The 47,678-nt window shown below is 61.3% G+C and carries 46 protein-coding genes (1 of these 46 only partly in view); 24 read left to right on the top strand and 22 right to left on the bottom strand.

What is annotated here, in order from left to right:
* Window positions 1-425: 425 nt before the first annotated feature.
* The 7 genes from kdpF (at window position 426) to A7X77_RS26320 (ending at window position 9,271) form a co-directional block, all read left to right on the top strand.
* Window positions 426-515: a K(+)-transporting ATPase subunit F gene (gene kdpF / locus A7X77_RS26350; RefSeq protein ID WP_064685783.1), complete on the top strand. Its 90-nt coding sequence runs from the start codon at window positions 426-428 to the stop codon at window positions 513-515.
* Window positions 516-568: 53 nt separating this feature from the next.
* Complete coding sequence (gene kdpA, locus A7X77_RS26345; RefSeq protein ID WP_064685782.1) at window positions 569-2,272, top strand: potassium-transporting ATPase subunit KdpA; 1,704 nt, start codon at window positions 569-571, stop codon at window positions 2,270-2,272.
* Window positions 2,273-2,321: 49 nt separating this feature from the next.
* Window positions 2,322-4,382: a potassium-transporting ATPase subunit KdpB gene (gene kdpB / locus A7X77_RS26340; RefSeq protein ID WP_064685795.1), complete on the top strand. Its 2,061-nt coding sequence runs from the start codon at window positions 2,322-2,324 to the stop codon at window positions 4,380-4,382.
* A gap of 60 nt (window positions 4,383-4,442) precedes the next feature.
* Entirely contained in the window at window positions 4,443-5,012 is a 570-nt protein-coding gene (gene kdpC / locus A7X77_RS26335; protein ID WP_064685781.1) for a potassium-transporting ATPase subunit KdpC, read from the top strand.
* A 352-nt stretch (window positions 5,013-5,364) separates the two neighbouring features.
* Window positions 5,365-8,073: a sensor histidine kinase gene (locus A7X77_RS26330; protein WP_064685780.1), complete on the top strand. Its 2,709-nt coding sequence runs from the start codon at window positions 5,365-5,367 to the stop codon at window positions 8,071-8,073.
* Window positions 8,070-8,762 (top strand): response regulator transcription factor, encoded by a 693-nt coding sequence (locus A7X77_RS26325; RefSeq protein ID WP_064685779.1) that lies wholly within the window; start codon window positions 8,070-8,072, stop codon window positions 8,760-8,762. The genes A7X77_RS26330 and A7X77_RS26325 overlap by 4 nt, the downstream gene beginning before the upstream one ends.
* A 53-nt stretch (window positions 8,763-8,815) precedes the next feature.
* Window positions 8,816-9,271 (top strand): PTS sugar transporter subunit IIA, encoded by a 456-nt coding sequence (locus A7X77_RS26320; RefSeq protein WP_064685778.1) that lies wholly within the window; start codon window positions 8,816-8,818, stop codon window positions 9,269-9,271.
* A gap of 48 nt (window positions 9,272-9,319) precedes the next feature.
* Here A7X77_RS26320 and A7X77_RS26315 read toward each other — a convergent pair whose 3' ends face one another.
* The gene (locus A7X77_RS26315; RefSeq protein ID WP_064685777.1) at window positions 9,320-10,336 is read right to left on the bottom strand and encodes a porin; all 1,017 of its coding nucleotides are present in this window, start codon (window positions 10,334-10,336) and stop codon (window positions 9,320-9,322) included.
* A gap of 358 nt (window positions 10,337-10,694) precedes the next feature.
* Between A7X77_RS26315 and A7X77_RS26310 the strand changes: the two genes are divergently transcribed.
* From A7X77_RS26310 to A7X77_RS26290, 5 genes are all read left to right on the top strand, one after another.
* A complete protein-coding gene (locus A7X77_RS26310) occupies window positions 10,695-11,720 on the top strand; it encodes a sulfate ABC transporter substrate-binding protein (RefSeq protein ID WP_064685776.1) in 1,026 nt (341 codons plus the stop codon).
* 8 nt (window positions 11,721-11,728) lie between these two features.
* Entirely contained in the window at window positions 11,729-12,586 is an 858-nt protein-coding gene (cysT, locus tag A7X77_RS26305) for a sulfate ABC transporter permease subunit CysT (RefSeq protein WP_064685775.1), read from the top strand.
* Entirely contained in the window at window positions 12,576-13,448 is an 873-nt protein-coding gene (gene cysW, locus A7X77_RS26300) for a sulfate ABC transporter permease subunit CysW (RefSeq protein WP_064685774.1), read from the top strand. Before cysT ends, cysW begins: the two co-directional genes overlap by 11 nt.
* 10 nt (window positions 13,449-13,458) lie before the next feature.
* Window positions 13,459-14,499 (top strand): sulfate/molybdate ABC transporter ATP-binding protein, encoded by a 1,041-nt coding sequence (locus A7X77_RS26295; RefSeq protein WP_064685773.1) that lies wholly within the window; start codon window positions 13,459-13,461, stop codon window positions 14,497-14,499.
* Between the two features lie 230 nt (window positions 14,500-14,729).
* Window positions 14,730-15,545 (top strand): cell wall hydrolase, encoded by an 816-nt coding sequence (locus tag A7X77_RS26290; RefSeq protein WP_064685772.1) that lies wholly within the window; start codon window positions 14,730-14,732, stop codon window positions 15,543-15,545.
* Between the two features lie 33 nt (window positions 15,546-15,578).
* Here the strand turns inward: A7X77_RS26290 and pepT are convergent, their stop codons facing one another.
* Window positions 15,579-16,811 carry a peptidase T gene (gene pepT / locus A7X77_RS26285; RefSeq protein ID WP_064685771.1) on the bottom strand — a complete coding sequence of 411 codons (1,233 nt, stop codon included), beginning with the start codon at window positions 16,809-16,811 and terminating at the stop codon, window positions 15,579-15,581.
* Window positions 16,812-17,119: 308 nt separating this feature from the next.
* Between pepT and A7X77_RS26280 the strand changes: the two genes are divergently transcribed.
* Window positions 17,120-17,434: a DUF982 domain-containing protein gene (locus A7X77_RS26280; RefSeq protein ID WP_064685770.1), complete on the top strand. Its 315-nt coding sequence runs from the start codon at window positions 17,120-17,122 to the stop codon at window positions 17,432-17,434.
* Between the two features lie 82 nt (window positions 17,435-17,516).
* Here A7X77_RS26280 and A7X77_RS26275 read toward each other — a convergent pair whose 3' ends face one another.
* Entirely contained in the window at window positions 17,517-18,848 is a 1,332-nt protein-coding gene (locus tag A7X77_RS26275) for an epoxide hydrolase family protein (protein ID WP_064685769.1), read from the bottom strand.
* 250 nt (window positions 18,849-19,098) lie between these two features.
* Here A7X77_RS26275 and ligD (A7X77_RS26270) point away from each other — a divergent pair, with 250 nt between their 5' ends.
* Window positions 19,099-21,741, top strand: a complete 2,643-nt coding sequence (ligD, locus tag A7X77_RS26270) for a DNA ligase D (protein ID WP_064685768.1) — start codon at window positions 19,099-19,101, stop codon at window positions 21,739-21,741.
* Between the two features lie 40 nt (window positions 21,742-21,781).
* On the opposite strand, the gene ligD (A7X77_RS26265) is transcribed toward ligD (A7X77_RS26270), so the two are convergent.
* The 9 genes from ligD (A7X77_RS26265) to A7X77_RS26225 form a co-directional block, all read right to left on the bottom strand.
* On the bottom strand, window positions 21,782-22,858 hold the full coding sequence (gene ligD / locus A7X77_RS26265) for a non-homologous end-joining DNA ligase (RefSeq protein ID WP_064685767.1): 1,077 nt from the start codon (window positions 22,856-22,858) through the stop codon (window positions 21,782-21,784).
* 3 nt (window positions 22,859-22,861) lie between these two features.
* Window positions 22,862-23,680, bottom strand: coding sequence for a Ku protein (locus tag A7X77_RS26260; protein ID WP_064685766.1), 819 nt, complete (start codon window positions 23,678-23,680; stop codon window positions 22,862-22,864).
* Between the two features lie 12 nt (window positions 23,681-23,692).
* Window positions 23,693-24,592: a Ku protein gene (locus A7X77_RS26255; protein ID WP_064685765.1), complete on the bottom strand. Its 900-nt coding sequence runs from the start codon at window positions 24,590-24,592 to the stop codon at window positions 23,693-23,695.
* Window positions 24,593-24,821: 229 nt separating this feature from the next.
* Window positions 24,822-25,880 carry an ABC transporter ATP-binding protein gene (locus A7X77_RS26250; RefSeq protein ID WP_064685764.1) on the bottom strand — a complete coding sequence of 353 codons (1,059 nt, stop codon included), beginning with the start codon at window positions 25,878-25,880 and terminating at the stop codon, window positions 24,822-24,824.
* Between the two features lie 4 nt (window positions 25,881-25,884).
* Entirely contained in the window at window positions 25,885-26,715 is an 831-nt protein-coding gene (locus tag A7X77_RS26245; RefSeq protein WP_064685763.1) for a carbohydrate ABC transporter permease, read from the bottom strand.
* 4 nt (window positions 26,716-26,719) lie between these two features.
* Window positions 26,720-27,655, bottom strand: coding sequence for a carbohydrate ABC transporter permease (locus tag A7X77_RS26240; protein ID WP_064685762.1), 936 nt, complete (start codon window positions 27,653-27,655; stop codon window positions 26,720-26,722).
* Window positions 27,656-27,841: 186 nt separating this feature from the next.
* Complete coding sequence (locus A7X77_RS26235; RefSeq protein ID WP_064685761.1) at window positions 27,842-29,101, bottom strand: ABC transporter substrate-binding protein; 1,260 nt, start codon at window positions 29,099-29,101, stop codon at window positions 27,842-27,844.
* 33 nt (window positions 29,102-29,134) lie between these two features.
* Complete coding sequence (locus A7X77_RS26230) at window positions 29,135-30,304, bottom strand: PLP-dependent transferase (RefSeq protein WP_064685760.1); 1,170 nt, start codon at window positions 30,302-30,304, stop codon at window positions 29,135-29,137.
* Window positions 30,301-31,023: a FadR/GntR family transcriptional regulator gene (locus A7X77_RS26225; RefSeq protein ID WP_064685759.1), complete on the bottom strand. Its 723-nt coding sequence runs from the start codon at window positions 31,021-31,023 to the stop codon at window positions 30,301-30,303. Before A7X77_RS26225 ends, A7X77_RS26230 begins: the two co-directional genes overlap by 4 nt.
* 203 nt (window positions 31,024-31,226) lie before the next feature.
* Between A7X77_RS26225 and A7X77_RS26220 the strand changes: the two genes are divergently transcribed.
* Window positions 31,227-32,294: an acyltransferase family protein gene (locus tag A7X77_RS26220; RefSeq protein WP_064685758.1), complete on the top strand. Its 1,068-nt coding sequence runs from the start codon at window positions 31,227-31,229 to the stop codon at window positions 32,292-32,294.
* A 69-nt stretch (window positions 32,295-32,363) separates the two neighbouring features.
* On the opposite strand, the gene A7X77_RS26215 is transcribed toward A7X77_RS26220, so the two are convergent.
* The 4 genes from A7X77_RS26215 to A7X77_RS26200 form a co-directional block, all read right to left on the bottom strand.
* A complete protein-coding gene (locus tag A7X77_RS26215) occupies window positions 32,364-34,022 on the bottom strand; it encodes an ABC transporter permease (protein WP_156668160.1) in 1,659 nt (552 codons plus the stop codon).
* A 55-nt stretch (window positions 34,023-34,077) separates the two neighbouring features.
* Window positions 34,078-35,073 carry a Fe(3+) ABC transporter substrate-binding protein gene (locus A7X77_RS26210; RefSeq protein WP_156668161.1) on the bottom strand — a complete coding sequence of 332 codons (996 nt, stop codon included), beginning with the start codon at window positions 35,071-35,073 and terminating at the stop codon, window positions 34,078-34,080.
* Between the two features lie 162 nt (window positions 35,074-35,235).
* The gene (locus A7X77_RS26205; RefSeq protein WP_064685755.1) at window positions 35,236-36,267 is read right to left on the bottom strand and encodes an ABC transporter ATP-binding protein; all 1,032 of its coding nucleotides are present in this window, start codon (window positions 36,265-36,267) and stop codon (window positions 35,236-35,238) included.
* A 268-nt stretch (window positions 36,268-36,535) separates the two neighbouring features.
* Entirely contained in the window at window positions 36,536-37,126 is a 591-nt protein-coding gene (locus tag A7X77_RS26200; protein WP_245293795.1) for a Spy/CpxP family protein refolding chaperone, read from the bottom strand.
* Here A7X77_RS26200 and A7X77_RS26195 point away from each other — a divergent pair.
* The gene (locus tag A7X77_RS26195) at window positions 37,125-37,679 is read left to right on the top strand and encodes a Crp/Fnr family transcriptional regulator (RefSeq protein WP_082928867.1); all 555 of its coding nucleotides are present in this window, start codon (window positions 37,125-37,127) and stop codon (window positions 37,677-37,679) included. The two genes, A7X77_RS26200 and A7X77_RS26195, sit on opposite strands and share 2 nt — an antisense overlap.
* A gap of 219 nt (window positions 37,680-37,898) precedes the next feature.
* Here A7X77_RS26195 and A7X77_RS26190 read toward each other — a convergent pair whose 3' ends face one another.
* From A7X77_RS26190 to A7X77_RS26175, 4 genes are all read right to left on the bottom strand, one after another.
* Window positions 37,899-38,573, bottom strand: a complete 675-nt coding sequence (locus tag A7X77_RS26190; RefSeq protein WP_064685752.1) for an adenylate/guanylate cyclase domain-containing protein — start codon at window positions 38,571-38,573, stop codon at window positions 37,899-37,901.
* A 435-nt stretch (window positions 38,574-39,008) separates the two neighbouring features.
* Window positions 39,009-39,563 carry a cytochrome c gene (locus A7X77_RS26185; protein WP_064685751.1) on the bottom strand — a complete coding sequence of 185 codons (555 nt, stop codon included), beginning with the start codon at window positions 39,561-39,563 and terminating at the stop codon, window positions 39,009-39,011.
* Between the two features lie 87 nt (window positions 39,564-39,650).
* Complete coding sequence (locus tag A7X77_RS26180; RefSeq protein ID WP_064685750.1) at window positions 39,651-39,983, bottom strand: four-helix bundle copper-binding protein; 333 nt, start codon at window positions 39,981-39,983, stop codon at window positions 39,651-39,653.
* Window positions 39,984-39,994: 11 nt separating this feature from the next.
* Window positions 39,995-40,429, bottom strand: coding sequence for a DUF305 domain-containing protein (locus tag A7X77_RS26175; protein ID WP_064685749.1), 435 nt, complete (start codon window positions 40,427-40,429; stop codon window positions 39,995-39,997).
* 516 nt (window positions 40,430-40,945) lie between these two features.
* Between A7X77_RS26175 and A7X77_RS26165 the strand changes: the two genes are divergently transcribed.
* A complete protein-coding gene (locus A7X77_RS26165; protein ID WP_064685747.1) occupies window positions 40,946-41,446 on the top strand; it encodes a cytochrome b in 501 nt (166 codons plus the stop codon).
* Here the strand turns inward: A7X77_RS26165 and A7X77_RS26160 are convergent.
* Window positions 41,429-41,869, bottom strand: coding sequence for a YqaA family protein (locus tag A7X77_RS26160; protein ID WP_064685794.1), 441 nt, complete (start codon window positions 41,867-41,869; stop codon window positions 41,429-41,431). The two genes, A7X77_RS26165 and A7X77_RS26160, sit on opposite strands and share 18 nt — an antisense overlap.
* Before the next feature lie 149 nt (window positions 41,870-42,018).
* Here A7X77_RS26160 and A7X77_RS26155 point away from each other — a divergent pair, with 149 nt between their 5' ends.
* The 7 genes from A7X77_RS26155 (at window position 42,019) to A7X77_RS26125 (ending at window position 46,909) form a co-directional block, all read left to right on the top strand.
* A complete protein-coding gene (locus A7X77_RS26155; protein ID WP_197486896.1) occupies window positions 42,019-42,426 on the top strand; it encodes a hypothetical protein in 408 nt (135 codons plus the stop codon).
* A gap of 92 nt (window positions 42,427-42,518) precedes the next feature.
* Window positions 42,519-42,746 carry a hypothetical protein gene (locus A7X77_RS26150; RefSeq protein WP_064685746.1) on the top strand — a complete coding sequence of 76 codons (228 nt, stop codon included), beginning with the start codon at window positions 42,519-42,521 and terminating at the stop codon, window positions 42,744-42,746.
* Window positions 42,743-44,209 (top strand): TolC family protein, encoded by a 1,467-nt coding sequence (locus A7X77_RS26145; protein ID WP_064685745.1) that lies wholly within the window; start codon window positions 42,743-42,745, stop codon window positions 44,207-44,209. Before A7X77_RS26150 ends, A7X77_RS26145 begins: the two co-directional genes overlap by 4 nt.
* 14 nt (window positions 44,210-44,223) lie before the next feature.
* A complete protein-coding gene (locus A7X77_RS26140) occupies window positions 44,224-45,570 on the top strand; it encodes a multicopper oxidase family protein (RefSeq protein ID WP_064685744.1) in 1,347 nt (448 codons plus the stop codon).
* A 34-nt stretch (window positions 45,571-45,604) separates the two neighbouring features.
* Window positions 45,605-46,084, top strand: coding sequence for a cupredoxin domain-containing protein (locus A7X77_RS26135; protein ID WP_064685743.1), 480 nt, complete (start codon window positions 45,605-45,607; stop codon window positions 46,082-46,084).
* Between the two features lie 23 nt (window positions 46,085-46,107).
* Window positions 46,108-46,395: a copper-binding protein gene (locus tag A7X77_RS26130; RefSeq protein ID WP_064685742.1), complete on the top strand. Its 288-nt coding sequence runs from the start codon at window positions 46,108-46,110 to the stop codon at window positions 46,393-46,395.
* A 55-nt stretch (window positions 46,396-46,450) separates the two neighbouring features.
* Complete coding sequence (locus A7X77_RS26125) at window positions 46,451-46,909, top strand: DUF411 domain-containing protein (RefSeq protein ID WP_064685741.1); 459 nt, start codon at window positions 46,451-46,453, stop codon at window positions 46,907-46,909.
* 212 nt (window positions 46,910-47,121) lie between these two features.
* Here A7X77_RS26125 and A7X77_RS26120 read toward each other — a convergent pair whose 3' ends face one another.
* Window positions 47,122-47,678, bottom strand: the 3' portion of a protein-coding gene (locus A7X77_RS26120) for an endonuclease/exonuclease/phosphatase family protein (RefSeq protein WP_064685740.1). Its footprint extends 259 nt past the window's final position; the window shows 557 of its 816 coding nt (coding positions 260-816); the start codon falls outside the window, past its right edge; the stop codon is at window positions 47,122-47,124.

The raw sequence follows: 47,678 nt of genomic DNA, 5'->3' as shown, positions 1-47,678 counted from the left end.
CTTCAACAGATCCCACTGATCGTCCCGGAGAACTTCACCTTCCATCGCTGACCTCCAAAAGTCAGCGTTGAATCTGATTTGCTCCTCAAACGGAATCCCAATTCGTTAATTTGTCACCACAGCCTAGCTCGCTTACTGAAAAGACTTTATAACATTTTTATATAGACGGCCGCCGGCCCGTCTCGAACCTTTATGCCCTTCCGCTCCATATTCATGGCCGAGAGATCGAACGATCATCTCCACGCCAGATAGCATGAAAGGCGGCCCGCCCCGGGGGATGGCGCCCTTTGTCTTGTCTGACTCCAGGACGAACGACAGGAGTCACGATCATGATGGATATCATTCTACTCGGCACTGCGATCATCTTCTTCGCGCTGTGCTTTGCCTACACCAGAGCCTGCGACAGGCTTTAGCGGGAGAACGCCATGACCCTCGATTATCTCTTGAGCGGCGCGGTGACCGTGTTTCTCACCCTTTACCTCACCTACGCTCTGCTTCGCCCTGAGCGCTTTTGAAGAAAGCCGGCGCTTCCAGTTGCGAGGCGTCCGGTTACAGAAAGTCTACCTCCATGACCCTCAACGGATGGCTTCAGATCCTGCTTTATTGCGGGATCGTTCTTGCGCTCGTCAAACCGCTCGGCGGCTATATGACGCGTGTCTTCAGCGGCGAACGCACTTTCCTCTCCCCGGTCCTCGTTCCCATCGAACGCGGGCTTTACCGCGTCGCCGGCACCAGCGAGAGCGAGGAGCAGCATTGGACCTCCTACGCCTTCGCCATGCTGACGTTCAATCTTCTCGGCGTCATCGTGCTTTATGCGCTGCAGCGGCTGCAGGCCGGCCTACCCTATAACCCGGCCGGCATGGCGGCCGTCCCGCCGGAGCTTTCCTTCAACACCGCCGTCAGCTTCGTCACCAATACGAATTGGCAGAACTACGGCGGCGAAAGCACCATGTCCTATTTCACCCAGATGGCCGGCTTCACCGTCCAGAACTTCGTCTCCGCAGCGACGGGGATTGCCATCGCGATCGCATTCATCCGCGCCTTCTCGCGCGCTTCCGGCAAGGCCATCGGCAATTTCTGGGTCGATATGACCAGGGCAACCCTCTATGTGCTACTGCCGATCTCGATCGTGCTGACGCTCGCCTATGTCTATCTCGGCGTGCCGCAGACGCTCGGACCCTATGTCAATGCGACGACGCTCGAAGGCGCCAAGCAGTCGATCGCCCTCGGCCCCGTCGCCTCGCAGCTTGCGATCAAGATGCTCGGCACCAATGGCGGCGGCTTCTTCAACGTCAATTCCGCCCATCCGTTCGAAAACCCGGACGCGATCTCCAACCTCATCCAGATGGTCTCGATCTTCGCCATCGGCGTAGCGCTGACCAATGTCTTCGGCCGCATGGTCGGCAACCAGCGCCAGGGCTGGGCGATCCTTGCCACGATGGGCGTGCTGTTCCTTGCCGGCGTTGTCGTCACCTATTGGGCGGAAGCCGCCGGCAATCCGCTGATGCATGCCTTCGGCCTCCACGGTGGCAACATGGAAGGCAAGGAGGTCCGCTTCGGCTTGGCGCTTTCGTCGCTCTTTGCCGTCATCACCACCGCCGCCTCCTGCGGAGCGATCAACGCCATGCATGGCAGCTTCACCGCGCTCGGCGGCCTCATTCCGCTGATCAACATGCAGCTCGGCGAGATCATCGTCGGCGGTGTCGGCGCCGGCTTCTACGGCATCCTGCTGTTCATCATCGTCGCCGTCTTCGTCGCCGGCCTGATGGTCGGCCGCACACCGGAATATCTCGGCAAGAAGATCGAGGCGAAGGAAATGAAGATGGCCGTCCTCGCCATCCTCTGCCTGCCGCTCGCCATGCTTGTCTTCACCGCGATCGCCACGGTGCTGCCCTCCGCCGTCGCCTCGGTCGGCACCGCCGGTCCGCACGGCTTCTCCGAAATCCTCTATGCCTATACCTCGGCTGCGGCCAATAATGGCTCGGCCTTCGGCGGCCTGACCGGCAACACGCCCTGGTACAACGTGACGCTCGGCATCGGCATGCTCGCCGGCCGCTTCCTGGTCATCATCCCGGCTCTCGCCATTGCCGGTTCGTTGATCACCAAGAAGAGGGTTCCGGCTTCTGCAGGCACCTTCCCGACGGACGGCCCGCTCTTCGTCGGCCTGCTCGTCGGCACGATCCTGATCGTCGGCGGCCTGACGTTCTTCCCGGCGCTGGCGCTCGGGCCCGTCGTCGAGCACCTCGTCGGCCTCGCCGGACAGACTTACTGAGACGATGCAGGTTTCGTTCACCATCCTCGTTTCAAAGCTGGAGCCTCTTATGAGCCAGGCAAAAACCGCGAGCATCATCGATTCTCGCATTCTCGTTCCGGCCGTCGGCGCCGCCTTGAAAAAGCTCGACCCGCGCGCGCTGGCCAGAAATCCTGTCATGTTCGTGGTGGCCACGGTCTCGGTGCTCACCACCATGCTTTTCTTGCGCGACCTCGTCACCGGCAACGGCAATCTCGGCTTCTCCTTCCAGATCAATCTCTGGCTCTGGTTCACCGTGCTCTTTGCCAATTTCGCCGAAGCCGTCGCCGAAGGCCGCGGCAAGGCGCAGGCGGATTCGCTGCGCAAGGCGCGTACCGAAACCCAGGCGAAACTGCTGACCGGCAATAATGGCAACGACTATCGCATGGTGCCGGGCACCAGCCTCAAGGTCGGCGATATCGTGCTTGTCGAGGCCGGCGACATCATCCCGTCGGACGGCGAGGTGATCGAAGGTGTCGCCTCTGTCAACGAAGCGGCGATCACGGGCGAATCCGCCCCGGTCATCCGCGAATCCGGCGGCGACCGCTCGGCCGTCACCGGCGGCACCCAGGTGCTGTCCGACTGGATCCGCGTGCGCATCACCGCGGCGGCCGGCGCGACCTTCCTTGATCGGATGATTTCGCTGGTCGAAGGCGCTGAGCGCCGGAAGACGCCGAACGAGATCGCGCTCAACATCCTGCTTGCCGGCATGACGCTGATCTTCGTGCTCGCCACCGCGACGATCCCGAGTTTTGCCATCTATGCCGGCGGCTCGATCCCGATCATCGTGCTCGTCGCCCTCTTCGTCACCCTGATCCCGACGACGATCGGCGCGCTTTTGTCGGCGATCGGCATTGCCGGCATGGACCGCCTCGTGCGCTTCAACGTGCTCGCCATGTCCGGCCGCGCGGTTGAAGCCGCCGGCGACGTCGATACGCTGCTGCTCGACAAGACGGGGACGATCACCCTCGGCAACCGCCAGGCGACGAACTTCCGGCCGGTGCGCGGCGTCTCCGAACAGGACCTCGCCGACGCCGCCCAGCTCGCCTCGCTTGCCGACGAAACGCCGGAAGGCCGCTCCATCGTCGTGCTCGCCAAGGAGAAATATGCGATCCGCGGCCGCGACATGGCGAGCCTCAAGGCGACCTTCGTCCCCTTCACCGCCCAGACCCGCATGAGCGGCGTCGATCTCGAAGGCGCCTCGATCCGCAAGGGGGCGGTCGATACGGTGCTGACCTACGTCAATAGCGACGCCCCCTCGAAAAACGGCAGCGAGGTCGTGCGCGAGCTGCAGTCGATCGCCGACGAGGTCGCCAAATCGGGCGGCACGCCGCTCGCCGTTGCCCGCGATGGCCGCCTGCTCGGCATCATCCAGTTGAAGGACATCGTCAAAGGCGGCATCCGCGAACGCTTCACGGAGCTGCGCCGCATGGGCATCCGCACGGTGATGATAACAGGCGACAACCCGCTGACGGCAGCGGCCATCGCCGCCGAAGCCGGCGTCGACGATTTCCTCGCCCAGGCAACGCCGGAGATGAAACTGGCGCTGATGCGCGAGGAACAGGCCAAGGGCAAGCTGGTCGCCATGTGCGGCGACGGCACCAACGATGCCCCTGCGCTTGCCCAGGCCGATGTCGGCGTCGCCATGAACACCGGCACGGTCGCCGCCCGCGAGGCCGGCAACATGGTCGATCTCGCCAGCGACCCGACCAAGCTCATCGAGATCGTCGAGATCGGCAAGCAGCTTTTGATGACGCGCGGCGCGCTGACGACCTTCTCGATCGCCAACGACATCGCCAAATACTTCGCCATCATCCCGGCGATGTTCCTGACCTTCTACCCGCAGCTCGGCGTGCTCAACGTCATGGGACTGTCGACGCCGCAAAGCGCCATCCTCTCGGCGATCATCTTCAACGCATTGATCATCATTGCGCTGATCCCGCTGTCGCTGAAGGGCGTGCGCTACCGCCCGATCGGCGCCGGCGCGCTGCTGTCGCGCAACCTGCTGATTTACGGCCTCGGCGGCATCATCGTCCCCTTCATCGGAATCAAGGCGATCGACATGGCCGTCGCCGCTCTCGGCCTTGCCTAGCGGAAGATCTGGTTCCTCACCGGAACCGGTCTCCGCGTGAACTCACCAAGGAGCAGAATAATGTTGAAAGAATTCCGCCCGGCCGTCGTCATGATCCTTGCCACCACCGTGATCACCGGCCTTCTCTATCCCCTTGCCATGACCGGTGCGGCCCAGGCACTGTTCCCCACCCAGGCGAACGGCAGCCTCGTCGAGAAGAACGGCCAGGTGATCGGCTCGACGCTGATCGGCCAGGCATTCACCAGCGACAGATATTTCCACGGCCGTCCCTCGGCCGCCGGCGACGGCTACAATGCCGCCGCCTCCAGCGGCTCCAACCTCGGCCCGACCAGCCGGAAGCTGATCGACCGGGTCAAGGGCGACTATGAGGCGGCCAAGGCCGAAAACCCGACTGCCGAGGTGCCGACTGACCTCGTCACCGCCTCGGGCAGCGGCCTCGATCCCGATATTTCGCCGGAGGCCGCCTATTTGCAGGTGGCCCGTGTCGCCAAGGCGCGCAGCCTTGACGAGGCCAAAGTGAAGGCGCTGGTCGACGGCGCCGTTAACCACCGCGAACTCGGCATTCTCGGCGAACCCAGGGTCAATGTTCTGGCGTTGAACCAGAGCCTTGATGCTTCTATGACTGAGTGAGTTTGGTTGGCTGGGTCGAGAGTAAGCAGTCGGCCTGATGAGCATCCGAGACGCGGTGCGCTTGCTGGTCGGGGCGGCTTTGGCGAGAAGGCCAACCTCACTCTCCGTCATCCTCGGGCGTGACCCGAGGATCCATGCCGCGGGCTCCTGGTGGATGCCCTATGGATGCTCGGCTCAAGGCGAGCATGACGGAGGGCGGGGCGAGCATAAAGAGCTATTCGCGGCTAGAGGCCCCGGAATGCCTTCCGCCAACTGAGCCAAGCGACGTCGGCCCGTCGACTGAAGTGATTTAACGGGGGGTCGCGAGGAGAACCCATCCTCAAGCACAGGCATCTGCAGAAAGACCACACGCATGCCAGACGACAATCGCGACCAGGCCGGCAGGCCATCGCCCGATGCGCTTCTCGAAAAAGCCCGGGCGGAGATGCGCGGCCGCCTGAAGATTTTCCTCGGCGCCGCTCCCGGCGTCGGCAAGACCTACGAGATGCTGATCTCCGGCCGCGCCAAGATCGCCGATGGTCTCGACGTCGTCATCGGCGTCGTCGAAACCCATGGCCGCAAGGAGACCCAGGCGCTCGTCGTGGGCTTCGAGATCATCCCCCGCGTCGAAATCGACTATAAGGGACGGCTGCTCGAGGAAATGGACCTCGACGGCATCCTCACCCGCCGGCCGGATCTCGTGCTCGTCGACGAACTCGCCCACACCAATGCCGAGGGCAGCCGCCATCCGAAACGTTACCTCGACGTCAAGGAGCTGCTCGATCGCGGCATCGACGTCTATACGACGCTCAACATCCAGCATGTCGAGAGCCTGAACGACGTCGTCTCGCAGATCACCCGCATCCGGGTGCGCGAGACCGTGCCGGATTCGATCATCGACCTGGCCGACGATGTCGAGATCATCGATCTGACGCCGGATGATCTGATCAAGCGCCTGCATGACGGCAAGGTCTACATACCGCGCACCGCCGAGCGGGCTCTGACCAATTATTTCACGCCGGGCAACCTGACGGCGCTCCGCGAGCTGGCGCTGCGCAAGACCGCCCAGCGCGTCGACGACCAGTTGCTGACCCACATGCAGGCCCACGCTATATCGGGCCCCTGGGCGGCGGGCGAACGGGTCCTCGTCTCCGTCGATCATCACCCGCGCTCGGCCTCTCTGGTGCGCTACGCCTCGCGCATGGCCTCGCGGCTGCGGGCGCCTTGGGCGGCCGTCTATATCGAGACCCACCGCTCGATCAACCTGAGCGAAGCCGAGCGCGATACGATCGCCTCCACACTGCGGCTTGCCGAACAGCTCGGCGGCGAGGCGATCACCATTCCCGGCCGGGAGGTGGCCGAAGAACTCGTCCGCCACGCCACCGCCAACAACGTCACCCATATCGTCATTGGCGCGCCGAAGAAGCCGACATGGCGCGACTGGTGGGGCCGCTCGATCACCGACGAGCTGATCCGCAAGACCGGCGAGATCAGCGTCCATGTCATCTCGGGCACCGAGAAGGACGGCACCACCGCGCGCGGCATCAAGGCCGCCGCCGCTGCGCCGCAACTGGATTTCAGAGCCTATCTGCTGGCGACCGTCTATGTCGCCATCGCGCTCGGCGTCAGCATCGTGCTCGACCAGGTGCTCGATGTGCGCAACCTCGCCCTGGTCTTCCTGATGGCGGTGCTGACCTCCGCCGTCCTCCACGGCCTGCGGCCGGCGCTCTACAGCTGCATTCTCGGCGCGCTGTCCTTCAACTTCTTCTTCCTGCCGCCGCGCTACACGCTGACGATCAGCGATCCGGAAAGCGTGCTCGCCTTCTTCTTCTTCCTCGGCGTCGCCGTCATCGCCAGCAACGTGACCGCGACCGTGCAGCGCCAGGCCGCCGCCGCCCGGCAGCGGGCGCGCACGACGGAAGATCTCTATCTCTTCTCGAAAAAACTCGCCGGCACCGGCACGCTCGACGACGTGCTCTGGGCTACCGCCTTCCAGCTCGCCTCGATGCTGAAGGTTCGCGTCGTGCTGCTGCTGCCCGAGGAGGGCACCATCGCCGTCAAGGCAGGTTATCCGCCCGACGATACGCTCGACGATGCCGATATCGCCGCCGCCCGCTGGGCCTGGGAGCACAATCACGCCGCCGGCCGCGGCGCCGACACCCTGCCCGGCGCCAAGCGCCTCTATGTGCCGCTCCGAACCGGGCGCACTGCCGTCGGCGTCATCGGTCTCGACAGCGACCGCCGCGAAGGGCCCCTGCTGACGCCCGAGCAGCAGCGGCTGCTCGATGCGCTGGCCGACCAGGCGGCCCTTGCCATCGAACGCGTCCAGCTCGTCGCCGACGTCGACCGGGCAAGACTTGCGGCTGAAGCCGACCGGCTGCGCTCGGCTTTGCTCACCTCGATCTCGCATGATCTGAAGACGCCGCTTGCCGCCATCCTCGGCGCCGCCGGCACCCTGCGCGATTACTTCGCCTCGATGCCGGAGGAGGATCGCGCCGACCTGCTTTCCACCGTCGTCGACGAATCGGAGCGCCTCAACCGCTTCATCGCCAATCTGCTCGACATGACCAAGATCGAGTCCGGCGCAATGGAGCCGAACTCTGCGCTGCACTATGCCGGCGATATCGTCGGCACGGCGCTCGCCCGCGCCGCAAAGATCCTCGAGCATCACAAGACCGAGATGAGCATGCCCGCCGAGCTGCCGATGGTGCGGGTCGATCCTGTCCTGTTCGAGCAGGTGATCTTCAACCTTCTCGACAATGCCGCCAAATACGCGCCTGCGGGATCGGTGATCCAAATCGAAGGCTGGGCCGATGCCGACAATGTCGTCGTGCAGGTTTCGGACGAAGGCCCGGGCATTCCGCCGGCCGACCTTGCCCGCGTCTTCGACACTTTCTACCGGGTGCGCAAGGGCGACCAGGTGCGCGCCGGCACCGGGCTTGGCCTGTCCATCTGCCGCGGCTTCATCGAGGCGATGGGCGGCACGATCACGGCCGGAAACCGGCGTGGCCGCCCAGGCGCCGTCTTTACCATCCGCCTGCCGAAACCCAACGACATTCCGAAACTGGATGAACTCAAATGACCGGTTCAGCCGTCAAAATCCTCGTCGTCGACGACGAGCCTCCGATCCGCAAGCTGCTCCGCGTCGGCCTGACCGCGCAGGGCTATGACGTGCAGGAAGCGCCGAATGCCGAAAGCGCCCGCCAGTCAGTCGCCGACGACATGCCCGACCTCGTCGTGCTCGACCTTGGCCTGCCCGACATGCCGGGCCATGACCTCTTGCAGGAGTGGCGCGACGGAGGGCTTTCCATGCCTGTTGTCATCCTGTCCAGCCGCACCGACGAGGCCGGCATCGTCAAGGCGCTGGAAAGCGGCGCCGACGATTATGTCACCAAGCCCTTCGGCATCAACGAACTCGGCGCCCGTATCCGCGTGGCGCTGCGCCACCGGCTGCAGCAGCAGGGGGAAAGAGCGATTTTCCAGACCGGCGGGCTGTCGATCGACCTCGTCAAGCGCATCGTCAAGGTCGACGGCGAGGAACTAAAACTGTCGCCGAAGGAGTACGACATTCTGCGCGTGCTGGCCCAGTATGCTGGCAAGGTGCTGACACACCAGTTTCTTTTGAAGCAGGTATGGGGGCCGGCGGCTGACGTGCAATATCTGCGCGTCTACATCAGACAGATCAGGCAAAAGGTCGAGAAAATTCCCGATCAACCACACTATATTACCACCGAGACCGGCGTCGGCTACCGGCTCAGAGAACCGGACTGACATCCCTCCCCTTCCCCCTTGCCGATCTTCGAGCCGTCTATATTGAGAATGACATGAACCTTCCCAGCATCATCCGGCCGGAACACACTTTCATCGGCGTGTCGGCTCCGACGAAATGGCGGGCGCTGCAGACCATCGCCGACAAGGCGGCCATGGCCTTTTCGATCGATGCGCAGATCATCCTGAAGGCGCTCGAAACCCGCGAAAAGCTTGGCTCCACCGGGATCGGGAACGGCATCGCCATTCCGCACGCGGCGATCGAGACCATGAGCAGCCCGCGCGGTCTGCTCTTCCGCTTTTCCCGGCCGCTGGATTTCGAGGCGATCGACGATATCCCGGCCGACATCGCCGTCGTGCTGCTTTTCGGGGAGAACAACCGCGGCGAATATCTGAACGTGCTATCCGCCATCGCCCGGCGGCTGCAATCGGACGGCGTGCTCGCCGCCATGCGCAAGGCAAGGACGGCCGACGAATTCTATTCCGATTTCATCTCCAGTTCGCGGGCATGAAAAAGGCGCGGCCCGAAGGCCGCGCCGCTCGTCTGCAATCAGGCGATCTTAGAAATCGCGCTGGAAGCGCAGGAAGCCGAACACTTCGTCGTCGCCTTCGTCTTCATCGTGATACTGCACGCTGAGCTTCGAACGCAGGTCTTCGACGATCTGGTAGTCGATCGTGACACCTGTGGTGTAGGCGCTACCGCCGGTGAAGCCATTGCCGTCAGCCTCGAGAGCGATGTTTTCGAAGTACTGGAAGCCGGGAGTGATCTTCCACTTGTCGTTGATCTTCAAGGCGTATTCTGCTGCGATCGTCCACTCGGACTCTTCGTAGTAGTAGTTGGCGCCGCTTGCCCAGATGCCGGCGATGCCGAGCGTGCCGGGGCCGATGTCGGCATAGACGATACCACGGACAGCGACTTCGCTGGTATCCGTGTCATAACCGGCAAGCAGGTATGCGCTGATGGCGCCGGCCTTGTAGGAGACCTGGCCTGCAACACCGAAGTTGTTCGGGCCTTCGCCCGGCTTGGTGGCATAGTCTTCTTCCAGCTCGTCGACCGAGAGGCCGGCGGCGAAAGCGCCGCTCTCGTACTGATAACGGATCGAGTTGTGGGTGGTCTCGTTGCTGGCGAGCGTGTCGGTCTCGCCGCTCATGTCGTCGTCCCACCAGCTATAGAGCTTACCGACGCGGAAACCGGCAATGTCGAGATAGCCTTCGTCCAGCAGCGCTTCCTGATCGGAGGCGTTGTCGACGTTGTAACGCAGCGTCATGACGCCGGTGAGCGTGCCGTATTCGGTGTCGTTCTTCGCCTGGAAGGTGACCTGACCGCGAGTCCAGAAGTTTACGTCGGAATCGCCGGCGATGTTGTCACCGAAGCGAACTTCGGTACGGATGTAACCGCCGATCGAAAGGCATGTTTCCGTTCCCGGAATATAAAAATAGCCGGTGCCGTAGGCATCGCAAACGCGAACATATTCCACGGGCTCGGGTTCCGCCGCCACGATGGCGTCGGCTGCGCGTGCTCCGGAGGCCGCGGCAAGGGCGGCAACGGAGGCAAAAAGGATAGTTCTGATATTCATTTTGAATGGCCCTAACAGGTTGGAATGCGAGGCGCATTTCAAGGGATGCCCCCACGTAACGGTCGGCGAATACGACCGCACCGCCGCCATATAGGAATCCACAAGTGTCACCGCGGCAAAATCCGGGCGAAAATCTGCCTCGCCCGTGCCTGATGTGGAGGAACTGTGGCCAAAAAAACACGGTTTTGCGGCAGCCAGAGAGCGGCAGCGGGATTGGCCGCGGCCAACTCCGGCACGGCCATTTCAAATTCGCCCTTCAAATGGAATGACATTCTATCAGACCCGCCAGAACAGGAAGACGTTTCGTTTCATTATACGACTGACTTGATAGAGGTAAGACAGAAACAGGAGGGTTCTCATGCAGACACAACGGCTCACCCGGCTCCTCGCGGCTGCGGTCATGGCAGGCAGCTTCGCGATCGGCAGCGTTGCTCCGGCATTCGCGGATCAGACGCTGCTTAACGTGTCCTATGATCCGACACGCGAATTATATAAGGATTTTAATGCTGCTTTCGCCGCGAAGTGGCAGAAGGACAATGGTGAGGACGTGGCGATCAAGGCCTCGCATGGCGGCTCCGGTGCCCAGGCGCGCTCTGTCATCGACGGCCTCGACGCCGACGTCGTGACGCTTGCCCTCGAAGGCGATATCGACGCCATCGCCAAGGCGACCGGCAAGATCCCGGTCGACTGGAAAGCCAAGCTCCCGAACAATTCGACGCCCTACACCTCGACGATCGTCTTCCTGGTCCGCAAGGGCAACCCGAAGGGCATCAAGGATTGGGGCGACCTGATCAAGGACGACGTGCAGGTGATCACGCCGAACCCGAAGACATCGGGCGGCGCCCGCTGGAACTTCCTCGCCGCCTGGGCATGGGCCAAGCAGGCGAATGGCGGCGACGACGCCAAGGCGCAGGATTACGTCGGCAAGCTGCTGCAGCATGTTCCGGTCCTCGATACCGGCGCGCGCGGCGCCACGACCACTTTCGTCCAGCGCGGCCTCGGCGACGTGCTGCTCGCCTGGGAAAACGAAGCCTATCTCTCGCTTGAAGAGCTCGGGCCCGACCAGTTCGAGATCGTCACACCGAGCTTCTCCATCCGGGCCGACCCGCCGGTCGCCGTCGTCGACGGCAATGTCGACAAGAAAGGCACCCGAAAGGTCGCCGAAGCCTATCTCAACTACCTCTATTCCGACGAAGGCCAGAAGATCGCCGCCAAGCATTATTATCGGCCGACCAAGCCCGAAGCCGCCGATCCGGCCGACATCGCCCGGTTCCCGAAGCTGACGCTCGCCACCATCGACGATTTCGGCGGCTGGAAGGAAGCGCAGCCGAAGTTCTTCGGCGATGGCGGCGTATTTGACCAAATCTACAAGCCGGCCCAATAATAGACTTCATGAAAGCACATAGCCCCACGCGGTGGCGGTTCAGGCGGCCGAGCGTCATTCCGGGTTTCGGAATGGCGCTCGGCCTTACCTTGACCTGGCTCACCCTTCTGATCCTCATTCCGCTCTCCGGCCTTGCCATCCGGTCGAGCGCGCTCGGCTGGGAGAAATTCTGGTCGATCGCGCTCGATCCGCGCACGCTGAATGCGCTGCGCATCAGCTTCGGCAGCGCCTTCCTCGCCGCTGTTGTCAATGCCGTGTTCGGCATCATCCTCGCCTGGGTGCTGGTGCGCTACCGCTTCCCCGGCAAGCGCGTTATCGATGCCATGGTCGACCTGCCCTTCGCGCTGCCGACCGCCGTTGCCGGTATCGCGCTGACCACGCTTTATGCGCCGAACGGCTGGATCGGCCAGTTTCTGACGCCGCTCGGCATCAAGATCGCCTTCACCCCGGCCGGCATCGTCGTGGCGCTGATCTTCGTCGGTCTGCCCTTCGTGGTTCGCACCGTGCAGCCGGTCATGGAGGAAATCGACAAGGAGGTGGAAGAAGCCGCGGCAACGCTCGGCGCCAACCGCTTGCAGACGATTTTCCGCGTGCTGCTGCCAGGGCTGGCGCCGGCCGTGCTGACCGGCTTCGCGCTCGCCTTTGCCCGCGGCGTCGGTGAATATGGCTCGGTCATCTTCATCGCCGGCAACCTGCCATTCAAATCGGAGATCGCGCCGCTGCTGATCGTCATCAAACTCGAAGAGTATAATTATGCGGCGGCGACTGGCATTGCGGCAATCATGCTGATTATTTCCTTCGCCATGCTGCTGGTCATCAACCTCATCCAGAGCTGGAGCAGGCGGAGGTACGGCTATGGCGCTTGATACGACCGTTCAACCCGTGAAGCTGCGTTCGGTGACCACCGAACACAGGATCGCGCGCTATAGCCTGATCGCCGTTTCGCTCGTCTTCCTGCTGCTGATCCTGCTGCTGCCGCTCGCGGCCGTCTTCGTCGAGGCTTTCCGCAAGGGCGCCGGGCCCTTCCTCGAGGCGCTCGGCGATGCAGAGACTTTCTCGGCGATCCGCCTGACACTGATCGTTGCCGGGATCAGCGTGCCGCTCAACCTCGCCTTCGGGGTCGCCGCCGCATGGGCGATCGCCAAGTTCGAATTCAAGGGCAAGGCCTTCCTGACGACGCTGATCGACCTGCCTTTTTCGGTGTCGCCAGTCATCTCCGGCCTGGTCTTCGTGCTCTTGTTCGGCGCCAATACCTGGCTCGGCCAATGGCTCAGCGCCTATGAGATCAAGATCCTGTTCGCCGTGCCGGGACTGGTTCTGGCGACCATGTTCGTCACCTTTCCCTTCGTCGCCCGCGAACTGATTCCGCTGATGCAGGAACAGGGAACGGCGGACGAAGAGGCGGCGCTTTCGCTCGGCGCCAGCGGCTGGCAAACCTTCTGGTATGTGACGCTGCCGAACATCAAATGGGGCCTGCTCTATGGGGTGCTGCTCTGCAACGCCCGCGCCATGGGCGAATTCGGCGCCGTGTCGGTGGTCTCCGGCCATATTCGCGGTCAGACGAATACGATGCCGCTACAGGTGGAAATTCTCTACAACGAATATAATTTCACCGGCGCTTTCGCCGTGGCCACGCTTTTGGCCTTGCTTGCGCTCGTGACTCTTGTTTTGAAGACGCTGCTGGAAATGCGCTACAGCGCCGAAATATCCGCCAGCCGGCGGCATTGAAGGATTTGGAATGGAAGTACGTGTTCAAAACATCCGCAAGGAATTCGAGCGTTTTCCAGCACTGCACGATGTCTCGCTCGGCATCCGCTCCGGCGAGCTGATCGCGCTGCTCGGTCCCTCGGGCTCGGGAAAGACGACATTGCTGCGCCTGATCGCCGGGCTGGAAAGCCCGACCGAAGGGCAGATCTTCTTCGGCGAGGAGGATGCCTCGAAGAAATCAGTGCAGCAGCGCAATATCGGCTTTGTTTTCCAGCATTATGCCCTCTTCCGCTACATGACCGTGCTCGACAACGTCTCCTTCGGTCTGAAGGTCAGAAGCGGCGCGCGGCGGCCGCCCAGGGCCGATATCCGCCGGCGGGCGCTGGAGCTGCTCGAACTCGTGCAGCTATCCGGCCTTGAAACACGGTATCCGGCGCAGCTTTCCGGCGGCCAACGCCAACGGGTGGCGCTCGCCCGCGCCATGGCCGTCGAACCGAACGTGCTGCTCCTTGACGAACCCTTCGGCGCGCTCGACGCTCAGGTGCGCAAGGACCTGCGCAAATGGCTGCGCGAGATCCACGACCGCACCGGCCACACCACCGTCTTCGTTACGCACGACCAGGACGAGGCGCTGGAGCTTGCCGACCGCGTCGTCGTCATGAGCCAGGGCGCGATCGAACAAGTCGGCACGCCGGACGAGGTCTACGACAACCCCAACTCACCCTTCGTCTTCGGCTTCATCGGCCAGTCGAATTGCCTCCAGGTCGAAATCTCGGACGGCGACATCCGCTTCGAAGGCCGCTCGCTCGGCCTCAATGCCGAGGGTGAGCCCGATGGACCCGCGCAGCTCTACTTCCGCCCGCACGACGTCAGGCTCTGCGAATCGGCGGAAAACTGCATTGCTGGCCAGCGGGTCTCCAGCCGCCGCGTCGCCGGCACCCGTCATATCGAACTCGACATCGGCAATGACCGCCCGCATATCGAAGTCGAGCTGCCGCCGAGCGAGGCTGACCGACTCGACCGCTACCGGGTGGCATTCAAGCCGACCCGCTGGAAGCTGTTTCGCAGCTGACGGATCAAGGCGCAAAAGTCGGCTGCCGTAGTTTGGGCCGCTGCATAACTCGTTAAATTTTCGGAATTATGCAGCAGGCAGTCTGACACTCGCCGCCGAGGTCGCCTATGGCGGGAGTCGATTTTAGCTTTTGTGATCTCCGGTTGTTTGTATTTCAGTCATATGACGAGTAAAAGTTTTTTCGCATTAATCATAAAGGGCTGGACTAATCCCATAGGAGGCACTTGGCGTTGAGGGCGGAGATTTCCTTTGGAAAATCCCTGATCGGGATTTTATTCGTAGGACTGGCGGCCACGGGCTGCACCACAACACCGAAGCCGGCGACGACGGCGGCCAAGACCAAGGTTCAACCGACGAAAGTCGCTTTCAATTATACGGCAAAAGATCGCGATTGCCTGAAGCGTGCGATGTATTTCGAATCGCGGCATTCCGATGAAGACGGCTATCTCGCCGTCGGCACCGTCGTCATGAACAGGCTGACGTCTGGCGCCTATCCGCCATCGATCTGCGGTGTCGTCGCCCAGAAGAAGCAGTTTGCCCCCGGCGTGATGACGCGCGAAGTCAAGCCGCAGGCCGAACCGGAGCTTGCCACCGCGGCCGATGCGATCCTGCTGAAGGGAGCGCGCCATCCCGCGGTCAAGGAGGCGATGTTCTTCCACACCGACGGACTGAAATTCCCCTACGACAACATGCATTATGTGACGGTTGCCGGCGGTAACGCCTTCTATGAGAAGCGCGACTCCAATGGCATGCTCGAAACGCCGGCGCCGCTGCCTTCCTATGAGGTGGCGATGAATTATGTGCCCGGCGAGAGCATGCTGCCGCCGCAATTCGAGGCCCTGATCCCCTCGGCCGTTCCCGTTCCTCTGCCGGCGCCTGATCCCATGGCCACGGCAAGCACGGCGCCGATGCAGATAACGGCACCGGTGACCCAGCCGGAACCCTCGATCGCGCCCGAACCAGGAATGCCGGTCGCCATCCCCACGCCCCGTCCCGCCTATGACAGCGTAATGCTGCGCGGGGCTGTCCCGACGAACGGCGGCTGACCCAGTTCCGCCGTCCCGGCGAGGAAGAGCTCATTAAGCGCGCTCTTCCCAGACCCTTGCAAGCTCAACGATGGTTTTGACCGCCTTTTCCATGTCCTGACGGCTGACCCATTCGAGCGGCGAATGGAACGCATGGCCGCCGGCGAAGATGTTCGGGCATGGCAGCCCCATGAAAGAGAGGCGCGAGCCGTCCGTGCCGCCGCGGATACTACCACGCATCGGCGTCATGCCGGCCCGGCGTACGGCTTCCAGCGCGTTCTCGACAATCTCGGGGTGACGGTCGAGCACCGCTTTCATGTTGCGATATTGCTCGGTCACCTGGAAATTGTAGGTCGAGCCCGGATAGGCTGAGATCACCTGCTTGACGATGGATTCAAGCATCGCCTCCTTTTCTACGAGCCCCTCCTCGGTGAAATCGCGAATGATGAAGCTCAGCGACGCCTTTTCCATCGAGCCGGTCACGCCGACGGGATGGATGAAGCCCTGCTTGCCCTCCGTCGTCTCCGGCGCCAGGTCCTTCGGCAGCCGGTCGATGATGGCGCCGGCGATCTTGATGGCGTTCTCCATGCGGTCCTTGGCAAAACCGGGATGGATCGCCACGCCTGATATGCTGATCTCGACGCCATCGGCCGAAAAGGTTTCGTCCTCGATATGGCCGGCGGTCTCGCCGTCCATGGTATAGGCGAAGTCGGCGCCGAGTTTCTTCAAGTCGACCCTGTTGACGCCGCGGCCGACTTCCTCGTCGGGCGTGAACAGGATCTTGATCGTCCCGTGGCGGATATCGGGATTGTCGACGAGAATCTGGGCCGCGGTCATGATTTCCGCCAGCCCGGCCTTGTCGTCGGCGCCGAGCAATGTCGTTCCGTCAGTCGTGACGATGTCGTTGCCGATCTGGTTGTTGAGCTCGGGATGCTCGGAGACACGGATCACCCGGCTCGGATCGCCGACAAGCTCGATATCGCCGCCGGCATAATTTCGCACGATCTGCGGCTTGACGCCCGTGCCGGTAAAATCGGGCGCCGTATCCATGTGCGAGCAGAAACAGATGACCGGTACCGGCTTGTCGCTATTTCCAGGAATGGTCGCATAGACATAACCGTGTTCATCGAGATGTGCGTCGGAAAGCCCGATCTTCAGCAGGTCGTCGACCAGAACCCGGCCGAGATCCTTCTGCTTTTCGGTCGTCGGCTGGGTCGATGAGGCGGGGTCGGATTGGGTGTCGATCACGACATAACGGAGAAAGCGGTCGAGAACGGTGTCGGTCATGTCAATCCAGTCCAGTGAGTCACCCGAGTGATATAGCCCCCCTGGGCGAAGCGGCAAAAGATTTTTCGGCTCGGCGAATGATTCCATTATGACAGCCGTCTTATTCGGCGGGCCGGGTTGGTCGGGCTCGCCCGGCGAGTCCAGCCGAGGAGCTGTTGCGCTCCTTTCACGCATCCAACAGCGGCAGGCAGAATTGCTCCTGTAGGCAGCGTACGCCATTTACGGAATATCGCTGCGGTCTTGAACATCCGGCAGCCATTCCCAATATTTTTCGCCGGATCAAAGCTGGCATCGAAAGGAGGAAGAAAATGCCGCTGAACGATGTGCTCTGGACTCGTCCAGTGACGGTCAGGCTGCAATGCGGCTTGGTGCGAACTTTTACGGGCGTCTATGAGGCCTTGGATTTCCTTGAGAATGAATGGCCGTTGGGCCATGGGGAGCGGCACAAGCGCGCCGTCAAGACCTGTCGCGGCGCCCTCAACCGGGTGATTGCGCCGTTGATTGCACGGGAGGCTTTCATGGCCGCGTGCGTCGAAGCCGGGATGCCGGCAGTCGTGGCTCCCTGGCAGGTGCAGGCCACCAGCCGCCCGCAGCGACCCACGCGTGTCGCTGCGCTTCGCTAAAGGCGGAGCCCCGATGTCTATCGAACGTCGAGATACCTGTCGCGCGGCCCCGTGAGGAGCCGCGCCGGCACAAAAGGCCGAGTTAACGAACGGATTTGAACGCAGCCCGCAATTCTTCCGCAAAGAGTTGAGGCTGCTCCCACGCAGCAAAATGTCCACCGCGCTCCACCTGATGATAGTAAACGAGGGAAGGATAAGCCTGTCGGCTCCAGCTCTCCGGCGCCTGGTAGATTTCCTTTGGAAAAACGGTGATGCCGACAGGGATCTTGATGTCCTTCGTCTTCTGCGTCTCCGAGCTGAAGTTGTTGTTGTTGTTTTCCCAGTAGAAGCGCGAAGACGACGCGCCGGTATTGGTCAACCAGTAGAGCGTGATGTCGTTCAGCATTTCGTCTCTGGTCAGAACGCGTTCGGGAACACCGTCACTGTCACTCCATTGGACAAATTTTTCATAGATCCACGACGCCAAACCCGACGGCGAATCCGAGAGCGAGTAACCGATCGTCTGCGGCCGAGTTACCATCATGGCGCCGTAGGCGGCATTCCGGCCGAAAAAGGCGCTGAGAGAGTCGTAAGCGCCTTTTTCCGCCGGGGACAGTCCGGCAGGGGCCGCGTCGCCACTGCTGATCCCCCGCATCAGATCGCCCGGGACAGTCGCCGGCATATTCAAATGGATGGCCAGCAAGCCTTGCGGGGCTTGCCGTGCCAAGGCATCTGAGATCACCGAGCCGTGGTCGCCACCCTGCGAAACATAGCGTGTGTAACCCAGGCGCTTCACCAGCACATCCCAGGCGCGGGCAACACGGTCGGGTCCCCACCCCTGATCTGTCGGCCGGCCGGAAAAGCCGTAACCCGGAATCGAAGGAATAATCACGTCGAAGGCATCTTCCGGCTTGCCACCATAGGCCGTGGGATCGGTGAGAGGTCCGATCGTCTTGATGAACTCGAAGATCGAGCCCGGCCACCCATGCGTCAGGATGACCGGGAGAGCATTCGGATGGCGAGAGCGGACGTGAATGAACTGAATGTCGACGCCGTCGATCGTCGTGACGAACTGCGGCAGAGAGTTCAGCTGTTCTTCGGCTTTGCGCCAGTCGTAATCGGTCCCCCAATAGCGCACAAGGTCCTGGACGCGCGCCAGCTGGATGCCCTGCGAGATATCTTCGACCGTCTCCTTATCCGGCCAACGTGTCTCTGCAATCCGTCGCTTGAGATCATTAAGCTGGCTCTGGTCGACGTGGATGCGGAATGGGCGGATACTCTCATCCGACGCTGGTCTTGTCTGGGCAGTCGTAACGCCGGCTTCTTCTGCGCGTGCGGACTGCACGTAAGACACCGTTATCAGCGATCCGACCGCGATGGCGATCGCACGCCCGAGCAGCGGGCGGGATTTGGAAAAATTGGCACTAGCGGTCATGGGATAGCCTCCTTCGCTTGGCGTTCTGCGACTTTCTCGCGATTGGAGTGCTAGGCGGTCGATGTATCACATCTGTTTCCGGCCAATGCCTGTTCTGTTACAGAATGTAGCTTCGCGCTCATCAGGTACGCGATCATACAATTGGTGCGGGGACAGTTGCTGTCGTGCCAACTCAAACGGGAACGCTGCCCGCGGCTGGAACAACGATAACCGCTATTTCGTTTGACGACCGAACGGTCCGGGAACAGCCATGGCCAGCGACAAGCTAACGAGCTACCGATCAAAACGCGATTTTGAGAAGACCGCTGAGCCCAGCGGTGAGCGGCGCGTCAAAAAGAGCAACCGCCGCCGCTTTGTCATTCAGAAACACGATGCGACGCGTCTGCACTACGACCTGCGGCTCGAGCTCGACGGCGTGTTCAAGAGCTGGGCTGTCACCAAAGGGCCATCGCTCGATCCACAGGACAAGCGCCTTGCGGTTGAGGTCGAAGATCATCCCCTCGATTATGGCGACTTCGAAGGCACTATTCCGAAAGGCCAGTATGGCGGCGGCACGGTCATGCTGTGGGATCGCGGCTATTGGGAGCCGGAGGGGAGGAAGAGCCCTGAAGAGGCGCTTCGTAAGGGCGATTTCAAGTTCACCCTCGAGGGCGAACGTTTGCACGGGAGCTTCGTGCTGGTGCGCATGCGCAACGATCGCGAGCGCAGCAAGCGTACCAACTGGCTGTTGATCAAGCATCATGACGAGTTCTCCGTCGAGGAGAACGGTGCTGCTATCCTGGAAGAAAGCATCACCTCTGTAGCGTCTGGCCGCAGCATGGAAATGATCGCAGCCGGCAAGGGGCGAAAGCCAAAACCCTTCATGGTGGAAGGCGGCGAGGTCCAGGCCGACGCCGTTTGGGACAGCAATCACGGACTGGCTGCCGAGGAGCGGCAGGAGGCGAGAGGCGGAAAGCCCGCCACTGCTACGGCGGTTGATCTTCCCGATTTCATCGCGCCGCAGCTTTGCGAGAAGCGGGAGCGGCCGCCCGGCGGGGACGACTGGATCCACGAGATCAAATTCGATGGATATCGCATCCAGATGCGGGTGCTCGGCGGCGAAGCAACGTTGAAAACCAGGAAAGGTCTCGACTGGACGGCCAAGTACCCCGAAATCGCCCGGGCGGCGTCAGCCCTTCCAGATTGTATCGTCGATGGCGAAATCTGCGCTCTCGACGAGCACGGCGCGCCGGACTTCGCCGCGCTGCAGGCCGCGCTGTCGGAGGGCAAGACCGGTGATCTCGTCTACTTCGCCTTCGACCTGCTCTATGACGGCGGCGAGGATTTCCGCCTCAAGCCCCTCATCGAGCGAAAGACGCGGTTGCAGGAGCTCCTCGCGGACGCCGGCAGCGATCCTCGCATCCGCTTCGTCGAACATTTCACCGGCCGCGGCGACGCCGTCCTCAGGTCGGCTTGCAAGCTCTCGCTGGAAGGCATCGTGTCAAAACAGGCAGATGCCGCCTATCAGTCCGGTCGAACGGAAAGCTGGGCGAAGTCCAAATGCCGTGCCGGGCACGAGGTGGTCATCGGTGCCTATGCCAAAACCAACGGCAAGTTTCGTTCCCTCCTCGTCGGCGTTTTCAGCGACGATAACTTTGTTTATGTCGGCCGTGTCGGGACCGGCTACGGCGCCAAGAAGGTCGAAACGCTGCTTCCGAAACTGAAGGCCCTGGAGACTGCGCAGTCGCCGTTCACCGGAGCCGGCGCTCCGAAGAAGCAGGCTGAAGTCGTCTGGGTGAAGCCCGAGCTTGTCGCCGAGATCGAATTCGAGGGCTGGACCGCCGACGGTCTTGTCCGGCAAGGAGCTTTCAAAGGATTGCGCGAAGATAAGCCGGCCAAGGAAGTCGAGGCAGAACGACCGCTAAGATCCTCTAAAGCCAAGGTTGCGGAGCCGGCTCCGAGAGCCGATCAGAGATCAACGCGCCGTAGGGCTCAGAAGGCCGATGTCATGGGCGTCCTCATTTCAAACCCGGACAAACCGTTGTGGCCGGATGAAAACGACGGTGAGCCGGTAACAAAGGAAGAACTGGCCCGCTTTTACGAGGCGGTCGGCGACTGGATGATCGACCACATCAAGGGCAGGCCCTGCTCGATCATCCGTGCCCCGGATGGAATTGGTGGTGAGCAGTTCTTCCAGCGTCATGCGATGCCCGGACAATCCAGCCTGCTGGAATTGGTCAAGGTATTCGGCGACAAGAAGCCATACCTGCAGATTGACCGCATCGAAGGGCTTGCTGCAGTCGCCCAGATCGCGGCGGTCGAGCTCCATCCGTGGAACTGTGAACCTGGGCAACCGGAAGTGCCTGGTCGCCTGGTATTCGATCTGGATCCTGGGCCTGATGTTCCCTTTTCCACGGTTGTTTCTGCTGCCCGCGAAATGCGCGAGCGGCTGGAAGAGCTCGGATTGGTCAGCTTCTGCAAGACGACCGGCGGCAAGGGCTTGCACGTCGTGACCCCACTTGCCGTCAATAAGCGAAAGCCATTGTCTTGGCCCGCGGCAAAGGCTTTCGCGCATGACCTCTGCCAGCAGATGGCCCGCAACAACCCCGATCTCTACCTTATCAAAATGACGAAGAGCCTGCGGGGGGGCCGCATTTTCCTCGATTACCTGCGCAACGATCGCATGGCGACGGCCGTGGCGCCACTTTCTCCCCGAGCCCGCCCGGGGGCGACGGTGTCAATGCCTCTGACGTGGACGCAGATGAAGTCAGACCTTGACCCCAAAAGGTTCACGGTCCGAACCGTGCCTGGTTTGCTATCGAAGTCGTCGGCCTGGAAGGACTATTGTGAAGGGCAGCGTCCCCTCGAACAGGCCATCAAGAGGCTGGCCCGCACCGGCAAACATGCCGCGTGACACTGCCAGACGGCAGGCTGCAGTTGGTGCTGGCGAGATCTTAATCGCCCGCGGAATGTCCTGTCGCAGTGGCATCAGTCATATCAAAGACGGCAGCATTATCCTGGACTTCGCGAAGGCCTTTATATGAGGGGTGGCGGAGACTGCCCTCGCGCGTCCAGCCGCGAAACTCGATTTCGGCGATGAGGGTCGGCTGGGAAAAGACAAGGCGCTTTCCTTTCAGCGGCACAACAGGTTTTTTCGTTTGGAGACGGTTCAACGTCTTGCGCAAATCCTCCGCCTCCGTTCGATTGAACCCCGTGCCGACCGATCCGACATAGATCCAGCCTTGACCATTGCGACCCGCAAGCAAAAGACTGCCGAGCCCGCCGCGGGTGCTGGCGGATTCCTCGTACCCGACGATCATGAAACTGTCGCTCTGAACGCACTTGATCTTCTGCCAGTCCCCCAGACGACCACTTCGGTAAGGGCTGTCCCTGCGCTTGGCAATGATGCCTTCCAGCCCCAGATCGCATGCATGCTCAAGCAGTTCCTCGCCAGCCAAATCCAGGTCTTGCGAGAACCGAATGGCCCCATTTTCGGTCTCGGGAATCAGATCCTGCAGAAGATGACGGCGGACCGAGAGCTCGGTGCGCGTCAGGTCGTGACCATCGAGATATAACAGATCGAAGGCGCAGAAGACGGATTCGGTTGAGATTCGCTTGCCGCCTCTGCCGCCGAGCGACCGCTGCAACGCTCCAAAGTCGGACCGCCCCTCTTCATCGAGAACAACGGCTTCTCCGTCGAGAATGCAGCTCGTTACACCGAGCTCTCTTGCCCCCGCAGCGACAGTTGGGAATCGGTGGGTCCAGTCATGGCCGCCGCGGGTGAGGATGCGAATGCTCCTTGGCTCGATGTGGATCGCCAATCGGTAGCCGTCCCACTTCACCTCATAGAGCCAATCCGGGCCTTGCGGCACCGTTTGCTTCAGCAACGCCAGGCAGGGCTCCACTCTGGACGGCATTGCATCGAACGGCAGGCTTGGCTGGTCGGGATCACGCCGGCGGACAGGTCGAGATTGTATCGACGAACTGGACTCGCGAAGGAGGGGGACGGAGCGTTGCCGTGGTCTGGTCATTGCTCAATGCCTGCCGGATCGGTTCTCGGCATCGACGGATTTGCGCAGGGCTTCCATGATGTTGATGACGTTGCTGGGAGCCGGTTCTGCCTTTTCCCTGCCCTTCGATTTTACCCTGGCAGGCTTCTTCATCAGTTTCTTCTTGGCTTCGATGATGTCGAGAAGCCTATCCTGCACGGGGTCGGAGGCCATTTTCGGATTCCAGTGCTGCGTCTGCTTCTTGATCAGCTGCTGAACCAGCGGCATCATTTGGCTGTCTGCCGGTTGATCATCCACCCGCTCGAAGTAGCTCTCCGCGTCGCGCACTTCGTCACCGTATCGCAGGGTCCAAAGGACGATCCCCTTGCCGCGTGGCTCCAGCATGACGGCGCGCTCGCGGCGTGCAATCACCAGCCGGGAGATGCCGACCATGTCCTCAGCCGCCATCGCATCGCGGATCACTGAGAATGCCTCCAGGCCGACCGGATCATCGGGTGAAAGATAGTAGGGCGTGTCGAGCCAGATCCATTCGACGCTGTTGCGGGGCGTAAACACTCCGATATCGATCGTCTTGGTGCTTTCAAGTGCAACGTTCTCCAGCTCCTCGTCTTCGAGTAAGACGTATTCGTTCTCACCGCGCTGATAGGCTTTCACTTCATCTTCATCTTTCACGTCCTTGCCGGTGACGGCATCGACATAATGGCTGACGACGCGGTTTTGAGTTGCGCGATTGAGCGTGTGAAAGCGTACCTTCTCGTTTTCGGAGGTGGCCGGCATCATCTGCACCGGGCAGGTGACAAGCGATAGCTTCAGATACCCTTTCCAATATGGCCGGATCGCCATGGCAACCTCCGATCACCCGGCCCGGCGCTGGTGAGCGCCGCCGGGGCTGCGAGATTTCGGCGCCGATGCGCTTGCGGCCTTCTGCCTGCTCTTGCCGGCATTGGCATTTGCGGCGGTGCGCTTCGTCTTTGCTGGGGTCGTCATGCCGGCGCTTTCGCGCAGTGCCTGTAACAGATCGCTCGGTTTTGCAGCCGGCGCGGCCTTTTTCTTCGGAAGAGTGCGGCCTTCGATTTTGGCCTTCACCAGTTCGGCGACGGCCGCTTCGTAACGGTCGTCGAATTCCTTCGGATCGAACTCGCCCTTCTTGGTGTTAATGATGTGCTTGGCAAGCTCCAGCATCTCGCCTTCGATCTTGAGATCCGGCATCTCCTCGAAAGCCTTCTCGGAGGAGCGGACTTCATAGTCGAAGTTCAAAGTGGAGCCGACCAGCCCTTTGCCAAGGGGGCGGATGAGAAGCGTCCGCAAACGCCGAAACAGCACCGTCCGGGCGATGGCCGCGACCTTGGCCTTCTTCATGCCATCCCTCAGAAGCTTGAAAGCGTCGCTGCCCATAGTGTCGGGGGCTAGATAATAAGGCTTGTCGAAATAGACGTCGTCGACTTCGTCACAAGGAATAAACGCCTCCACCTTCAGTGTCTTGTCGCTTTCGGGAACGGCGGCGGCGACCTCCTCGGGCTCGAGGACAACGTAGCGACCATCTTCGACCTCGAAACCCTTGACCTGGTCCTCGCGTTCGACCGGATCGCCGGTCTCACCGTCCACGAATTCTCGGCGCACCCGATTGCCGGTTTTCCTGTTCAGCGTGTGAAACGCGATCCGCTCGGATGTGGAGGCGGCCGTGTAGAGCGCCACGGGGAAAGCGACCTCCCCGAACTTGATGAAGCCTTTCCAATTCGCTCTCGGGGCAACCATTTCGCACGCGCTCCCTGCCGCAACCAGTGCGAGTCAACCGAATCACTTTACGATTGGTTCCGAATCAAAACGAATCAAATTTCAATAGCTTAGCCAAAATGATTCACGCGTTTTCCGAGTCTCGGCCATCCCCTTGAATCTGATCGATCTTTTTGACGCCGGGTGCTTTCTACGACGGGAACAACCATGAGATAGGGCAGCCTGCGGAGTGGTTTTGATGCTCGACTGCTCAATCGACGCGTCGTCCTTCGCCATCGAACACATGCAGATATTGTGGCGGGAAGGCGACGTTGACCTTTGGCCCGGCCTTCAGCGCTTCGCGATCCAATGTGAAGATCTTGAAGGGCAGGCCGTGCAGGGCCAGGTGCAGGATAATGCCGAAGCCGGTGGGCTCGATGAGCTCGACATCGGTGGCAAGCCCCGCCCCGTCATTCGTCATCAGTACATGCTCCGGCCGGATGCCGAGCGTCACCTTGGTTCCATCCGCCAGCGGCAGCGGCTTTGCAAGCGGCACGATCGTACCGTCCTTCAGTCTCACGCCACCTGTTTCATAGGTCGCGTCGAGGAAGTTCATCCCCGGCGAGCCGATAAAGCCGGCGACGAAAAGGTTGGCGGGGCGGTCGTAGAGTTCCAGGGGGCTGCCGACCTGCTGCACCACGCCGCCATGCATGGCGACGATCCGGTCGGCCAGGGTCATCGCCTCGATCTGGTCATGGGTGACATAGATCGAGGTCGCCTTCAGTTCGCCATGCAGCTTCTTGATCTCGGCGCGCATCTGTTCGCGCAGGCGCGCATCGAGGTTGGACAGCGGCTCGTCGAACAGGAAGGCCTTCGGCTGGCGCACGATGGCACGGCCCATGGCGACGCGCTGGCGCTGGCCGCCGGACAGCGCCTTCGGCCGGCGTTCGAGCAACGGATCGAGGCCGAGCTTGGCGGCAGCGGCGGAGACGGCGCTGGCGATCTTCTCCTTCGTCGTTTTCCGGAGCCTCAGGCTGTAGCTCATATTGCCGGCGACGTTCATATGCGGATAGAGCGCATAGGACTGAAATACCATCGCGATGTCGCGGTCTTTCGGATGCCGTTCGTTCACTCGGACGCCTGCGATGCGGATCTCGCCCGATGTGACATTTTCGAGCCCGGCGATCATGCGCAGCAGCGTGGACTTGCCGCAGCCGGAGGGGCCGACCAGCACGACGAATTCGCCGTCCCGGATTTCGAGATCGACGCCGTGCAGCACCTGCACATGGCCATAGGCTTTGCGGATATTCTGGATGTCGATCGATGCCATTTGTTTAACCCTTGACCGCGCCGGCCGTCAGGCCCTGAACGAGATAACGCTGGATGAGCAGGAAGAAGAGGCCGGCCGGAATGAGCGCCATGACGCCCGCCGCCATCATCTGCCCGAAATCGACCGAGAATTTCGAAACGAAAGTGAGAAGCCCGACCGGGAAGGTCGCCGCATCATTGCCGTTGATCAGCATCAGCGCGAAGAGCAGCTCGCTCCAGGCCGCCGTGAAGACGAAGCCGAGGGTGGCAGCGATGCCGGGCAGCGTCAGCGGCAGAATGATCTGGCGGAAGGCCGTAAATTGCGTGGCGCCGTCGATCATCGCTGCCTCTTCCAAATCCCTGGGGATGCCGTCGAAGAAGGATTGCATCAGGAAGGTGGCGAAAGGCACGTTGAAGGCGGTGTAGACAATGACCAGCCCGGTCAGGCTGTTGGTCAGGTGCAGCGGCGACAGGATCTTGAAGATCGGCGCAACCAGCATGACGAGCGGGAACATCTGGGTCAGCAACATCAGGGCGACGATCCAGTATTTCGCCCGGAAATTGAACCGCGACAGCGCATAGCCGGAGAGCGAGGCGCAGACCGTTACGGTCACCGCCGTCGAGGCCGAGACGATCAAGCTGTTCTTGAAGAAGGTCGGAAAGGCGCTGTGCTGCAGCACGAAGGCATAATGATCCCAGCTCGTGCGCGACGGCCACATGCGCACGCCCTCGCTATAGAGCAGGTCGTTCGGCGTCACCGAAACCTTGAGCAGCCAGAACAGCGGGAAGAGCGCGAAGGCGATGTAGCAGAGGATCGCCAGGCGGTGCGCGATGGTGGGGATGACGGATCGTCTCATAGTCTCAATCCTTGTTCAGCAGCGTCTGCCTGAGCAGGATGATCAGCATCGAATAGGCGAGCAGCAGCGCCAGCAGCACCAGCGCGATCGCCGAGGCATAACCGAAATCGAGCCGCTTGAACGCGGTCGTGAAGATGTAGCTCGCGACGATCTGCGTGCGGTCGGCCGGCCCGCCATTGGTCATGACGACGATGAGATCGGCGAAATTGGAGATCCAGACGGTGCGCAGAAGCACGGTGATGGCGATGGTCGGCGCGAGAAACGGCAGGGTGATCGAGCGGAAACGCTGGAACCAGCCGGCGCCGTCGATCGACGCCGCCTCATAGAGATCGCGCGGGATCGCCTGCAGGGCCGCCAGCAGCGTGATGGCGAAGAAGGGAATGCCCCACCAGACATTGGCGATAATCGGCCCCCACATCGCATAATTGGGATCGGACAGGATATTGCCCGGCTCATCCATCAGCCCGAGGGCGAAAAGCCAGTGCGGGATCGGTCCGATAACAGGATTGAACAGCCAGGCCCAGTTGAGGCCGGCGAGAAAGGACGGCACGGCCCAGGGCAGGAAGACCAGCGCCTGGGCGATCGCCCTGCCCTTGAACGGCTTGTCGAGCAGCAGCGCCAGGATGAGCCCGAAGACGAACTGCAGGACGACGGAGGCGCCGGTCCACCAGAGCGTGTTCCTGAGCGCGCCGTAGAAGGCGGCATCCGTAGAAAGCTCACGGAAATGATCGAGCCCGACGAAGCCGCCGGAAAAGGGATTGAGCAGCTGGATATCGCGGAAGGCGTAGGAGACACCCAATGTCAGCGGCACCAGCATCACCGCGATGATCAGGATCAGTGACGGGGCGCTGTAAAGATAAGGCTCCGAAGCATCGGCAAGACGACGCAGCCACGGCCTGCGGTCGCGACGCATGTCGAGCATATCGGCGGAAATGGTCATCAGTGCGTATTTTCCATTGTCTACCCGGTTGAGAATTCTCGCGCGGCTGATGCTTCTGAAAACTGGGCGACTGCGGCCCCTCATCCGACCCTTCGGGCCACCTTTACCTGGGTCGAGCCGCTGGCCTCGACCCAGGTAAAAGGTGCCGGCAGGTGGATGAGGGGGCTGCAGCCGCCCCCTTTCCCGCTACTTCTTGCTCAAAAACTTCTGCTGCGCCTTGGTCAGATAGTCCGCCCACTGGTCGGCCAGATCCTTGGCCGAGATGTCGCCGAGCAGGGCCTGTTGCGAGGTCTTGATCGCCAGCGAATCCTTGAAGAAGGCGAACTCCTCGAGGTAGGTGGGCATGACAGTCGGCACCGTGTTCGGGTCCGCCAGCTCTTCGAACCAACCCTTGAACTGGTCACCGGCATAGAAGGGATCCTTCTCCGCCGACGTATAGGCCGGCAGGGCGCCGATGCGCTTGTTCCACTCAAGATTGCCTTCCGGCCCTTCGAGTGTTGCGATCAGCTTCCAGGACAAGTCCTTGTTGGCGCTTGTGGAAAACATCGACCAGCCGCCGTAGCCGATGGTCGGGAAGGACTTGCCGTCAGGACCTTTCGGCAGCGGGGCGACGCCGAAGTCTTCCTTCTTCATGCGCTCGGCGATGGCGATCAGCGCATCCGGATCCTGGTCGAGGAAGGCGCAGGTGCCGGAATAGAAGCCGGCGACGACTTCGTTGAAGCCCCAGTTGACGCTGTCCTTCGGCGCATAGCCCTTCTTGTAGAGATCGACCATCCATTCGATGCCCTTGGCCCAGCCGGGGCTGTTCATCGTCGAGGTGCCGTCTTCGTTGAAGTATTTGTTCGAGCCGGCCATCGAGGCGGCGAAGATCATCCAGCCGTTGAGGCCGCCCGGCCCGCCGCGCATGCAGTAGCCGTATTTGCCCGGCAGCTTCGAGACTTTTTCGGACGCGGCAGTGAATTCGTCCAGCGTCTTCGGCGGCCCGGCGACGCCAGCTTCCGAGAGCAGCTTCTTGTTGTAGAACATCGCCCTCAAATAGAAGCCGTAGGGCAGCATGTAGGCGGTGTTCTTGACGTCGCGGCCGAGTTCGAGGGCGCGCGGCGTCAGTTCCTTGGTGTGTTCCCACTTTTCGAGGTAGGGCTCGAGGCTTTCGAGCATGCCGTTATTGGCATAGAGCGACAGCCAGGTATCGGGCATCTCCATCACATCGGGCACGTCGCCGGCCGACACCATGGTGGCGAACTTCTGGAAGGCTTCGTTCCACGGCAGCGAGATGATGTCGACCTTGGTGCCGGGATTGGCGGCCTCGAACTTGCCGACGATCGATTTCAGCGTTTCGGTGCGTTCCGGGCTGGTGATGACTTCGACGAGCTTCAGCGTCGTATCGGCAAGCGCCGTACCCGCCATCATCGAAGCAAAGAGCGTCGAGATTATTAGTTTTTTCATGCTCAGTTCCCCCTTTTCGGTTTCTCTCGGGTTTCAGGATTGCGAGGCGGCAAGCGCCTCCTCGATGTCCCTCCACAGCGCCTCGGTTCCTTCGAGGCCGACATGGAGGCGTACGGATCGCGCATGGATGCCGAAGGTCTGCGCGGAATTCGGTTGTGCCTTCTGCTGCAGCACCACCTCGCCCGGTACGATCAGGCTTTCATGCCCACCCCAGCTTACTCCCAACTTGAAGAGCTTGAGATGGTCGGCGAAGGCGCGAATATCGACGCCTTCGCGGAAGATGAAGGAAAACAGGCCCGAGGTGCCGTTGAGCCCGGCAGGCAGCCGGTTGGCGAGACCCGGGTGGCAGACCGTCTCCACCACCTCAAGCCGCTGCAGGCGCCGGGCGATTTCCAGCGCCGACGCCTCATGCGCCTTCATGCGCAGCGGCAGCGTGCGCAGGCCGCGGATCAGCAGCCAGGCGTCGAAGGGCGAAAGCTTGCCGCCGAGATAGGGATAGGCCTCGGCCTTGATGCGGGCGATCATCTCCTTCGAGCCGGCGACGATGCCCGCCACCACATCGCTGTGGCCGCCGAGATATTTCGAAGCCGAATGGATGACGAGATCGACGCCGAGCGTCAGCGGCCGCTGAAAGACCGGGCTCGCCCAGCTGTTGTCGATCATCGAGACGATGCCGTGGCGTTTGGCCAGCGCTGCGAGCGCGCCGACATCATGCGCCTCCATCACCCAGCTCGTCGGGCTTTCCAGGTACAACAGCTTGGCGCCGGGCAGCGCCCTGGCGACCGCCTCCTCGTCGCGCCCGTCGACATAGGTCACCTCGACCTTCATCCGCTTCAGGATGGTGCCGAACAGGCGGAAGGCATCGGGATAGACATGTTTGACCGCGACGATGCGGTCGCCCGGTTCGACAAAGCTTAAGATGGCCGAGGAAATCGCCGCCATGCCGCTTGCAAAACCCAGCGCATCCTCCGCGCCTTCGAGCTTGGCCAGCATTTCCTCAAAGGCGCGCACCGTCGGATTGAGCCCGCGGGTATAGGTCGGCCGCACCTTCTCGCCGCGATAGACGGTGATCATTTCGTCATAATCGGAAAAGGTGAAAAGCGAGGTCTGGAAGATCGGCGGCACGACAGCGTCGGCGAAGTTGCCGTCGTCGTGGGCGGTGATGAGGGATGCAAGATCGAACGGATCTGCGCCGTTGCTCATTTGGACATTTCCTTGATGTCTTCCTCGACGATGTCGAGGATTTTCAATGTTTCCGCGCGTGCCGCCTCCGGATCCCCGGCGGCAATCGCATTGAAAAGGGTGCGGTGAAAAGGAAAGGACCGGCGGGCGAAGTCCTGCCGGTCGAAGGGATGCTCCCAAAAACGCTCGAAGGTCTCGCGCATCTGCTCAAGAAGCTGGCGAAACAGCGGATTGTGGGTGGCGTCGTAGACGGCGAGGTGGAAAGCCAGATCCTCCGGCCCGGAGGTGCCCTTCTCCAGATGCACCCTCTCCATCTCGTTGAGCTTCTCCTCGATGACTGTAAGATCCTTCTCGGTGCGCCGCCGGGCCGCGACCATGCCCGCTTCGCACTCGATGCCGCGGCGGACCTCCAGCGTCTGCAGCAGCGCGTCGCGCAGATGCACCGCATCGAAAGACAGCGGCATATGGATCGTTGCCCGGGACACCGGCTTCAGCAGATAGGTGCCGCTGCCCTTGCGCGTCTCGATGACGCCAAGCGCTTGGAAATGCCGGATCGCCTCGCGAATGGTCGAACGGCCGACGGCAAGTGCGGCCATCAGCTCACGCTCGGCCGGCAGCCGGTCACCCGCCTGCAAGCGCGCGTCCTCGACATAATCGGCCAGCGCATCGGTTACCTGACGTGCGCGGTCGATAACAGGAAGCGGCCGGATCACCGGCCTGTCGCTACGATTTGCCTTCATGGTTCCCCATTTTCTTATCAGGCAGTCAGATCTAAAATTGGTCTGACATCTTAGCATTTCGCAAAGTTGGGAAGGCGTCAAGGGTTGTTTCGCCGCGACCTCATCGGGGCAAAGACCCGACACCGTTACGCGCGGCTTGTTCCTCTTGCGCCCGGCCGGGCTCTGCCGGAAGATGATCATTCGATCGACGGAACGGGTGGGAAATGGCGGCGGATCGGATCAGGGCCCTTGATGGCATCAGGGCAATCGCCATCTTTGGAGTGTTCTACACGCATTTCGTCGACGATAATTCCTTGCTCGGTGATCTGGCGGTGCGAACGTTCTTCGTTCTGAGCGCTTTTCTGATCACCGGCAACCTGATCGAGTTGCGTGATGCCAAGGGGTTCACCTACCTTGGGGCGCTGCAAAATTTCTACGCGCGAAGGGCGGGAAGGCTTCTGCCGACCTATTACGCCCTGCTCCTGGGGCTTGCCGCGCTCCACCTAGTCACGATCCATGACGGGCTTTTTTATCACCTCGCATTTCTATCGAATATCTGGTTCGCAATGGGCATGAATTGGAACCCATGGGTGCTTGCCCACACCTGGACCTTGTCCGTCGAATGGCAGTTCTACCTCATCTGGCCGCTCATCGTCCTGAGCTGTGCAAATAGATCGGTAGCCCTGGCCGCCGGAGGCGCCATCGCCATCGCGGTGGCATTCTGGCTCGCCTGCTTTGTGACCGGTTATTACGCCGAGCAAGTGGTCTTGTGGCCGCCCTTCTCGTTTGATGCGCTCGGCGTCGGAGCCTTGGCGTTCTTCTTTTCGGGCGTGCTGGCACGGCCGTCTCGAATGCGCCTGATTGCAGTAATCCTGCCAACAGCGCTGTGGGGTGCACTGCAACTCGGTGAGACAAGCGACCCTAGGCTGCTCGTCGTCGTCAAGTTCCTCCTGCAAGCTCTTCCGCTTCTGCCGATGGCAATCCTGATTGCCGTAACGGCATCAGGTACCAGCCCGGTTCTCGATCGTATTCTTGGCTTCCGGCCCTTGGCCTATCTCGGCCGCATCAGCTACGGGTGTTATCTCTACCACTTCCCGATGCTCTGGCTAATGATGCAGATTCTGTGGTGGGTGTTCGATTATCCGCTGGAGCGGGGATTCATCGAACTGGTCGTGGTCGCGATCCCCACGATCGCTTTTTCCGCTTTGAGCTGGGAAATGATCGAACGGCCGATCCAGAAATGGCGAACCGGCAGCCGCCAAAAGGCGGCGCAGGCCAAAAAGGCCGTATGAGTTCAGGTATCTCTCACTGAAGCGATGGAGTTGCTCCCAGGCTCCGAATCGTCAGCGGTGGTCGGCCGTCTAGCGGATACGTCCGATCCGCGACAGCAGAATGGCAGGCAGAATGCCGATCAGCACGATGGCGAGCGCGGCAATCGAGGCTTCCTCGTAAGTGCCTCTCGCAGCCTCCCCATAAAGATGCGTTGCGAACGTCTCGACATTCAGTGGCCGCAGGAGGAGCGTCGCGGGCAGCTCCTTCACACAATCGACGAAGACCAGCAGGGCGGCAGCCGAGATTGCCGCCTTCGAGAGCGGCAAGTGCACGTATCGTAGCGTGCCTGCGGTCGATTGGCCCAGCGAACGCGAAGCATGATCAAGCGACAGGGAAATGCGTGAGAGACCGGCTTCTATTCCGCCGGCGGAGATGGCCAGAAACCGCACGATCAGCGCATATATGACGGCAGCGCCCGATCCCATAAGGAGCAGGCCAGTCGACACACCATACAAGTAAAGCGCGGCGCGATCGATAAACTGATCGAGTCCGGCAAGGACGGTTAGCACCCCGATGGCGACCACGGTACCGGGAGCAGCATAGCCCATCGTGGAACAGCGAAGGAGCCAGGAGGACGGCTGGCCCGGGCGCAGACGGGTTGCGTAGGCAGCGAAAAGGCCAAGGATGACGATCGCGGTTGTCGCCAGAGTGGCGATAACAAGCGTATTCACGGCCTCGTTGATGATGCGAGGGGATATGCCGGCGAACCGATAGCGTTTTGCCGCTTCGATCAAGAGATAGAGCGCGGGCGCGGCAAAGCCGAGGATGACCGGCAGAAGGCCGCCGAGAAACAGCAGCATGCCCTTTCCCAAGGATACCCGCCGCGGTTGGAAACGCCGCATCCGGCGTACATCGATCGAGTAGCGCTGCTTGCGTCGCGCCCATCGCTCGACCGCTACAATCGCGACGACGATGAGAAGAAGGGCAAGCGCGATCTGCGACGCTCCCGATAAATCCGAGCGGGTGATCCAGGTCGTGTAGATGGAAACGGTGATCGTGCGGACACCAAGGAATTCGGCGGCGCCGATATCGTTCAACGTTTCCATCAGAGCAAGGCTGATACCCACGGCAACAGCCGGGCGCGCGAGCGGCAGGGCGACCCGCCAGAAGACCGCGCGGCGAGATGTGCCGAGCGTGCGTGCCGCGTCGACGAGATTACCGGATTGGGTCAGGAACATCGCGCGGGTCGGAATATAGACATAGGGGTAGAGCACGATTCCGAGAAGCAGGATGCAGCCTGCCATGGAACGGACGTCCGGAAGGCGAAACTGGCGCGGGCTCTCGTAGCCGAGCAGCCAGCGCACGGCATCCTGCACCGGACCGATCGGATGCAGTATATCCAGATAGGCATAGGCGACGATGTAGGTCGGAACCGCAAGCGGCAGAAGCAACATCCATTCCAGAGCACGCCTGCCGGGAAAATCATAAGCCGTCACCAGCCATGCCGTCGTCGTGCCGACCACGGCAGTGATGATCCCGACGCCCGCAAGAAGGATGACGGTGTCGAGAAGCGCGACCGGAAGGACGGTCGAGAAAAGATGTCCCCAAAGACCGGCCGAGCCCTTCGAGGCCTCGAGAAGCAATCCCCCGATCGGCAGAATGGCAATGAGGGCGATAGCAGCGGCAATTGCCAGCCATGCGCTGCCAGTGCGCTTTGCAGAGCGGGCGGGCGCCTGGCTGGGAAACATCACTCGATCCATTCTCGGGAAGGAAGGCGCCTCTCAGAGGCGCCTTCCTTGTTCTTTAGTTGTCGAAGCCGACCTTGTCTACGAGTTCACTCGCCTGCTTGCGATGGCTGACGATCTCGGACAAGGGCTTGCTGTCGATCTTCAGTTCGCCAAAAGATGCGATGATCGGATCGGCCGCGACGCCCGCCTTCACAGGATATTCGTAATTAGCCTCGGCATAGATCTTCTGCGCTTCGTCAGAGACGAGATATTCGAGAAGTTTGACGGCTTCAGCCTTGTTCGGTGAATGCTTGGCGATTGCCGCGCCACTGATATTCACTTGCGTCCCGCCGTTCTTGAAGGTTGGCAGGACGACCTTGATGGCGTCGCCCCATTTGACCTGCTCTTCACCACCCTTGCCGGATCGCATCAGGCCAACATAATAGGAGTTGGCGATACCGATATCGCAAATGCCGCCGAGAATATCCTTGGCCGCATCGCGATCGCCGCCGGCTGCCTTACGGGCGAGGTTGTCCTTGACACCCATCAGCCATTTCTCGGCTTCTGCCGCGCCGTAATGGGCGATGTAGTCAGCAAACAGTGCCGTATTATAGGGGTGTTGACCCGAGCGTATGCAGATCTTGCCCTTCCATTTGGGATCGGCAAGCTCCTCGTAATTGAATGTGCTGATGTCAAGATCCTTGGCCGCGTAGAGCACGCGGGCGCGCATCGAAAGCGCAAACCAGTTGCCCTTGGCATCACGCAGTTGTTCCGGGATAGCCGAGCTCAGCACAGATGATTCCACCGGCTGCGTTACGCCTTTATCGACCAGATCGACAAGGTTGCCGGCATCGACGGCCATCAGGATGTCAGCCGGCGAGCTGGCGCCCTCGGAGGCCACACGCTCCGCGAGGCCGTCCTTCAGGAAAATGGTATTGACCTTCGTACCGGTCGATTTGGTGAACGCCTCCAGAAGAGGTGCGATCAGAGCCGGTTCTCTGGTCGTGTAAAGGTTGATTTCTGCGGCGGCGGCGATGCCGGGCGACATCAGCGCCGAAGCAGCAAGCAGCATGGATGTGAGGATAGAGCGCGAATTCATTATGTCCCTCCGCGAATGAATGCGCATTGCTTGCAGCAGTTCATGACCCTGAAAGTCAAGTTTTCCCTGGAAATTGAATCCAAATATCACGGAAACTTGATGAGGAGGTCAGCAGAATGCGCTCACAGTGAGCTTTCAAAAAGCCAGCAGCCGCTCGGGCAGGATTGAGATCTCGATATTCTCCGCATCAACGGGCAACCGCTCCAAGGCTCTCGCTTTAAGCGGCACCTCGAGGCGATCGACCTTCAAGGTGATCTGCTCGAATTCACCATGCAGAACACGATTTTCGATACGAGCGGGGATTCCTGAGCCGGGAGACAGCGCGACAGCATGCGGCCTGATATGAACGGTCACGGAGCTTGCCGGCGGACGATCGAGCGTATAGGCAAAGTTACCGATCGCGGTCTCGATCCATCCGCCACGGTAAACGCCGGGAACTTTGCTGGACGCGCAAAAAAACTCTGCCGCATAGTCATTCGTCGGACGGTCGTGCAGATCATAGGCGGAGCCGGACTGGACGATTTCACCTGCCCGCATCAGGACCACCTGGTCGCCGACGGAAAGTGCCTCCTGGGGATCATGCGTCACGATGATCACGGTCGTGCCAAGTGCCCTCAACAGGCTCAAGGTGTCGCTGCGTACCTTCCCCCGCAGACCCTGATCCAGATTGGAAAAGGGCTCGTCCATCAGCACGATACTCGGCCGGGGCGCCAAGGCACGGGCGAGCGCGACACGCTGCTGCTCACCGCCGGAGAGGGTGTGCGGATAGCGATGCGCCAGATGTTCGATTCCGACCTTGCTGATCATCTCCTCTGCCCGCGCGGCTGCTTCACCCTTCGGAAGTCGCTTGAGACCGAATAGGACATTGTCCCGTACAGTCAGATGCGGAAAGAGAGCATAATCCTGGAAGACGAAGCCGACGCCACGCGCCTCGGGCTCGACGAAAGTGGCCGAACTTGCGACCTCGCGGCCGTCGAGGAAGATGCGGCCGGATTCCGGTATCTCGACACCGGCAATCATGCGCAGGAGCGTAGACTTGCCGCAACCGGAATGGCCCACGAGCGAAACCGCGTCTCCGCGCCGAATATGAAGAGAAAGATCGCGCACGGCTGGAGTGATGCCGAAGCGGCGGGTAACATTTTCCAGTCGTACTGCGATTTCGCTCATTTCAGCTTTCATGCTCGCCGGTGCGCTCCAGTATAAGTCCTGAGGCACCCATAGATCATAGAGACGCGAATTGGGACAAGCGCGATCTGTCCCTCAAGTGCGGCGAGATATTCGCTATCTCGAAATCGCAGCTATCGTGCTTCACACGCTTCTAGATGGTTAGAAGTGACGACGGCCGGCATCGCGGCCGAAAGGCGGTGGAGACCCCACCGCTCTGCCGGAACGACGCAGCCGTCATGCGCGCAGTCAACTCAACTTGATCTCGCTGTCATTTCGAATATCCGCGGTGCTCTTCATAGATCGCGATTTGGCCGGGGTCGAGAACCTGTGTCACCTCCAGATGCGCCGCGAGGTGGATGAACCTCAGCCGCGACCGGCTCGCTTCCGCCTTGGCGACAAGGTCTCCAAGTGCCGTTTCCGTAATGGTCCTGCTCCTGAACGCGGCATCGAGTTTCCGCTCGGCGTCGACGAAGATCCTGCCCTCCGCAGATGCTCGGGCCTGCATCAGGTCGAAAACCTGCTGCACCTTCTGGAGCTGGTCGTCCGTGAGGCCGATTTGATTTTTCATTGCCAGCACGTGTGAAGGACCCGGATAGCCGTTGAGTTCGGCGGGCTTCGCCAAACCCCAGCCGTCACCTCTGGTCAGTTCGTCGACATCCGCCTCCGATAACGATTTGACCTCCCTTCCCGCCTCCTCAACGTATCGGGAAGTGGCGTGATGCTGCCCCTCGGCCAGCACCTGAGTCGAGAGAATGCCGAATATAAAGCTGAGAAGCAGGGACTTCATCGAGAGTGTTCCGGTTGCCGATATACCGTCACTATTGCTTGCCGTCGCACCGTAGAACATGATCCAAATCATGTCTGCCACCCTCATGGATCACATTCGCAGCCTCTCGACCGGAAGAAGAACATTCGGAGCCAGCCAACATGTCTTCAACCAGGGCGACGAGGTCGGAAGCCTCTATCTCGTGGAGTCCGGCATCGTCCATCTTGTACGGCATCAGCCCGGCGGCGACGTCGCGGTGCTGCAGCGTGCTTCTTCAGGACTGGTCCTCGCGGAAGCCTCGGTCTTCTCCAGCGTCTATCATTGTGACGCCGTCGCCGTGACCGAACTTGAGGCGACCTCGGTTCCAATTCCCTTGATCAGACGTGCACTTCGCAGCAACCCGGACTTCGCCGAGGGCTGGGCTTCCTATCTTTCCCACCAACTCCAGCAAACACGCAAGCGCGCGGAAATCGCCAATCTGAAGACCGTTGCCGCTCGTCTCGAGTCCTGGCTTGCATGGAACGACGGCGTGCTGCCGTCGAAGGGCGAATGGAGGGCGCTGGCGGAGGATATCGGCGTATCGCCGGAAGCCCTTTATCGGGAACTGTCGAAACGGCGCCGTTCCTTTGTACGATTCGGAACATGACCTGCGGTCACTGCGCAAGCACGGTGGCGCAGGCGATCAAGACGGCCGATCCTGAGGCTTTCGACTGCATCGAACTTGCGGCCAGGTTCAAACGAAGAACGATCCAGTCACGATCAATTCTGCCATTCAAAAAAGCCGGTTACCCCTCTAGTTTTAGACGACTGCGATTTCCAGCGCGGAGCACCAGGCAAAACAGGTCCTTCGCCGAAGGTCTAGGCGTCACCGCGGCAGCTCATAGGTCTGCGGTGAACGTCGATACGCTTCTTCACACTGCGGTGAACAAAACCACGGCCCATCGGGGGCGGCGCGCCTGTAGGATGAATAGGGTGCGTGCATCTTGCACACCGGATCTATCCAGGCCGGGTCGGCCGACGGAGCGAGATCGATCTCGAAGAGAGGGAGTTCATCGGCTACCGATCTAAGCGCCACCATTCCGAGATCGCGCACCAGGATGCCTCGGGCGGCGGCCGCCTCAGCAATGGGTTGGGTGGCAAGCAACTGCCCCGGCGACGCGAGCGCAGTGATTCGCGCGGCGATATTGACCGTCGATCCAAAGAGATCGCCTGCTCTGCAAATCACAGGCCCATGGTTCAGCCCTGCCCGAGTGAGCGGGAGACGCGGTTCCTTGCGGCATGCCTGCAACAGCGTTCCGAGCACCTGGATCGCTGTTTCGGGCTCAGGAAACGACAGCATCGCCTCGTCGCCGATCCATTTGATCGGAGGCGCATAGCCACTCAGGGCGTCGCGCACCATGCTCTCGAACACCTCGAGCACATCGAGCGCCGCCGCGTCACCATAAACATCCGCAATTGCGCTGAATCCGGCGATATCTATGAACGCAACGGTGGCCGGCGTTTTCGCCGCATCCTCTCGCTGCCTCGCATGGCTCTGCATCACCGCTCCTATTGACGCCTGTCGGCCCCATCAAAGAACTCGAAACAAGGCACCCTGGAAAGCTACGAAAATCGTCCCACCGATTATCGAAGATATCGGGATCGAACTCAACATGAGAGCGGCAATCCGGAAAGCAGAAGGCTCTTGACCTTCCCATCACATCGAGGAACTCAAGCGCAAGGCGGCGGCGATCCACGCCTTGACCGCCACCCTCAAGCACTTGGTCATGCATTGCCAGGGGGGCGATCGGTCCGAATCCGCGATCATCGGGGAGTTTGCCAATTCCGACGACGAAGCGCAGCCCCACGCCCGCTTCGGACTAAACCGATCGAAGGCGTAGCAGAGCGGGCGCTTGCCTCATGGATCTAACGTCAAGCCGCCACGGGCGGAAGCTTAAGGAAGGCGCGCAAATACCCGGTTCCGAGCGTTCGCCGCTCATTCCATCCTGAATCTGGCGTGGCAGGTCGTGCAGGTCTGGAGCATGAGGTGGAAGGCATGCTCCGCCGGCATCGCCGAGAGTAACTGCTCGTTTGGGACGTGGGTGCCGAGCGGCCCGCCGCCCATCGCCTCGCCCGGCTTCATCCGCATGTCGGCCGTCATCGGTCCGGGATTTTTTTCCGCGGCGACGTCGAGCGCGACGGCGTAATCGCGCAGATCGTTCGCGATGCGGTCGAACCGCTCTCGTTCCTCGAGGATGTTCGGCCTGGCCTTTGACTGCGCGCTGGCGGCCTCGGAAGCGAAATGTCCGGAGAGAACGACGCCGGACTTGTCGCGGATGGTATCGGCTGCCAGTCTGAACTCGGCGGACTTGTAGCTCGTCGGATCTTTGAACATGCCCGAGATCGTCTTTGCTGCCGCCGCCATGGCCTTCATGTCCGCCTGCCGAACGGCGACGACGTCCTCCGCAGCCTTCGACGAGGTGGCAGTCATCAGGACTGCTCCCGCGAAGGAGAGCAGTCCGAGCCCTTTCCAGTGATTAGCCTGCCTCATCGATCCGCCGTCAGTATCCAATGCCATGATGCGTGCGACGGGTATCGGTTGTCATCTGGGCAGGAAGAGGGCGAACGCGCTGCCCGGTTACGCCGCCATCTTGCGGCAGCTCTCGGCACAGCGACGGCAAGCCTCGACGCAGCTCCGCATCTCGCCTATGCGTTCACAGTCCTCGGCGCACTGCGCGCATATTTCAGCGCATTCCCGGCAGACATGCTTGTGATGTTCCGAGCCGATCAGCATGAAATGCGCCGAGGTCCGGCAGATCTCCGCACAGGCCATCATCAGCTTGAAATGTGGGGGCTTCGTGTGCTCCCCGCCAAATTCCAGGCAATGGCCCATCGCCATCGACAGGCATTCGCTGTAGCAGGCCAGGCAGTTGTCGATGCAGGCCTTCATCTCAGTCGGCATGTGATGCATGGCGCAATCTCCTATTTAGCTTCCTTGTCGACCCACTTGGACATCTCGTCGATCTCCCTTTTCTGGGCTTCGATGACCTTTTGGGCCATATGCTTGGCCCAGTCGTTGTCGCCGTACTTGAGTTCAACCTCCGACATGCTGATTGCGCCCATGTGGTGGGCGATCATCCCGCAGACGAAAGAGACGTCGGCGTCCTTCTTCATCATTCCCTGCATCATGTTCATGTGCATGTCCTTCATGCCTTCCATCGAGGCCCCCTGGTAGTCGGTCATCTCGCCCATCGGCATGCCGCCCGAGGGCATGTCCATCTTTGACAGGTCCATGCCTTGAGACTTGCACTTCTCGGGATAGGCCATTGTCGATTGGGCGGAAGCGCTCGCGGGAAGGATCGCAAAGGACGCAGCCGCGGCAGCCGCGGAAACGGCAAGGAAAGTGAGCTTCTTCATGATTGTGCTCCGATAACTGATTGAGGATGGTAGGTCTCAAGCAGCGGAGCTTCGGGGCGGTGGATCGATCGCGCGGATCAGCAGCAGCGGCCGATAGTCGGCCGTCCTCCGATCATGTCGCTTGGGCTCGAACCGCGGCTCGGCGATCTCCCCGAGTTCCGGGAGGATCGGACAGCAGTGCGTCATCGAACAGCACGCGTTCTGCTGCCCGGACGCATGTCCGCATTGGGAATGATGCTCCGTCGCCGCCGAGCAATGCTGGACTTCGACAACGGCCGACCCCGCGGCCATGCCGAAGAGACTTGTCGCCACCAACAAGGTGAAGACTACGGCCTGCGCGTAGCGGATTCTGTTCCTAAGTCTCATCCGGCCGGGTTTCCCTTCTGCGGTAGAACCGCAGGGCAGGAGAAATGTTCCAGGCAATCGATGATCTTGGCGGCGGCGCGTTTTGGGATGGCGGATGAGGAAGCATTAACCGGCGCCGGCTAGTCTGCCCCTGTCGCTCGGAGGGGATCGATGAAACGTGGCTATACACCGGCCCAGATAGGACTGCACTGGCTGATCGCCCTGATGATCCCGGTCCAGTACCTGACGGGCGGCAGCATCGAGAGGACCCACCACGCCGTCCATATGGGCGTCACGCCATCGTACTGGGACGTCGTCCAGCACCTCTTCCACAACTTCGCAGGAATTGCGATCGGCCTGCTGATGGGCGTGCGGCTGGTTCTTCGTATCATGCAGCCACCCCGGATAAGCCCACCCAACACGTGGGCCGCGCGGGCCGCAACGATGCTTCACCATGCATTCTACGCAGCAATCATCGGGCAGGCCTGCATGGGATTCGTTGCAAGCTACGTCTGGTTCGGGATCGCGCCATACCACGTCATCGGCTCCAGGATCATCCTGGCAATGGTGGCGCTGCATTTCGCTGCGGCGGCCTGGCACGCGCTGGTTGCCCGAAACGATACCTTGGACCGGATGCTGCTGCCGCGCCGGAAGTCAGCTGGCAATCTGTAGAGTCGCTAGTGTCAGCACGACGTAACGCCCCGTTTTCGCGACGAATACCAGGATCGTAAAGGCTAGCAGCGGCTCCTTGAGCACGCCGGCGACAACCGTGAGAGCGTCTCCAAACACCGGCATCCAGGAAAGTAGCAGCGTCCACTTCCCGTATTTCCTGTACCAGCGGGACGAACGTTCGAGCGCTTCCTCGCCCACTGGAAACCAGCGCCGATCCCGGAACCGTTCGATGCCGCGCCCGAGAAACCAGTTGACGATGCTTCCAAGAGTGTTTCCGACGCTGGCGACGGCGAGCAGAACCAGGACTGGGAACTTGCCCGTGAGAAGAAGGCCGACCAGCACGGGCTCGGACTGCATCGGCAGTATCGTCGCCGCACCGAAGGCGGCAGTGAAAAGGCCCGCGTAGGATGCAAGGTCGATCATCATCAAAAAAGAACAGCTCCTGTTGACCTTGCCACCGTTGGAAGCCCTAGCTTGTGCACGACCTGATGATCGCCACATAAAGGCCTCGAACATCAATGACACAAGAGTCGCAGTTGAAATCGGACAGCTTTGCATGTAGTCCGAGGAGCATGGGCAAGATGTACCGGATCACGTTGAGCAGATTGCTCGTGATAATGCGGCTGGTGATCATCGTATCACTGGCGGGGTACTCGCTGTCGAACGCCAACGCGGCGATGCATGGCTCCTCGTTTCCCGAGATCAAAGTCGTGTCCACGGACGTGATGCCTTCCCATGAAGGTCACGACATGGCGGCGGTGGCCGATCATGATCATTCGCATGGCGACATGTCTCATGATGGCGATGGCGCGTCGAAGCTCGTCAAGCAGGAATGCTGCAAGGACTTCTGCGGCGGCTTTGGCATCATCTGCGAAAGCCCCGACGTCGGCGGACCCGTCGTGACCTCGATCCGGCAGTTCGCCGACGATCGTACGACTCTCGGCGAGCTGCCGGCTCTCCATCGTCCCCCGAATATCTGATTAGAGACGCACCCGCGTGATCGGGTCGATGTCGGTCGCCTGCCTGCATCTGGGCGGGTGCCGTAGGCCATCTCTTATTCGGAAAATTCATAATGAAACCCTCGCTTTTTGTGGTGGGGCTGCCGCTTGTTGTCGGCGGCTGCGCATCCACGCTTCCTCCCGACGTGGTGGCTTTTCCCGCCGCGATCGAAGAGCCGTCTCCCCGCCCGGTCTCCTACCGGTCACCGATCTCCGGCTACGTCGTCAGGCAGCCGGTCGATCCAAAGCCATGGCGCAGACAGAACGATCTGCAATCTCGTGAAAAGGGAGACGCCCCATGATCGGCCTCGGAAAATTCGTCACGGTGCTGACGTTCCCGCTGATCCTGAGCGGCTGCGTCACGGGCGCCGAATATTCAAGCAAGCAAGCTGGTTTTGCTTCCGTTGCCGACAAGACGGCGATTGTGACCACGAAGCAGACAGTCTGGATACAGAACCAGAGCCAGGCCCGCTCGGCGGCTGCGCAGGTCAAAAGCCTGCTCGCGCAAAAGAAGCCGCTCGGCGTCGAGACGGCGGTCCAGATCGCCCTCTTGAACAACAAGGGCCTGCAGGCCGCCTACGCCGATCTCGGCGACAGCGCCGCCGACGCCTGGCAGTCGACAATGTTCATCAACCCGACCGTTTCCATCGGCATGACGGGAATAGGCACCCCGGAACTTGAGGCCTTCAAGACCATCGAGGGGATGATCACGACGAACATCCTGGCGCTCGCGACCAGGAACCGGGACATCGCGATCGCCGACACCCGCTTCCGCCAGGCGCAGTTGACCGCGGCCGTGAGAACGCTCCAGGTCGCCGCCGACACGCGGCGTGCCTGGATCGGTGCGGTGGCGGCCTGGGAGAACGTCGGCCAGCTCCAGCGAGCCCAGGCTGCGGCGGACGCCGCTTCAGAGCTCGCGGAGAAGCTGGGCGAGACAGGTGCGATGGCCAAGGGCGCCCAGACCCGCGAGCACGTGTTCGTCGCCGAACTCGCCGGAGAGACGGCGAAGGCCCGACTGGCGGCACGGCTTGCCAAGGAGGAGCTGACCCGGCTCATGGGGCTGTGGGGCTCGGACCTTGATTACCAGGTTCCGAACGGGCTGCCGCCACTACCGAAATCCGTTGTCAAACGGGACACTATCGAGGCCGAGGCTCTTAAGAACCGTATCGACCTTCAGGTCGCGAAGCTCGAACTCGAGGCCACCGCCAGATCGTACGGCCTCACCGAGGCGACACGCTATGTCACCGACCTCGAAATCCTGACCGGCTTTGAAGCGGAACGGGAAATTGAGGACGACGAGAAGAAGACGGAAACGACAGCCCAGGTCGAACTGGAATTCGCCATTCCGATCTTCGACACCGGCAAGGCCCGGATGCGCAAGGCCGAGCTGGCCTACATGCGGGCTGCGAACCTGCTTGCGGAGAAGGCCGTCAACGTCCGCTCAGAGGCGAGGTCCGCCTACGAGGCCTATCGCTCGAACTACGACATCGCCCGGCACTACCGCAACAGCGTCGTGCCGCTGCGCACGAAGGTCGAGGAGGAATCCCTGCTGACCTACAACGGCATGATCTCGAACACGTTCGAGCTGCTGACCGACACGCGCGACAAGATCAACTCCATCCTGCTCTCCGTCAACGCAAAGCGCGACTTCTGGCTCGCCGAAGCCAATCTCGCCCCAGCGATCTATGGCGGCGGCGCGACGACCGCATCGGCAGAGACCGAAGTCGCCGCTGCCTCCGAAGGCGGCGGTGGCGGCGGCCATTGAGAAAGGAACTCGCCATGTTCAACAGACGACAACTGTTCGGTGCCAGCGCTGCCCTGCTGGCGGCAGGCGCCTGGACCAAGACCTCGGCCATGGGCCTGCCCGACGCGCCGACAATGGACTCGGCAGACATGCAGCCGCCGCTCCATCCGGCCTCGGGACCGGACTATCAGCCGGTGGTCACCCTCAACGGCTGGACCCTGCCCCACCGGATGAACAACGGCGTTAAGGAGTTCCATCTCGTCGCCGAGCCGGTCGAACGCGAGATGGCTGAGGGCATGACGGCCTATCTCTGGGGCTACAATGGCCAATCGCCTGGACCGACGATCGAGGCCGTCGAAGGCGACCGCGTCCGCATATTCGTGACGAACAAGCTGCCGGAGCACACGACGATCCACTGGCACGGCATGATATTGCCATCCGGCATGGACGGTGTCGGCGGCCTGACGCAACCGCACATCCCCGTTGGCAAGACCTACGTCTACGAGTTCGACCTCGTGAAATCAGGCACGTTCATGTACCACCCGCATTCCGACGAGATGGTACAGATGGCGATGGGCATGATGGGCTTCTTCGTCGTCCATCCGAAGGACCCGACGTTCATGCCCGTCGACCGCGACTTCGTCTTCCTGCTCAATGCCTACGACATTGACCCCGGCTCCTACGTGCCGCGCGTCATGGAGATGACCGATTTCAACATGTGGTGCTGGAACAGCCGTGTGTTTCCGGGCATCACTCCGCTGGTCGTCTCGAAGAATGACAGGGTGCGCGTGCGCGTCGGCAATCTGACGATGACCAACCACCCCGTCCACATGCATGGCTACGACTTCGAGGTGACATGCACGGACGGCGGCTGGGTGCGACCGGAAGCACGCTGGCCGGAGGTCAGCATCGATATCCCGGTCGGCGCGATGCGTGCCTACGAGTTCGACGCCAAGTACCTCGGCGACTGGGCGATCCACTGCCACAAGTCGCACCACACGATGAACGCGATGGGTCACGACATACCGACCTTCATCGGCGCGGACAAGTCGAAGGTCGCCGAGAAGATCAGGAAGCTGCAGCCGGAATACATGCCCATGGGAACCAAGGGCATGGCCGACATGGGCGAAATGGAAATGCCCATCCCCGAGAACACCGTTCCGATGATGACCGGCTGGGGGCCGCACGGCCCGATCGAAATGGGTGGCATGTTCTCGGTCGTGAAGGTCCGCGAGGGTATCTCGGCGGACGACTACTCCGATCCGGGCTGGTACGAAAACCCGCCCGGAACGCAGGCCTGGGAGTGGACCGGCGAACTGCCGGACGCGACCAAGGCCAAGGACGCGAAAACGCAAATCACACCGAAGCCGACAAAAGGCTGAGGCTCAATCCTCCACATCAAAAAAGGATTTACGAATGAAGAACTATGTACTGGCACTGGCGCTGGTCGCCCTCGCAACCCCGGCCCTTGCCTCCGGCAATCACGCCGGCGGCCATGAAGAAAAGATGGCTGTCGGAGAACCCGGCGACAAGGCCAAGGCGACACAGACCATCCGCGTCACGATGAAGGAAACCGACGACGGGAAGATGATATTCATCCCTGCCGTCTTCAACGTCCGCAAAGGGCAGACGGTCAAGATCGCGATCAAGAATGCCGGAACCCTCGACCACGAATTCGTGCTGGATCAGGAAGACAAGATCCTGGAGCACAAGAAGGTCATGGAGAAGTTCCCGGAAATGGAACATGCCGACGCCAATTCCATTCGTCTTCCGGCTGGCCAATCCGGCGAGATCGTCTGGAAGTTCACCACGGACGGCGAGTTCAAGTTCGCCTGCCTGATCCCCGGCCACTACGAAGCCGGCATGCATGGCGACGTCACCGTCGCCGGCAAGTAATCTGCAACAAAGGAGCTACACGCATGAAAACCGCAATGATCAAAATCGGCCTCGCCGCCCTGCTCTGCACCAGCGCAGCCTTCGGCGCATTCGCCGAGGAATTCACCAAAGGTGTCATCAACAAGGTCGACGCAAAGGCAAAGAAGGTCACCATCAAGCATGAGGACCTGAAGAACCTCGACATGCCCGCGATGACGATGGTCTTCCGTGTCGACGACCCGGCTCTGATCGAGAAACTGAAAGAAGGCGCGAATGTCGAGTTCGTTGCCGAGCGTGTGAATGGCAAGCTGACCGTCACCAATGTAAAATAGCCACCTCCTGCCGCCCGGGTCTATCCGGGCGGCAGGACATCGAGGAGTGGGGACGATGCACAGGAGAAGCTTCATCGCGTTGGCGGCATCAGGCCTGGCCTTCCTTGGCGCAGGAGCCCGCGCCGCCCCGGCGAAGATGACCGTCTACAAGGATCCGAACTGCGGCTGCTGTCATGAATGGTCGAAGGCGATGGCCGCGGCAGGATTTTCCGTCGACGCTCGCGACACCGACGACCTTCCGGCGGTCAAAGCACGGCTGGGCGTGCCTGCCGAAATGGAAGGATGCCATACCGCTGTCGTCGAGGAATACTACCTCGAGGGACACGTTCCGCTCGAGGCCGTCCAGCGATTGCTGCGGGAGCGGCCACCCTTTCGGGGCCTGGCCGTGCCTGGCATGCCGCCCGGCTCGTTGGGAATGGGCGAGGATCCGACTGCATCCTACGACGTTTATGCGATCCCCTCGAGCACGGGAGCGCCCTACGTGTTCATGGAGGTCCGCCCTGCGAAGGGCTGAGGTCTAGGTCGAACCAGGTCGTACTGCCGCTCAGGAAACCGGAGCGTGGCAGAGCGCTGCCCAGAGATCGTGCTTCCAGTCGGCCCTCGGCCGCGCCGACAGGTCGCCGGGTTGCGGCCAGACAGCTTTGGCCGTTGGCCGAGAGCGCCTGCAGCTTTGGCCTTGCGTTGGTTCACTTCACAAGCGCACAAGGTTCGCGGCATTGAAATGTCCTAGCCGCCAACGGCCTTCAAGTGGACAAGCGCCTTGATCGGCAGATGATCCGAGGCGATGCGGGCGAGTGGCGTATCATGCGCCTCCACCTCCGAAATGATCCCCTTGCGGTTGGCGATGATGCGGTCGAGCGCCAAGAGCGGCAGGCCGGCGGGAAAGCTCGGGACGGCCGGGGGCAGCTCGCCGAAGGCGGATTGGAAGGTGTTGAGCGAGGAGCGATCGCCGAGCCGCCATTCGTTGAGGTCGCCGAGCAGGATGGTCGGCATTTCGTGCCTGTTCTTGATCAGCTCGACCAATGTGTGGGCCTGCTGGGCTCTGTTGTGGCGCAGCAGGCCGAAATGCGCGGCGATGATGCGCAGCACCCCGCCCTGTTCGAGCTCGATTTCGGCAACGAGGGCGCCGCGCGGTTCCAGCCCCGGCAACTTCACCTGGTGCACGTCATGCACCAGCCCTCTTTTGAAGAGCACGACATTGCCGTGCCAGCCATGCGCCTTGGCCATGCCGGCGACCGGCACCGGGATCAGTCCCGTCTCCCGTTCCAACCGGCCGAGGTCGA

It is taken from the genome of Rhizobium bangladeshense (assembly GCF_001662075.1).
GTDB lineage: Bacteria > Pseudomonadota > Alphaproteobacteria > Rhizobiales > Rhizobiaceae > Rhizobium > Rhizobium bangladeshense_B.
The sequence above is the reverse complement of the archived record's forward strand: the minus strand, read 5'-3'. Positions and strand labels throughout refer to the sequence as shown.

Bases quoted from the DNA above. Each gene is read 5' to 3' on its own strand.
- cysT (WP_064685775.1), top strand. From the start codon at position 11,729: ATGAAAGCACATAGCCCCACGCGGTGGCGGTTCAGGCGGCCGAGCGTC.
- A7X77_RS26150 (WP_064685746.1), top strand. From the start codon at position 42,519: ATGAAACCCTCGCTTTTTGTGGTGGGGCTGCCGCTTGTTGTCGGCGGC.
- A7X77_RS26325 (WP_064685779.1), top strand. From the start codon at position 8,070: ATGACCGGTTCAGCCGTCAAAATCCTCGTCGTCGACGACGAGCCTCCG.
- A7X77_RS26230 (WP_064685760.1), bottom strand. From the start codon at position 30,304: ATGAGCAACGGCGCAGATCCGTTCGATCTTGCATCCCTCATCACCGCC.
- A7X77_RS26215 (WP_156668160.1), bottom strand. From the start codon at position 34,022: ATGTTTCCCAGCCAGGCGCCCGCCCGCTCTGCAAAGCGCACTGGCAGC.
- A7X77_RS26195 (WP_082928867.1), top strand. From the start codon at position 37,125: ATGTCTGCCACCCTCATGGATCACATTCGCAGCCTCTCGACCGGAAGA.
- kdpC (WP_064685781.1), top strand. From the start codon at position 4,443: ATGTTGAAAGAATTCCGCCCGGCCGTCGTCATGATCCTTGCCACCACC.
- A7X77_RS26155 (WP_197486896.1), top strand. From the start codon at position 42,019: ATGGGCAAGATGTACCGGATCACGTTGAGCAGATTGCTCGTGATAATG.
- kdpF (WP_064685783.1), top strand. From the start codon at position 426: ATGACCCTCGATTATCTCTTGAGCGGCGCGGTGACCGTGTTTCTCACC.
- A7X77_RS26180 (WP_064685750.1), bottom strand. From the start codon at position 39,983: ATGCATCACATGCCGACTGAGATGAAGGCCTGCATCGACAACTGCCTG.
- A7X77_RS26330 (WP_064685780.1), top strand. From the start codon at position 5,365: ATGCCAGACGACAATCGCGACCAGGCCGGCAGGCCATCGCCCGATGCG.
- A7X77_RS26250 (WP_064685764.1), bottom strand. From the start codon at position 25,880: ATGGCATCGATCGACATCCAGAATATCCGCAAAGCCTATGGCCATGTG.
- A7X77_RS26175 (WP_064685749.1), bottom strand. From the start codon at position 40,429: ATGAAGAAGCTCACTTTCCTTGCCGTTTCCGCGGCTGCCGCGGCTGCG.
- A7X77_RS26260 (WP_064685766.1), bottom strand. From the start codon at position 23,680: ATGGCGATCCGGCCATATTGGAAAGGGTATCTGAAGCTATCGCTTGTC.
- A7X77_RS26310 (WP_064685776.1), top strand. From the start codon at position 10,695: ATGCAGACACAACGGCTCACCCGGCTCCTCGCGGCTGCGGTCATGGCA.
- A7X77_RS26320 (WP_064685778.1), top strand. From the start codon at position 8,816: ATGAACCTTCCCAGCATCATCCGGCCGGAACACACTTTCATCGGCGTG.
- A7X77_RS26315 (WP_064685777.1), bottom strand. From the start codon at position 10,336: ATGAATATCAGAACTATCCTTTTTGCCTCCGTTGCCGCCCTTGCCGCG.
- A7X77_RS26165 (WP_064685747.1), top strand. From the start codon at position 40,946: ATGAAACGTGGCTATACACCGGCCCAGATAGGACTGCACTGGCTGATC.
- A7X77_RS26240 (WP_064685762.1), bottom strand. From the start codon at position 27,655: ATGACCATTTCCGCCGATATGCTCGACATGCGTCGCGACCGCAGGCCG.
- A7X77_RS26275 (WP_064685769.1), bottom strand. From the start codon at position 18,848: ATGACCGCTAGTGCCAATTTTTCCAAATCCCGCCCGCTGCTCGGGCGT.
- kdpA (WP_064685782.1), top strand. From the start codon at position 569: ATGACCCTCAACGGATGGCTTCAGATCCTGCTTTATTGCGGGATCGTT.
- A7X77_RS26235 (WP_064685761.1), bottom strand. From the start codon at position 29,101: ATGAAAAAACTAATAATCTCGACGCTCTTTGCTTCGATGATGGCGGGT.
- A7X77_RS26130 (WP_064685742.1), top strand. From the start codon at position 46,108: ATGAAAACCGCAATGATCAAAATCGGCCTCGCCGCCCTGCTCTGCACC.
- A7X77_RS26140 (WP_064685744.1), top strand. From the start codon at position 44,224: ATGTTCAACAGACGACAACTGTTCGGTGCCAGCGCTGCCCTGCTGGCG.
- A7X77_RS26190 (WP_064685752.1), bottom strand. From the start codon at position 38,573: ATGCAGAGCCATGCGAGGCAGCGAGAGGATGCGGCGAAAACGCCGGCC.
- A7X77_RS26210 (WP_156668161.1), bottom strand. From the start codon at position 35,073: ATGCTGCTTGCTGCTTCGGCGCTGATGTCGCCCGGCATCGCCGCCGCC.
- A7X77_RS26225 (WP_064685759.1), bottom strand. From the start codon at position 31,023: ATGAAGGCAAATCGTAGCGACAGGCCGGTGATCCGGCCGCTTCCTGTT.
- A7X77_RS26135 (WP_064685743.1), top strand. From the start codon at position 45,605: ATGAAGAACTATGTACTGGCACTGGCGCTGGTCGCCCTCGCAACCCCG.
- cysW (WP_064685774.1), top strand. From the start codon at position 12,576: ATGGCGCTTGATACGACCGTTCAACCCGTGAAGCTGCGTTCGGTGACC.
- ligD (WP_064685768.1), top strand. From the start codon at position 19,099: ATGGCCAGCGACAAGCTAACGAGCTACCGATCAAAACGCGATTTTGAG.
- A7X77_RS26255 (WP_064685765.1), bottom strand. From the start codon at position 24,592: ATGGTTGCCCCGAGAGCGAATTGGAAAGGCTTCATCAAGTTCGGGGAG.
- A7X77_RS26220 (WP_064685758.1), top strand. From the start codon at position 31,227: ATGGCGGCGGATCGGATCAGGGCCCTTGATGGCATCAGGGCAATCGCC.
- kdpB (WP_064685795.1), top strand. From the start codon at position 2,322: ATGAGCCAGGCAAAAACCGCGAGCATCATCGATTCTCGCATTCTCGTT.
- A7X77_RS26125 (WP_064685741.1), top strand. From the start codon at position 46,451: ATGCACAGGAGAAGCTTCATCGCGTTGGCGGCATCAGGCCTGGCCTTC.
- pepT (WP_064685771.1), bottom strand. From the start codon at position 16,811: ATGACCGACACCGTTCTCGACCGCTTTCTCCGTTATGTCGTGATCGAC.
- A7X77_RS26160 (WP_064685794.1), bottom strand. From the start codon at position 41,869: ATGATCGACCTTGCATCCTACGCGGGCCTTTTCACTGCCGCCTTCGGT.
- A7X77_RS26200 (WP_245293795.1), bottom strand. From the start codon at position 37,126: ATGATTTGGATCATGTTCTACGGTGCGACGGCAAGCAATAGTGACGGT.
- A7X77_RS26295 (WP_064685773.1), top strand. From the start codon at position 13,459: ATGGAAGTACGTGTTCAAAACATCCGCAAGGAATTCGAGCGTTTTCCA.
- A7X77_RS26205 (WP_064685755.1), bottom strand. From the start codon at position 36,267: ATGAGCGAAATCGCAGTACGACTGGAAAATGTTACCCGCCGCTTCGGC.
- A7X77_RS26145 (WP_064685745.1), top strand. From the start codon at position 42,743: ATGATCGGCCTCGGAAAATTCGTCACGGTGCTGACGTTCCCGCTGATC.
- A7X77_RS26280 (WP_064685770.1), top strand. From the start codon at position 17,120: ATGCCGCTGAACGATGTGCTCTGGACTCGTCCAGTGACGGTCAGGCTG.
- A7X77_RS26245 (WP_064685763.1), bottom strand. From the start codon at position 26,715: ATGAGACGATCCGTCATCCCCACCATCGCGCACCGCCTGGCGATCCTC.
- ligD (WP_064685767.1), bottom strand. From the start codon at position 22,858: ATGACCAGACCACGGCAACGCTCCGTCCCCCTCCTTCGCGAGTCCAGT.
- A7X77_RS26185 (WP_064685751.1), bottom strand. From the start codon at position 39,563: ATGAGGCAGGCTAATCACTGGAAAGGGCTCGGACTGCTCTCCTTCGCG.